Here is a 56,208-nt window from a genome sequence, read left to right as displayed (position 1 = left end):
GGTGGTGGGCACGATCTGCGCCGTGTTGCTGGTGGCCGCGTTTCCGCAGGCGCCGCTGATGTTCATCCTGCTGCTGGCCATCGGTATCGGCACGTTCTGTTTTATCGGCACGCTGCTGCCCGGCCCCGCCACCATGACCAATTACCGCATTCACGGCATGCGGGCGAGCGGGTTTACCTACGCCATCATCTCGCTCGATGGCATTGCCGACCCGCAGAACATCTTCATGACCGCCATGTCACGCGCGACCTATATCGTGCTGGGCATCGTGCTGGAGAGCACGGTCTCCTCGCTGTTCCAGTTCAAGCTGGCCAAGCGCGCGGAAGACCGGCTGGCCGACAATTTCATGACCGCCATCAATGGCGCGGCCCAGACGCTGGCCTCCCTGCTGTCGGGTAATACGCAGGTGCTCAAGCAGGCGCGGGGCGTGTTCTCCAACATTACCACGCTGAGCGACCAGATCGAGTTTGCCGAAGTGGAGATGGGCGCCCATCGCGGCCATGAGGGCGACCATGCGCGCGCGGCCCTTGCGCGGGTGGCCATGCTGCTCACGCGCGGGCTGGATCTTGCCGCCCTCATGCAGGGGCCGGTGGGCCAGCCCGATGCCGCCTTCAACGCGACATCGAGCAAGGTACAGGCCTTCCTCAAGGACATGGCGGGCGAACTCGAGGCGAGTGATGACATCCACCCCGTGCTGGCCCGGCTTGCCGAACTCCAGGCGGCGTGCCGGCAGAGCGTGGTCGATTCCCTCAACCAGGAAATGGGCAGCCCCGGCAGCCTGCCAGTCGACCCGCAACTGGTGCAGATGCTCTCGCAGCAGCGCATGCTCAATTACGCGCTGGGCCAGATCCTCGATGAACTGGAGCAGGCGCTGATCCAGTTCGACGCCAGCCGCAACCCGCTGGCGCATGACCATTTTCACTACCGGCTCAAGACCTTCCGTGACTGGCAGCAGGCCTTTACCAACAGCCTGCGCGCCTCGGTCACGATTTTCGGTGCGGGGGTGATCTGGATCACGACCGCATGGTCGGCCGGGCTGACCTTCATCATGTTCGTCTCCATCGTGTGCAGCCTGTTCTCCACGCTGGAAAAACCGGCCCTGGCCACCCGTGCCTTCCTTGGCGGCGCCATCATCGCCTCGGTTGTGGCAGGCGTGCTGGTGCTATGGCGCCTAGCCTCGCCCACCACGTACGAGATTCTGGCGCTCTGCCTGTTCCTGCCCATGCTGGCGGGCGGCCTGGCCTTTGCCTATCCGGCCCTGATCCTTGGCGCCGTGTCGTACAACCTGTTCCTGCCCATCCTGCTCGGGCCGGGCAACCAGTCGCGGCTGGATGAGGTGGCGTTCTTCAACACCGCCATGCCGCTGGTGGTCGGGCTGTGGTACGCGATGTGGGCGTTCCGGCTGGTATTGCCGTTCGATACGAACGACATGCGCTGGCAGATGCGCACCGGCATCCTGCGCGGGCTGCGCTACGTGGCCCGCGCACGCACGCTGCCCACCACGCTGTATGTGGTCGAGCATAACGTGGACCGCTTCGTGCGCCTGCTGACCAATGCGGAAAACACGCCCGACACCATTATCGACGCCTACCTGCAGGGCATCCTGTCCGCCATGACCATTGGGCTGAACATCATCCGCCTGCGCGCCATCCTTGAGCGACACCTCCTGCCGCCCGAGGCGCAGCGCGTATTGGGCGAGATGATGGGCCGCATGGCGCAGTTCAGTGGCCGTTATGGCGGGCATTACGGCCGCACGGCGCGCTCGGCCAAATTTGCCATCGTGCATTTGCAGCAGCTTGCGGGGCAGACCGATAATCTGGGCGTGCGGCTGGAAATCGACAGTGCGCTGGGGTGCCTGTACGTGATTTCGTTCGAACTGGACCACAACCAGAAATTCTTCGATGCCTCGAGCCCGTATCTTGATCCGGTCATGGCGTGAGGTGTGGCTGGCGCAGCCGACTGAACGCCTTATATGGCTTTGTGCTGTTGATATGGCATATGGTTTTTTACTGCATATGATTGTAAAGGAGTCTGTTTTTTTATGAAAAAAATAATGGAAAAAGGATCTGTAATCTATAAATACTACCCTATTATCTTCATATCAATTGTTCCTGCCATTATATTATTTTTTGCGTTCTCCAATATTGTTTTGGATGATATTTCTTTATATTATAGCGGCCTGTCACATAACGTTAGTGAAAAAATTCTGCGCGGCGAACCCAGTATTGACCCGAATATAGGTTATATTTCCCTGGCGCTGACCTGGCAGGGTGTGCATCAGCTTTTTACCGGGCATCTTCCGTTGTGGAATTATTATGAGGGGTTCGGTCAACCCCTGATGGGCGAGATGCAGGCCGCCCCCTTCTTCCCGCCAAGCTGGCTTGTGCTGCTGCCCCAGGGTGTTTTTATCGAGCATGCCGTCCTGCAATGGATAGGGGCGCTGGGAGCGTATCTGTTCTTCCGCAAATTCGGGCTTTCACGCCGTGCCGCCGTGACGGGCGCCATCATGTGGGAGGTCAATGGGGTCTTCACATGGTTGCAGAATACGGTTTTCAATCCGGTCGCATTCCTGCCCTGGCTGCTTTATTTTGTGGAAAGTCTTTTTGTCGCCTGTCGCCGCAATACCGTGGCATGGCGTGACCTGACGGGCCTGCTCTGTGGCGGAATCCTGATGGGAACGATGTCGCTCTATAGTGGTTTCCCTGAGGTCGTCTATCTTTATTGCCTGTTTGTTCTTGTCTGGAGCATTTATCGGCTTTTCTGCCTGCCGGAACGGCGGCAGCGTCTGTTCTATATCGGTGGCCTGGGGGTCATCGCGCTTGGCACGCTGATCCTGGTGGCGCCGTTACTGACGGCCTTCTTTGAATTCCTGAAGCAGGCCTATATCGGGCGTCATGCGGCAACAAACGGGGCTGCGGATAATTATGCGAACATGGTCCTGCCTGCTGCCGCCATGGCGCGCTACCTGTTTCCCTATGCGTTTGGCGAGATCTTTGTCATCGATGACAGGGACTGGTACGATATTGGCGGCTATATCGGGCTGGTTCCCTTTCTTGTCGCGCTGGCCAGCCTGTTCGCGCCCGGTCGCCGTACGGTCAAGATGATCCTGTTGGGGTGGGTTGTCTTTGCGGTTGGCGCATCGCACGGCATGCCGGTTGTCCATGCAATCGCCATGCACATCCCCGGCGTGGGTTACGCGGAATCCTGCCGCTTTCTTAATAGCGGGTGGCTGTTCTGCATGATTTTTGCCTGCGCCCTGTTCGTGGACCAGTTGCCCGGTCTTTCGCGCGCGCAGGTTTTCCGCACGCTTGCCCCTGCGCTAGGCGTGGGGGGGGGCATGGCCCTTTTTATGCTTTTCCTCAAGCGCGGGACGCTTGTGTTCGTATTGGCCGACTTTAGTGAAACCATACGGCTATTTTGCATAATCATGCTGGTAATGGCTCTGATCGGGGCTGTCGGCGTGCTTGTAGCAAGCCTGCTTTCAGGGCGGCGGAGCCAGGCCGTGCTGATGGTGCTGCTGGTGACCGAAGTGACAACGTGGTACTTCGTGCCGTTCCTGTCCTATCCGCGAAAAGGGGAACTGGACCAGCCCCTCATAACCTTCCTGCAGAAGAATGTGGGGTTCAGTCGGGTCGTCAATGGTGAAAAACTGGGCATGAACCCGAATTTCGGATCCTATTTCGACATTCCCGAAGTCAACTTCAACGACCTGCCAACGCCGTTACGGACAGTGGATTATATCCACGCCCATCTTGATCCGTTTGCCGACGGAACGGTCTATATCCAAGAATATCCTTACCTGTCCGAGGCAAAAGAGCAAGAACGGCGGCAGTTTTTTAGGGATCATATGTCCAATTTTGGCGCAACGGGCATAAAATACGCGATTGTTAATAATATCGGCCGAGCACGTAAACCGATCAACCTGACCACGTTACCTGCTGACAGCCAGTCCTTTATCCTCGAGGCAGGGCAGCGTTATCAGATATCAGTTCCCGGGCAGATGCTTGACCCGAACACGAGCCCTGACACCAGCGCGTATGTCACGGCTCTGGATGTGTGGTTTGATACAGGCCATGCCAAGGCGGATGGCGTGCTTAAGGTTTCGGTCTGTGTGGGAACGGTCTGTACGCAGGGCACGAAGAACATGGCTTTCTTTCGGCACAAAGCGAAAACAAACATCCTGCTTGATCATCCCCAACGGTTTTCGGCCACGCAGCCTGTTGTCGTGACAGTAGAAAAAGTAGGTGGCGTTCATGGTGTGGCCTTCCGGTTGGGCGCACCCGTGGATGAGGGCATGACCCTCGCTGGCAATGCACAGGGCATTCCGGCCAGCCTGATGCCAGCCCTGGCGCTGGATACGGCTGCTTCCATTACCTTGCCCGCTCCGGTTTCTTATCAGGATGCTGATTTCACCGTTTATGAAATTCCTGGTCTTAAGCCCTATTTTTACTCCGATACGTGCAAGGTTCATTTCGATACGCGTGAGACTGCCGATGTCACCTGCGCCGAACCGGGCAGCCTGAAAAGGCTGGAGCTGTTCTATCCGGGGTGGCGGGCGACTGTTGATGGCGTTGCCACGCCGATCGATGCCTATGACGATGCCTTCCAGGCAATTTCGCTGCCTGCGGGGCAGCACCATGTGGTGTTCCGTTACGCACCGGCGTGGCTGATGCCTTCGCTTGTTCTGGAGGGCGTGGCATGGTTTGCGCTGGGGGCCGGTTTTTTCGTGTCGCTGCGCAGGCGCATGGACCGCGGACTAGGGACAGGCGCAGAGGCACAGCCCCTGGCGCAGTAAGGAACTGTCAGGGAACAGCTTCACTGACAGAGAAGTAAAATTTTCGGACGCCGCCCTTTTTCAAGAAAGGCGGCGTTCTTTTTTGGTCGCTTTTTTCACTGGGCCGCCATCATGCCCGCTCTGGTGCCAGGCAAGGGGGGGGGCATAAAAAAAGAGCGACCCTGCTCTATGGCAAAGGTCGCTCCCGGCTTTTACGCGGCATCCATCAGGCGGCAGGTCAGCCCTGCTGCTGGCGGGCCACGAAGTTTTCCAGCCAGTGGATGGTGTAGTCACCCTTGCGGAACTGGGGGTCTTCGAGGATCTTGCGGTGCAGCGGAATGACCGTCTTGACGCCTTCGATCACGAATTCATCCAGCGCGCGGCGCATGCGCTCGATTGCCTCGAGGCGGGTCGGCGCGCGCACGATCAGCTTGGCGATCATGCTGTCGTAATACGGTGGCACGCGGTAGCCCGCATACAGCGCGCTATCGATTCGCACGCCCAGGCCACCCGGCGGATGGTAGACCGTGATCGTGCCCGGCGTGGGCATGAAGGTCTGCGGGTCTTCGGCGTTGATGCGGCATTCGATCGCATGGCCGGAGAATTTGATGTCCGACTGGCTGTAGCCGATCGGCTCGCCCGCCGCGATGCGGATCTGCTCGCGCACGAGGTCCACGTCGCACACCATTTCCGTCACCGGATGTTCCACCTGCAGGCGGGTGTTCATCTCGATGAAGCAGAACTGCCCGTCCTGATACAGGAACTCCAGCGTGCCCGCGTTGCGGTAGCCGAGCTTTGTCAGGGCGGAGGTGGCGATTGCGCCAATCTCGTCACGCTGCCTTGCGGTCAGGGCAGGGGAGCCCGCCTCTTCCAGCAGCTTCTGGTGGCGGCGCTGCAGCGAGCAGTCGCGTTCGCCATAATGCACCACGTTGCCATGCGTGTCGGCCATGATCTGCAATTCGATATGGCGCGGCTTGTCGAGGTATTTTTCAAGATAGACCTCGTCATTGCCAAAGGCGGCGCGGGCCTCGGTGCGGGCCACGCTCCAGGCTTCCTCAAGGTCGGCCTCGGTGGGGGCAACCTTCATGCCGCGCCCGCCACCACCGGCGGCGGCCTTGATCAGCACGGGGTAGCCGACCTTGGCTGCGACCTCGCGCGCCTGCTCAAGGCTTTCCAGCGCGCCATCCGAGCCGGGCACCAGCGGCACGCCCAGCGCCATCATGGTGGTCTTGGCGGTGATCTTGTCGCCCATCATGCGGATATGTTCCGCCGTCGGCCCGATGAAGGTCAGGCCGTGGGCCTCGACCGTCTCGGCAAAATCGGCATTTTCCGACAGGAACCCGTAGCCAGGATGGATGGCGTCCGCCCCGGTGATGGTGGCAGCCGACAGGATGGCCGCGACATTGAGGTACGAATCGCGGCTGGCGGGCGGCCCGATGCACACGGCTTCATCCGCAAGGCGGACATACATGGCATCCGTATCGGCCGTGGAATGCACGGCAACGGTCCGGATGCCCAGTTCGCGGCAGGCCCGCAGGATGCGCAGGGCGATCTCGCCACGATTGGCAATGAGGATCTTGGAAAACATTACTCTATGATGACCAGCGCTTCGCCGAACTCGACCGGGTCGCCCGACTGCACCAGAATCCGGCTGACCGTGCCTGCGCGCGGGGCCTTGATCTGGTTGAAGGTCTTCATCGCCTCGATCAGCAGCAGCGTCTGGCCAGCGACCACCTGCTGGCCTTCGGATACGAAAGCGGGCGAGGACGGGTCGGGTGCGAGGTAGGCCACGCCCACCATCGGGCTGGTCACCGCGCCGGGGTGCTTGGACAGGTCGGCCGGATGTGCTGCGGGCGGGGCCACGGGCGTGGGCGCAACCGGCGCCGCAGCCACGGGGGCCGGGGCGGGCACGGCATGCGCCACGGGGGCGGCGGCGCGCACCACGCGGATGCGGTTGTCCTTTTCCGCGATTTCGATTTCGGTCAGGCCGGTATCGGTGAGAATTTCAGCCAATGCCCGTATGGCATCCGCATCCACGAGCAGTCGGCTCATTGATCGTCCTCGTCCAGAATCATGTCTGTCATGGCCTGAAGCGCCAGGGCATACCCCCGTACGCCCAGCCCGCATATGACGCCAATGGCGGCCTGGGAGACGTAGGAGTGATGACGAAAGGCTTCACGGCGGTGAATGTTGGAGATGTGCACCTCGATGACCGGCAGATCAACGGCGAGCAGCGCGTCGAGTATGGCAACCGAGGTGTGGGAATAGGCTGCCGGGTTGATGATGATGCCGCGTGCGCGGCCCCGGCATTCCTGTATCCATGAAACGAGTTCCCCCTCGCCATTGGTCTGGCGGAAGTCGATGGCGACATCAAGCCGTTCGGCTGCCTGGACACAGACCTGCTCCACGTCATCAAGCGTGGCATGGCCATAGACCTCGGGCTGTCGCAGTCCGAGCATGTTCAGGTTTGGGCCGTTCAACACGGCAATGAGAGGGCGCTCCATGATGCACGCGCCTAGCACGCCCGCCGCCCGGTTCCAAGTCCGATCATGCGTCAGGCCGCCTTGCAGCACTACCACCACCCTGTCGGCAGGCTGAATTATGCCCTGTGGGTCCAAATTATGTTATGGTGGCGTCATGACAGGAAAAACCGATCACCGGCGTGCTTGCGCGGCGCAAGGCGGCAATACGACGCGCTTCGGGGCCTCCGTGGCGGTGGCATGCCTGATGCTGGCCACCTCCGGACTGCTCGGCGCGGCGCAGGGGGCGGTCCGGCATGCGGCGGGCACCACACGGCACGGGGGGCGCGGCAGCGTAAGGCGGCCGTCCGTCATGGCGTCCGTGCCCGTGCACTGGAACCAGCATGGCCTGGCAAGCTGGTATGGCACGAACATGCAGAACGGGCATGCCACGGCATCTGGCGAGCGGTTTGACCCCGATGCGCTGACCGCCGCCCACCGCCAGTTGCCACTGGGCACGCGGGTCAGGGTGCATGCGCTGGGCACCGGGCGCTCGGTCGTGGTCCGGATCAATGACCGGGGGCCGTATCATGGGCGCCGCATCATCGACCTGTCGGCCGCGGCCGCACGGCAGCTTGGCATCATAACCCGTGGGGTCTCGATGGTGGATATAGAACCCGCGCGCGATGGGCATGCGCAGGTGGCCAGCGCCATGCGGCAGGGGCGTCTTTATTAAAAGACGCAGCACGCGCGCAGGGGTGGGCACGGTTTTATTTTAAAGGCGCTGGTGCTTGGTCCAGCCTTCCATGGTCTTGTTGGGCGAGCAGCGCAGTTTCATCTCGATCTCGAGTCCCGCATTCAGTTCCGCGCCGAGCAGCACCACATAGGCCGAGACATAAAACCACATCATGATGGCGATGAACGCGCCCAGCGGACCGTAGGTGGCGCTGTAGCCCGCGATATGGCTGACATAATACGAGAACCCCGCCGAGGAGAGCAGCCACAGCAGCGTGGCCCCGATCGAGCCGGGCAGGATGCACCGCCAGTAGGTATGGGGCCGGTTCGGGCCAAAGCGGTACAGCGCCGAACACAGCGACAGCACGAACAGAAGCATGAGCATCGGCCCGCCCGTGCGCACCAGCAGTTCGACCGAGCCGGGCGGGGGGGCGAGTTCGAGCTTCTGCGGCAGGTAGTCGAGCAGGAACGGCAGCCCCACCATGAGCGCCAGCGTCAGGATGCCGCCACAGATCGAGCAGAAGGTCAGCGCCATGCCCATGGCCTGAAAGCGCAGGAAGCTGCGGGTCTCGGGCGTGTTGTAGGCCACGTTCATCGCCAGGATGAGCGAGCGCGTGGCAGCCGAGGCCGACCATGTGGCGATGGTGGTGGATATGATCAGGTTCAGCGTGAGCGATGAGTGCGATTCGGCTACCAGCAGGTGGATGCGCGCGCCGATCATGTCATAGGCCGAAGGGGGCAGCACGTTGCGCAGCACCACAAGCTGGGGTTCCACCGTCTGTGGGTCGAACAGGAGGCCATAGAGCGAGATGAGCGTGCTCATGGCCGGAAACAGAGACAGCGTGGCGTAGAACGCGCAGCCTGCCGCAGCCAGCGTGATCTGGTCGGATACGATGTTGCGGGCGACCTGCCGGAGCACCTTCCTGACCTGCTGCATGGAAAAATGCGGCAGGTGATGTGCGGGCGGGGGCATGTCCGTCATATCGATTTCAGTAGATGAGGAACCAATCAAGGCGGGCGTCTTGTCCTGTTGTGCGGTGGCACGCCAGGCGCGGAATGGATCGGCCTGTGTGCATTGTGCCACGATCGTATGATCCTAAAGGAAAAATTACGGACCGTGCGGATTTTTCTATTGCGTCAGGCGCGTATTGTGCGCATATGCGCTCCCTACGCAACAACGCACGTGCCACTGGCCCTCTGAGGTTACGCAACGACGTCAAGCGTTCTGGCAATCGGGCCACCACATGGTGGGGGTCCTTATTGGTCGCTGGTCCGTTAGACCGTTTCGCAACATCTGTCCGTTTGTGCAATTCCAGAATTGTGTTCATCCGGGCGGCAGTACAGAAGGGATTTGGGTGCGATGACTCCCAAAATCGCTCGTTATCTGGCTGAGCAGGCTCCTGCCACGCCATGCCTTATCGTTGATGTCGACCGGGTGGAAGAACGCTATCGCGCCCTGCGCGAGGCGCTGCCACTGGCCCGGATCTACTACGCCGTAAAGGCCAATCCCGCCCGTGAGATCCTGACCCGCCTTGTGGGTCTTGGCTCGGCGTTCGATGCCGCCTCGTGGGAAGAGATTTCCATGTGCCTCGACGCAGGCGCGCGGCCAGCCGATGTCTCGTTCGGCAACACGGTCAAGAAAGCATCGAACATCGCCCGCGCCTTTGCGGCAGGCGTGGACATGTTTGCCTTTGACTGCGCGGAAGAGCTGGAAAAGCTGGCCCGCCACGCGCCGGGCTCACGCGTCTATTGCCGCCTGATCGTGGAGAACGAGGGCGCGGACTGGCCACTGTCGCGCAAGTTCGGCACCACGCTGGACAATGCCCGCGACCTGATGCTCCGCGCGCGTGACCTCGGGCTTGACCCCTATGGCCTGTCCTTCCACGTGGGCAGCCAGCAGACCGAGACCGGCGCGTACGAGGCGGCGATCGCCCGCGTGGGCATGCTGTTTACCGACCTCAAGGCGGCGGGGCTTGACCTGCGCATGGTCAATCTGGGCGGCGGGTTCCCTATCCGTTACCGTGACGACGTGCCGGGCATCGACCGCTTTGCCGTGGCCATCAGCCACGCCATGACCGAGCATTTCGGCAATGACCTGCCGGAAATGATCATCGAGCCGGGCCGCTTCATGGTGGGCGATGCCGGCGTGGTGTCATCGGAAGTGGTGCTGGTCAGCCGTCGCGGCATGGATGATGGCGTGCGCTGGGTCTATCTCGACATCGGGCGTTTTGGCGGCCTGGCCGAGACCGAGGGCGAGGCCATCCGCTACGGCATCCGCACCCCGCATGATGGCACGGCAACCGGCCCGGTCGCCATTGCAGGCCCGACCTGCGATGGGGCGGACATCATGTATGAAAAGACCCCCTACGCCCTGCCGCTGGGGCTGGAATCGGGCGACCGGATCGAACTGCTCTCCACCGGGGCGTATGTTTCGACCTATTGCTCGACCGGGTTCAATGGCCTCAGGCCGATCGAGGAACACTATATCTGATCGCGTTCGGCACGGGCTGAACACGTCTGAATACCAGGGCGGCAGGACGAAAGTCTTGCCGCCCTGCGTGTATCGGGGGGATACACAGGGCAGTTCCACTCATGCCGGAGGTATTCCTTGCCCGTGTCCTGTGTCTCAACGCTGCGTTTGCCGTGCCTGTCCTTCCTCGGGTGCGTGTTGGCGGCGCGGGCGTTTGCAGCCCCCGTTCTGGTTCACGCCACGCCAGCGGCAGGGCAGCATGTGCCTGCGGGCAATGTGGCGATCAGGCTGGGCTATAACAGCGTGATCGACCCGTTCCGCGCGCGCCTGCTCCTGCTTGGCCCGAGCGGTGTGCCGCAACTGCTCGCGGCCTCTCCCAGTGATGACGAACAGCAGGGCCTGGCCACCACCGTGGCGCTCACACCAGGGCATTACGTGCTGCACTGGCGCATGCGCGCGCCCGGCGGCACGCCTGCGGAAGGCAATGTGCCCTTTGATGTCGACCCCGCAGGCCCGGCAGGCGCCGTGGCGCCTGCGCGCGGGAAATAGCCGCCTTATTCCACCGCTGCCCGCAGCCCGGCACCCGCGGCGAGCGGGCAGAGCGGAAGGGCCGCGGCAAGGAACGCGCCGAGCAGTTCAAGGTCCGGCCCCCATGACAGGCCGGTCTGCGCCGCATCGAGTGCCGCCGCGCCAAAAATCAGCGCGGGCGTGGTCAGCGGCAGCACCAGCAGCGGCAGCAGCACGCCGCCACGCCGCGCGCCAAGCACGACCGATGCCGCCATGCCGCCAATGAGCGAGAGGATGAGCGTGCCGAGCAGCAGCCCCGTCAGCAACACCACCATGGAGGCGGTCGGCATGCCGAGCATGATGGCCAGCGGGCCTGCGGCAAGCAGCAGCGGCAGGCCGGTGGTCAGCCAGTGGGCGATCATCTTGGCCAGCGCGATGAGCGAGGGCGGCAGCCCGGTCATGAGCAACTGGTCCAGCGAGCCATCTTCCAGCTCCGAGCCGAACAGCCGGTCAAGCGGCAGGAGGGCCGCCAGCAGGGCGCACACCCACACGATGCCCGGCGCCATGCGCCGCAGCAGCTCGGGCGAGGGGCCAAGGGCGAGCGGAAACAGCGCGCCCGCCAGGATGAAGAACAGCACGGCCCCCAGCGTGTCGGCCCCGTGGCGCAGCGCGAGCCGCAGGTCGCGTTCGAGAATGGCGGTGATGAGGGCGGGAATCCGGAGTGTCACAGCAGGTCGTCCTCGGGGAAATCCTCCAGCGGCTGGGGGATGTCGGATTCGTTCAGCCCCGGCAGCGCATGCGTGCGGGCATCGGGCAGGGGCAGGGGCACATGGGTGGTTGCAATCACAATTCCGCCAGCCTGCCGGTGGGCGGCGAACAGGGTGCCAAGCAGCCCCATCGTGTTGATATCCAGCCCCAGGCTCGGCTCATCAAGCAGCCAGAGCGGGGCCTGGGCCAGCAGTACGCGCGCCAGCGCCGCGCGGCGTTTCTGCCCCGCCGAGAGCATGCGCGCGGGCAGGTCGGCCAGGCCGGAAATGTTGAGTGATTCCATGCACAGGTCAGGATTTCCGCCACTTGCGCGCGCCGCCAGCGTCAGGTTCTCGCGCAATGTCAGCCCCAGCTTGAGCGCATCCTGGTGGCCCAGATAGGCCACCCGCCCCGCATGCTGGCTGCGATCGGCCAGCGCATCCACGCCAGACCACAGCACATGGCCGCCTTCCGGTTTGTGCAATCCCGCCAGCACGCGCAGCAAGGTGGACTTGCCAGCCCCGTTCGGGCCGGTCAGGAGCAGGGCGTCACCTGCTTCAAGCGTAAAGCCGACACGGTCCAGAACCAGCCGTTCACCGCGGAAAACCGAGATATTTTCCACTTCCAGCAGCGGGTGGCCGGGGGGAGTAAAGGCAGGAATGACGGAAATCCTCCGGGCAATGGGCAAAGGGTGGGGGCCGGGCAAAAAAATGCCTGCTCCCGGTTTCTTGTTACCGGCTCCAGCTTGTGTCGCAACCGCGTCCGGGTATGTTCTACCACCGTTGGGAGATCAAGCAGGTTGTCCCTGACAAGGTCACAAACCCCGCGCCAGGAAAAAAGGCAGCGGAGGATACACGATCACACGGGACGATCCGTTGCTGATGCCTCGGAGGAAACAAAGCCAATGAAGACGGTTGGGCACGACTCACTGAAAACGGGCCGCACACTGAACGTGGACGGCAAGACCTACCATTATTTCTCAATCCCGGAAGCGGAAAAGACCATCGGTTCCGTCAGCCGCCTGCCGGTCAGCCTGAAAGTGCTGCTGGAGAACGTGCTGCGGTTCGAGGACGGGCATTCCTACTCCGTAGACGATGCCAGGGCGATTGCCGACTGGCTGAAGGAAGGGCGCAGCACGAAGGAAGTGCCCTTCAAGCCCGCGCGCATTCTCATGCAGGATTTCACCGGCGTTCCCGCCGTGGTTGACCTGGCCGCGATGCGCGACGGCATTCTCAAGCTCAAGGGTGACCCGCAGAAGGTGAACCCGCTGGTTCCCGTCAACCTCGTCATCGACCACTCGGTCATGGTGGACGTGGCGGGCTCGCCCGAGGCGCTGCAGGACAACGTGACCATCGAGTTCGAGCGCAATGGCGAGCGTTACGCCTTCCTGCGCTGGGGCCAGGAAGCGTTCGAGAACTTCTCGGTCGTGCCGCCGGGCACGGGCATCTGCCATCAGGTGAACCTCGAATACATCGCCCAGGCGGTGTGGACGGCCAACGTGGATGGCAAGGACTATGCCTACCCCGATACCCTGTTCGGCACCGACAGCCACACCACCATGGTCAATGGCATGGGCGTGCTGGGCTGGGGTGTTGGCGGCATCGAGGCGGAAGCCGCCATGCTCGGCCAGCCCATCGCCATGCTGATCCCCGATGTGATCGGCTTCAAGATGACCGGCAAGCTGCCCGAGGGTGCGACCGCCACCGATCTGGTGCTGACCGTGACCCAGATGCTGCGCAAGAAGGGCGTGGTGGGCAAGTTCGTCGAGTTCTTCGGCCCCGCCCTTGACCACCTGCCGGTAGCCGACCGCGCGACCATCGCCAACATGGCGCCGGAATATGGCGCGACCTGCGGCTTCTTCCCCGTTGATGACCTGACGCTGGATTACCTGCGCCAGACCGGCCGTGAAGAACACCGCATCAAGCTGACGGCGGAATACCTCAAGGCGCAGGGCATGTTCCGCCACGCCGAATCCGCCCACCCCGTGTTTACCGACACGCTGGAACTCAACCTCGAGACCATCGTGCCCTCGATTGCAGGCCCCAAGCGCCCGCAGGACCGCGTGGTGCTCAAGGGTGCTGACAAGGCCTTCGAGACCGAACTGACCGGCAGCCTGGGCGTGCCCGCGGCCGACAAGGACAAGAAGGCCAAGGTGGCTGGCACCAATTACGAGATCGGCCACGGCGACGTGGTGATCGCGGCCATCACCTCGTGCACCAACACCTCCAACCCCGCCGTGCTGATCGCGGCAGGTCTGGTGGCCAAGAAGGCGCGCGCGCTGGGCCTCAAGCCCAAGCCGTGGGTCAAGACCTCGCTCGCGCCGGGCTCGCAGGTGGTGACGGACTACCTCAACCGCGCAGGCCTCCAGGCTGAACTGGACGCGATGGGCTTCAACACCGTGGGCTATGGCTGCACGACCTGTATCGGCAACTCCGGCCCGCTGGAAGATCACATCGTCGATGCGATTGAAGGCAACAAGCTGGTGGCGGTTTCGGTGCTGTCGGGCAACCGTAACTTCGAGGGGCGTATTTCGCCCAACGTGCGCGCCAACTACCTGGCCAGCCCGCCGCTGGTCGTGGCCTACTCGCTGCTGGGCACGATGCGCGAGGACATCACCACCACGCCGCTGGGCACCTCCAAGGACGGCAAGCCGGTGTACCTCAAGGACATCTGGCCCACCAACCACGAAATCGCGGCCCTCATGGGCACCGCCATCACGCGTGAGGAGTTCATCAACCGCTACAAGCACGTAAGCCAGGGCACGAAGGAATGGCAGGCGCTGAAAGTGGCCACCGGTTCCGAGACCTACAAGTGGGATGCCTCCTCCACCTACGTGCAGGACCCGCCGTATTTCCAGAACATCACGCCCGAGCCCAAGTCGCGTGGCGACATCATCGGCGCGCGCCTGCTCGCGCTGCTTGGTGACAACATCACGACCGACCACATCTCGCCTGCCGGCGCAATCAAGGAAAGCTCGCCCGCGGGCAAGTACCTTGAAGAGCACGGCGTGGCGAAGAAGGACTTCAACTCCTACGGTTCGCGTCGTGGCAATGACCGCGTGATGGTGCGTGGCACATTCGCCAACATCCGCATCAAGAATGAGATGCTGCCCGGCACCGAAGGGGGGGTTTCCAAGCACTTCCCCGATGGCAAGGAAGGCTCCATCTACGATGTGGCGATGGAATACAAGCAGGAGGGCGTGCCCCTGGTCGTGATCGGCGGCAAGGAATACGGCATGGGTTCCTCGCGCGACTGGGCGGCCAAGGGCACCCTGCTGCTGGGCGTGCGTGCGGTCGTGGCCGAGAGCTTCGAGCGTATCCACCGTTCCAACCTGGTGGGCATGGGCGTGCTGCCGCTCCTGTTCGAGGAAGGCACGACGCGCAAGACGCTGGGCCTGAAGGGCGACGAGACCTTCGAGATCCGTGGTCTCGACAAGATCACGCCCCGCATGACCATGACCATGACCATCACCCGCGCCGATGGCTCCAAGCAGGACGTACCCCTGCTGTGCCGTGTCGATACGCTGGATGAGGTGGAGTATTTCCGCAATGGCGGCATTCTCCAGACCGTGCTGCGCGGCATGACTGGCAGTTCACCCGCAAGGGCGAGAGCGAGACCACGGTGGCGGCCAACGGGCCATTCCGCGCCAATAGCAGCGAGGCCGTGCTCCAGGCCGTGCGGGCGGGGCTTGGCATTGGCATGCTGCCGACATTTCAGGTGGAAGAGGACATTGCGGCGGGTCGTCTGGTGCATCTGTTGCCGGAATGGACCATTCCCGAACTGCCCTTCTATGCCGTGCATACCGGCCCGCGCACCCTGCCGCTGCGCACGCGCACGGTGCTCGATTTCCTGATTGAGATATCGGACGTGCTGCGTCAGGGCCAAAAGTAGAATATTGATAAAAAACAATAAAAGTTTCTTCTGAAGCTTTTTTCAAAAAGCATTCAGAAGAATGCCACCTTTTTGAAAAAAGGCGGCGCCGGGAAAATTCAGGGTTTCAGGCGTGGCTCAGTCCAGCGGGTTGCCTTCGCCGGGGCGGGGCGCTGCCGGGTCAACCGAAAGCCGGGCGCGCTGCTCATCGCTCGAGGCCAGCATGTCGCTGTTAAAGCCATCATGCAGCACCGGCACCCAGCCTGCCATCCACGTATTCATGTGCTTGACGAAGTCATTGGCAGGCGGCTGCTGCGCCAGTGCCTCCTTTGTCCAGAACTCGGGTGAACGCAGGATCTTGGTATCATTGAGATTAACGGGGTTGAGATAGACCGTTACCGTTTCCGCGTTGATGTTGTCATCGGTGGCGGGCACGCTGTTGACCCAGTTCGCCCTGAGCATGACCGGCGGCAGCACGAAGCCTTCCTGCTGCAGCCGCCCGGCAATGACGTTCATGTGGTTGATGGAGGCTGGATCGACCAGGCGCGTGAACCAGCACTCCGTCATGGGCGGGTGACTGGCCCCGATATGCGACATGTAGTTGCGGTCGTCATGACATTCTATGTCCATCGGCGGGCTGGCCACATCCGGTACCGGTTGTGTCGTGCCCTTGGCCACGATCAGGCCGGTCACGACATGGCCCTGCACCCGCACCAGAACATTTTCCAGCAATTCGCCATGCGGACCTTCGATCACGTTGATGATCGGGTGCCATACGCCCGCAGGTAACGGCAGGATGCGCCCGGCAAATGGAATCGCCTTGGTCAGCCGGTCGGTCATGGGCATCATGGTCACGACCCCATCCCCCGGACCACCGGCCTGGTCCGCATCGGCGGGCGTGTCCTGCATGCCAAGGCGGTTATGGATGGCCGCCGCGATCTGCGCCATGCGGGGCAGCCTGCGCGTCAGGTAGGCGGGCGGGAAAATGAACGTCAGCACCACGAAGGGCAGGATCATGTACAGGCAAAGCCGCCACAGCGGCGCACGATGCCAGAGGCGCGAAAAAGCGGACATTCAGCAGGCCATGCCTTTCGCCATGCAGGAGGCCACGGGGGCAGGGCGGAACAGCGCGGCCATGGGTCAGGAACTGATCCGGGCCTGCTGCGCGTCGCTCTGATCCGCGATCTCGGCCACGATGCCATCTTCGTTCTGCACCACGCGCACCAGCTTGGCGCCCTGCTGGCGGGCAGTAATGAGCGAGTCGCTGATCATGTCCTCGATCGAGCGGGCCAGATCGCGCGCACTGGCGGCAGGCCCCATGCGGTCCTGGCGGCGCATGACCTCGAACAGCAGGGCGGGGTCGATGCCCCCGGTCTCGACCTTGAGGCCATAGCTGTCGATCATCGCCTCGATTTCCAGCGCGGAAACGCGGGCAATGTCCAGCCCTTCAAGCGGGCGGAACACGAAGATACGGTCCAGGCGGTTGAGCACTTCGGGCGCAAAGCCCGCCTGGCGCAGCGCCTCGACCGACTCGGCGCGCATCTTGTCAGGCTCATCGGCCAGCCGGTCCGCGATCTCGGACAGCGCATCGGTGGCGATGTTCGATGTCAGGATGAAGATGCAGCGCACGGTCGAGATCTGCTGCCCCGTCGAGGCCTCGGTCACGTGCCCGTCATTCCATGCGGTCAGGAATTTCTTGAACACATCGGGGTGCGCTTTCTCGATTTCATCGAGCAGCACCACCGCGTCGGGCTTTTCCTTCAGGCCGCCGGTCAGCTTGCCGTAGGTGTCCGAGCCGACATACCCCTTGGGCGAGCCGAAAAGCTGCGTTGCGGCATGCGGCGAACTCATCTGCGTCATGTCGAAGTTGAGCAGCGGGCGGTCGAGCTGGCGGGCAAGCTGCTTGGCAAGATAGGTCTTGCCCGTGCCGGGCGGCCCGGCAAGCAGGAAGATGCCCACCGGCTTGCCGCGCACCTGCAGGGCCATGCGGCGGCGAAGCTGGGTTGCCACGTCCTCGCACACCTGATCCTGGCCGATCACGCGCGCGCGCAGGCTGGCGGCGAGTTCCTCGGCGTCGATCACGGTTTCTTTCTGTTCGCGCGCCAGCATCTCTTCAAGCGCGCTACGATTGGTCAGCCTGGCCAGTACGTCCATCATCCATCCCCGTCTGCGTCGGATTCCCTTGCGGGCGAGTTTCTCGGCCCGGCTCTCGAACCACAGCCCGCTCAGCGCCAGCAGGGCGCTTGCCGCCGCTATGACCGGATAGGCCGGTGCGCACCATTCCATGAAATGCCGTATGCTGGCGAGCGAAAGATGCAACGCCATGGCGGCCTGAAAACTGCCGAGCACCAGGAAAATGACCATGGCGATCGGCACGACCCGTTCCATCAGGATCGGATAAAGCGGCTTCATTGTACCACAACCCCGATGACAAGACTGCTCCCGCGCATCAGCACCGGCAGCGGCGTTGGCCCCGGCACGAACACTGCCCCGGCATGCACGCCCATCGGCCCCGGGTCGCCCACGGGCGTGACCGACACATTGCCTGCTATGCGGATGGGCAGGATCACGCTGCGGGGCTGCGGCCCGAGATGCACGGTCTGCACGAGCCCGAGGGACTCCACGTTCACGACCGCGCCACTGCCTGCCATGTCATACATTGGCATGTCGGCCAGTATGATCTCGCGCCGCCGCAACGCGGCCATGATCTCGGCCTGCTCCTGCATTGTAAAATTTGTCTGGCGCAGCATTTCCGCCGCGCGCTCGGGCGAGATCATGGGCATCTCACCCATCATGTCGGGCCTGCCCTGCACCGGCGCGTTGAGCGTAAGGTGATTGCCGCCATTGCCCCTGCCGCCGCCGGCCTCGGCTGCGACGGGGGGTGTCTGGTTGCCGCTGCCGCTCTCCTGCGGGGTCAGGAAACCGCCTGCGCCGAGGCCCCCGCCCGCCACCACGGCCGCGATCAGCCCCACCACAACCAGCTTGCGGCTAGAAGAGCGTTCACTGCGTTCCCGTGTCGGTTCCGGCGCGGAGGGCGTGGGTTTCATGCGTACATAATGCGGGCGAGGCGGGGAGAATGGCAAGATGTTAAGAGAGAGGAAATGTAATCCCCGCCTGCCCACATAGTCCTTGCGGTCAGGCATGGCGTGACCTATGTTGTCGGCTATTCCTTCATCTATGGTTTTTTCTTTGGGGGGTGGCCGCAGGGCTGCCTTTTTTGCATTGGACGCTGATCTGCCTTTCCTGTCGGGCCTCGATGCCCGCATTGCCGCAATGGTCGCCCCCGCGCTGGCCGACATGGGGTTCGACCTCGTGCGCGTGGCGGTGCTGGGCCGCGAGTCCCCTACCGTGCAGATCATGGCGGACCGTGCCGATGGCACGCTCCTGCTCATTGAGGACTGTGAGCAGATCAGCCATGCGGTTGGCGCGATACTGGACGTGGAAGACCCGCTGCCCGGCGCATGGACGCTTGAGGTCTCATCGCCCGGCATCGACCGCCCCCTGACCCGCGCAAAGGACTGGGAGCGGTTTGCAGGCCATCTTGCCCGCGCCGAGATGAACATGCCCATTGAAGGCCGCAAGCGTTTTGCCGGGATCGTGCTCGGCGCGCGCGAGGGCTGCGGCCTGATGCGGCTTGATGACGGGAGCGAGGTCGCACTGCCTTTTGCCGAAATGCGCAAGGCCCGCCTTGTCCTGACCGATGAACTGATCGCGGCGAGCGCCCGGATGATGAAGCCGGCCGCAAGCCCCGAGGAGACTGGCCTGGAGGAAGACCCTTCCCCGGCTGAAGACCGCAAGCCCGGTGACAAGTCGGGCCGCAAGTCGGCCCGCAAGGCCAATTGAACGATGTTGTGGAGACACTGATGGATACGTCCGTTGCCCGTCCCGAACTGCTGCTGGTGGCCGATGCCGTAGCGCGGGAAAAGTCGATTGACCGCGAGGAAGTGCTCGAAGCGATGGAGCAGGCCATCCAGAAGGCCGGCCGCGCGAAATACGGTCATGAAAAGGATATCCGCGCCACCATCGACCGCCGCACCGGCGATGTGCGCCTGTCGCGCTGGACCGAGGCGGTCGAGGCGGTGGAGAACGAGGAAACCCAGATCCCGCTCTACATCGCGCGCAAGTTCAAGCCCGAGATCCAGCTTGGCGAATACCTGATCGACCCGCTGCCGCCCATCGATTTCGGGCGCATCGCGGCGCAGACGGCCAAGCAGGTCATTGTCCAGCGCGTGCGTGAATACGAGCGCCGCCGCCAGTTCAATGACTTCAAGGACCGCGTGGGCGAGATCGTCAACGGCACCGTCAAGCGCACGGAATATGGCAACCTGCTCGTCGAGATCGGCGATGCCGAGGCCCTGCTGCGCCGCGATGAGCTGATCCCGCGTGAAAGCTTCCGCAATTCCGATCGCGTGCGCGCCTATATCTATGATGTGCGCGATGAGCCGCGTGGCCCGCAGATCTTCCTTTCGCGCACGCATCCGGCGTTCCTCGCCAAGCTGTTCGCGCAGGAAGTGCCCGAGATCTATGATGGCATCATCGAGATCAAGGCCGTGGCGCGTGACCCCGGCTCGCGTGCCAAGATGGCCGTCATCTCGCGTGATGCCTCGATCGATCCGGTCGGCGCCTGCGTGGGCGTGCGTGGCCGCCGCGTGCAGGAAGTGGTCAAGGAACTCCAGGGCGAGAAGATCGATATCATCCCCTGGAGCCCGCAGGCCGCGACCTTCGTGGTCAACGCCCTTGCCCCGGCTGAAGTCAGCAAGGTGGTGATGGACGAGGAAGCGGGTCGCGTCGAGGTTGTCGTGCCCGATGACCAGCTCAGCCTGGCCATCGGCCGCCGCGGCCAGAACGTGCGCCTTGCCAGCCAGCTTACACGCTGGGACATCGACATCCTGACCGAGGCCGAGGAATCGGAGCGCCGCCAGGAAGAATTCCGCCGCCGCAGCAACCTGTTTGTTGAAGCGCTGGACGTGGATGATGTCATTGCGGGCCTGCTGGTGACCGAGGGCTTCCATTCCATCGAGGAACTGGCGTTTGCCGACCCCGAGGAACTGGCCAACATCGAAGGCTTTGACGAGGATGTGGCCAGCGAACTGGTCCGCCGCGCCGAAGGCTACCTGGCGGGCCAGGAAGAAGAACTCGACACCAAGCGCCGCACGCTGGGCGTGAGCGATGATATCGCCGTGCTGGGCGTGTTCACCAACCAGATGCTGGTGACGCTGGGTGAAAAGGGCGTGAAGACGCTTGATGACCTGGCTGACCTGGCGGGTGACGAACTCGTCGAGATCCTGGGCAGCGATGCCATTGACGAGGATGCGGCCAACGAGATCATCATGGCGGCGCGCGCCCACTGGTTCGATGGTGACGAGGCAAAGCCCGCGCAAGAGGAGACGTCCGACGTCTGAGCAAACCGACCTGAGCGCCCAAGATCCGGACGGCATGGAGCCTGAAGAGCGCGGGCCGCTGCGCCGTTGCGCCGTGACCCGGCTCCGGCTGCCCAAGGAGGAAATGATCAGGTTTGTCATTTCTCCCGATGGAGTCGTGATCCCTGATCTTTCCGCACGGCTGCCCGGACGGGGAATTTGGTTGAGCGCACGCGCGGATGTGTTAGAAACAGCACGCACACGCGGCGTATTTGCCCGCGCGGCGAGGGGAAGGGTTGTTATTCCCCCTGACCTGACCCATCTTGTGCGAGATGGGCTGCTGCGGCGCATGATGGATGTCGCAGGGCTGGCACGGCGGGCCGGGCAGATTGTCTGTGGTTTCGCCAAGGTGCGTGAGTGGGTTGTGGGCGGTCGTGCCGGTCTGGTCATACAGGCCGCCGATGGCAGCCCCGACGAGAGGAAGAGAGTTTTGTCTGGTGCACGGGAACTGCCGGTTGTGGCTGTTCCTACGGCATCGGGTCTGGGTGCGGCATTTGGCCGCGACCATGTTGTTCATGCAGCGATTCTGCATGGTGAACTGGCGCGCCGTTTCCGTATCGAGAGTGAACGTTTTGCGGGTCTGTCCGGCAGGATTGGCCCGAATTCGGCGGATCGTTCCGCCGGACGGTGTGAACAGGCGGGTACATGAGCGAAGGCAACGATCAGGATCAGGGTAAGGGACGCTTGTCTCTGCGGCCGGCGGGCCGCAGGGAGGTCGGACGGACGGTGGATGCCGGTTCCGTGCGACAGAGCTTCAGCCATGGTCGTTCAAAGGTGGTTCAGGTCGAGGTGCGCAAGAAGCGCGGGGCCGGGGCCGCAGGTAACGGATCGGGGCCGGCTGGCGGTCGCGCCGGTGGTCGGGGCGGTCGCGCGCTGACGGCAGCGGAACTGGCAACGCGCCAGCGCGTGCTCGACGAGCAGCGCCACGCCGCACTCCAGCGCGAGAAAGAGGCCCGCGAGCAGGAGAAGATCACGATCCTCTCCGCCGCGGAGGAAGCCCGCCGCGCTGAAGAGGAAAATGCCCGCCGTGCCGAAGAAGAGGCGCGCGCCAAGGCAGATGCCGCAGCGGCAGTCGAGGAAGCCCGCCAGCAGGAGGCCAGCAACGCGCCGGCCCCCGCAGCGCCCGACTCGACAGATCCGGCAGGTCCGGTCGTCTCGTCCGTGCCCATTCCGGGTGAAGTGACGCTGGCACCCCCCATGCAGCGCCTGCGTCCGCTGGCCGAGCGTGCGATCATGCCCGCCCAGCCGCTGCGGCCGTCGCGCCCTGCCGGTGGCGGTGCTGCCGCTACCACGGCACGCCCCGCTGGCGGCGCTGGCGGCGCTGGCGAGACGCTGCGCCTGCGCACGGGCCGTGCGGATGGTGGTGAGGAAGAGCGTCGCCCCAGCCGTCGCCCCGGCAGTGCCGTGCCGAACCGCCGCCCCTCGGGTGGTGCCAAGAAGAACAACGACAGCCGTCGCGCAGGCCGCATTGACGTGCAGGCCGCGATCGAAGGGGATGACGACAAGACCCGTTCGCTCGCCTCGGTCCGTCGCCAGCGTGAGCGTGAGCGCCGCCAGGCCGAACTGGAGCGCCTGCGCTCCGATCAGGTCCGCGTGGTGCGTGATGTTGTCCTGCCCGAGAGCATTACGGTGCAGGAACTCGCCAACCGCATGGCCGCCCGTCAGGGCGAGGTCATCAAGGCGCTGATGAAGATGGGCGTGATGGCCACCGTGACCCAGTCGCTCGACGCGGACACGGCGGAACTGATCGTGCAGGAATTCGGCCATCGCGTGCGCCGTGTTTCCGACAGCGATGTCGAGATCGGCATCGAGGGCATCGAGGACAGCGAAGAAGACCTCAGGTCCCGTCCGCCGGTCGTGACCGTGATGGGTCATGTCGATCACGGCAAGACCTCGCTGCTTGATGCGCTGCGCACTACCGATGTCGCCAATGGCGAAGCCGGTGGCATTACGCAGCATATCGGCGCGTATCAGGTCACGCTGGCCTCGGGTGCCAGGATTACCTTCATCGATACGCCGGGCCATGAGGCGTTTACCGCCATGCGTGCCCGTGGCGCCTCGGTGACCGATGTGGTCATTCTGGTCGTGGCTGCCGACGACGGCGTGATGCCGCAGACGATCGAGGCCATCAAGCACGCCAAGGCGGCTGATGCCCCGATCATCGTGGCCATCAACAAGTGCGACAAGCCGGGTGCCAACCCCGACCGCGTGCGCCAGGAACTGCTGAACCACGAGATCGTGGTGGAAAGCATGGGTGGCGATACGCAGGATGTCGAGGTTTCGGCGCTCAAGCGCACGGGTCTGGACAAGCTTGAGGAAGCGATCCTGCTGCAGGCCGAAATCCTTGACCTCAAGGCCAACCCCGACCGGGTGGCCGAAGGTTCGGTGATTGAAAGCCGCCTTGACCGTGGGCGTGGTCCGGTTGCGACCGTGCTGGTCCAGAAGGGCACGCTGCGCCGCACCGACATCGTGGTGGCCGGGGCCGAATGGGGCCGCGTGCGCGCCATGATCGACGACCGCAATCGCCAGCTTGGCGAGGCGGGTCCGTCCATGCCGGTGGAAATCCTGGGCATTACCGGGGTTCCGGGCGCAGGCGAGCCGTTCGTAGTGGTGGAAAACGAGAATCGCGCCCGCGAAATCTCCGAGTTCCGCCAGCGCGTGATCAAGGAGCGCATGGCCGCTGGCCAGACTGCCGCACGCGGCACGCTCGACCAGATGCTCGCCCGCATCCAGGCAGGCGCGCAGAAGGAAGTCGCGGTTCTGATCAAGGCCGATGTGCAGGGTTCGGCGGAGGCGCTTGAAGCCACCGTGCAGAAGCTTGAGCATGAGGAAGTCAAGATCCGCGTGCTCAACGCGACCGTGGGCCAGATCACGGAAAGCGATGTGCAGCTTGCCAAGGCGTCGGGTGCGATCATCATCGCGTTCAATGTCCGCGCGACCGCACAGGCCCGCGAACTTGCGCAGCGCGAAGGCGTGGATATCCGCTACTACTCGATCATCTACCAGGTGGCGGATGACGTGGAGCAGCTGGTGCGTGGCAAGATCGCGCCCAAGCATCGCGAGAAGTTCCTGGGTTATGCCGAGATCCGCAAGGTTTTCGAAATTACCAAGGTTGGCAAGGTTGCCGGTTGCTACGTGACCGAAGGCGTGGTCAAGCGTGGCTGTGGCGTGCGACTGCTGCGTGACAACGTCGTGATCCATGAAGGCGATCTGAGCCAGCTCAAGCGCTTCAAGGATGATGTCAAGGAAGTGGCGCGCGGTTATGAATGCGGCCTGTCCTTTGCCGGGTATAATGACCTGCGCGAGGGTGACGTGGTCGAGTGCTATGAAATGGAACTCGTCCCGGCATGAGCCGCAATTCATCCAGAAAAGGGATGAGCGAGAGCGGGCCGGCAGGGAAACTTGCCGGCCATTCCGCGTCTGGTCCCTCGCAGCGCCAGCTGCGCGTGGCGGAAGAAGTCCGTCGCGTGCTGGCGGAAATATTTGCCCGCACCGAATTCCGTGACCCGGATCTGGCTGATGTGCGCATTACGGTTACCGAAGTGCGCATCTCGCCCGACCTCAAGCATGCCACGGTTTTCGTGGCCCGCCTGGGCCGGAGCGACGTGGCGGAACTGCTGCCTGCGCTCAAGCGTGTGACGCCGTTCCTGCGCACCCGCCTGTCGCATGCGCTCAGGCTGCGCGGCGTGCCGGACCTGCACTTCCAGCCGGATACGGCGCTCGATTACGCCATGGAAGTCGATACCATGCTGCGCCAGCCTGAAGTACAGCGCGACCTCAAGGATGAAGACTGAACGCCACGGCAGATCATGCTGTGTTCTGTTCTGTCGTGCCGACGGCTCCCTGATGTTTCAGGGAGTCGTTTTTTTTAGAGACTGCTTGAAAAGTCGGCTCAGAAAACACCCAGAAACTTTTATCATTTTTATCAATGAGTTGTTTTTCAAGCAGCTTCCTGGGCTCTTGCAAACTGAACATGGCCGTTTCGGGGTAAAGTCCGATCGGAAAGGGCATGGGTCATTGATATGAAATTTGATTGTGAAATAAAAATTATCGGAAACGAAAAAGAAGCATTCTGCCACATGGTTGATCTGATGAAGGATATAGGATTTTCCTTATTTGATCATAACGGCGTTATTGTTTCTCTTGTTTTTGATGGTGATCATAATGTTGCGCAGTGGAATGTTCCGAAAAATGAAATGCTGGATAAACGCCCACGAGATCTGACCTGCCTCAATAAAGGCAGCATAGATGATTTTTACCGTGATATTGGAAACGGATGCCTAAAAAATATCCAGTTCTGGCGGGAGTTGGGCCATAATCTGTTTGTGACCTGGCAGGTCAAGGACAGTTACGTCCTGTATGAGATCGGTCTTGATGGGTGGAACAAGGAAGAGAGTATCCAGATCGTTTCAGGAATGGTCCGGTTTATCCTTGAATTCTATAAAGGCGCCCGTGATCTGGACAATGTGTTTTCCCTTTCCACCGAATGACAAGGGTCTTTGGTAAAGCACATTTTCAAAAAAGGCCGGTCGGAGCATTGTCCGACCGGCCTTTTTCATGTCGTTGGCGGGTGAAACGCCCGGTCAGTTACGCCGCCCCATGAGCAGAAGCTGGGGGTTGCGCTCCACGTCGGTCGCGAACCCGCGCAGGGCGGCGGCGGCGGCGGCCAGGTCACGTAGTGACGAATCGATATTGGAGCGGTCAGCTGAACTCGGAGCTGTAATGTCATGCAGGCCGGCCAGTGCGCCGCGCGCCTCGGTCACCGTATCGTTGGAGTTGACCAGCAGCGTGTGCAGTTCGCCGCCACGCGCATCAAGCTGGGCGGTGCCGGTATCGGCCAGGTGGTCGATGGAGGCCAGCGTGGTGTCCAGGCGCTTGTCGAGGTCGCGGATGGTATCGGTCGCGGTGTCAACGGTCATGCGCGTATGGTCGGATGTGTCGCGCACGCTATCGACGAGCGGCGGCAGGTCTTTGTCCAGCTTGTCGGCCAGGGTGCGGATGCTCACCAGCATGGCGTCGGCATTGTTGGCAATGTTCTTGAGCGGCAGGGCTGTCAGGGCATCGGTCAGCTTCTGCATTTCCGATTCGCGGGTCGGGATCTCGATCAGCGGGCTCAGGCCGGGATGCAGGTGGGCGGGAATGCCGGGGTCGAAGGTCAGGTCGATTTCTTCCTGCCCGGTCACGAAGCTCTGCATGTGCAGTTCCGCGCGCAGTCCGTTTTCAATCAGCTTTGGCAGTTCGTTGGCGTCAAGCGCGCGACCGTGCGAGCCCGCCATGCGCGCGCCATTGGCCTCGAGTTCCACCGTGACCGGGATATAGGCCTGATGGGTCTGCGGATCGAACTGAACGGCGATGTGGTCTACATGGCCGACCTGCACGCCATCGAACGTGACCGGCGCGCCCACGCCCAGCCCGTTGATCGGGCTGTCAAAAACCACCACGGCGCGATTGGTGGGGGAGAAGGGATGAAACTGTCCGAACAGCGCTATGGCCGTCACACCAAGCAGGGCTCCACCCAACACAAATGCACCGACCGTGGTCTGCCGTTCAGCCATGGTGTTCAGGTCTCCCTAGACGCGGAATGAAAAATACTGTGGCACACGGTTATCCATGCATCCGTTTGTCGCAAGATGGCACTCCATGCCCTGCAGGCCAAGCAGCCTTGGGGGATGGCAGGCATGTGCCCGCCTGCCCTTTTAACATGTGTGGCGTGGGCGGCCAGCCCCCGTGGCTCAATGGGGCATTGAAGTGCGTGCGTGCCTCGTCTAAACGCACGCCATCCCCCCAATTTCATGCAAGGTGCCGTGCAATGCGACGCAGACGTGGCCGCCCGCTTGACGGCTGGCTGATCATCGACAAGCCCCTGGGCATGACCTCCACGCAGGTGGTGGGCCGTGTGCGCTACCTGTTCGATGCCGCCAAGGCGGGGCACGGCGGCACGCTCGACCCGCTGGCAACCGGCCTGCTGCCCATAGCCTTCGGCAAGGCGACCAAGACGGTGCCCTACATCATGGATGGCACCAAACGCTACCACTTCACCCTGCGCATCGGCGAGGCGCGCGATAGCGATGATGCCGAGGGGGCGGTCACCGCAACCTCGGACGTGCGGCCTGACAATGCGGCGTTCGAGGCCGCCCTTGCCGCCTTCCGCGGCGAGATCATGCAGGTGCCGCCGGTGTTCTCGGCGCTGAAGGTGGGGGGGCAGCGCTCCTATGACATGGCGCGCGCGGGCAATGCCCCCGAACTCGCGCCAAGGCCCGCGCGCATCGACCGCTTCGAGCTGATTGCCCGGCCTGATGCCGATACGGCGGTGTTCGAGGTGGAATCGGGCAAGGGGGTGTACATGCGCGCCCTCGCGCGCGACATTGCGCTGGCCTGCGGCACGGTGGGGCATGTGGCGGCGCTGCGGCGGCTGAACGTGGGGCCATTTGATGAATCCCATGCGATTCCGCTGGACAAAATTGTCGCGAGCGCCGACAACGCGCCTGCCCCACCGGATCTGCTGCTTCCGGTCGCGACCGCGCTGGCCGACATCCCGGCGCTGGCCCTGACCCGTGAGGAAGCGGATGCCCTGTCATTTGGCCAGGTGATTGACCTGGCGCAACTGGCAGGCCGGATGCCCGCGCACACCGCCCCCCGCAGCGGGGTCGTGCGTGCGATGGATGGGGCGCGCGTGGTCGGGCTATGCCGCCCCGAAGGCGGCGTGCTGCGATCAGTGCGCATGCTGTGAACCGAATGATCAATGGAGAGAATGATGTCGATTACTGCCGAACGCCGCACGGCGCTTATTGGTGAATACCGCAACGCTGCCACCGATACCGGCTCGCCGGAAGTGCAGGTTGCCCTGCTGACCGAGCGGATCGTGAACCTGACCGACCACCTCAAGACCCACGCGAAGGATTTCCATTCCCGCCGTGGCCTGCTGATGCTGGTCGGCCGCCGTCGCCGCCTGCTTGACTATGTCAAGCGCAAGGACGTGGCCCGTTACGAAACGCTGATCAAGCGCCTCGGCCTGCGTCGCTGATTTGCGACCGCGCGGGCGGGTGGGCATAATGCCCGCCCCCCGCGTGGCCCATGCGGGCATGGCGCATGCACAGGCATGGCCATGCCCCGCCGGGCCGCATTTTTTCAGGCGCCCCTGACGGGCGCCGCCAACACGCTGCCGACGCCACGGCGGAGATGTCCGGACCGGATCGCAGCGTTTCAGGCCACATGGTGTTCTGGCGGTATGTGCCGCCATCGCTCCATGCCGTCCGAGGCGCTGCCATCATACGTTCCAATGTCCGGCCCGCCTGCATTGCGGCAGTCAACGGACAGGGTTTGTCTGGATGTTCAATTATTTTCGCAAGGAAATGGAATGGGGCGGTCGCCCGCTGGTGCTGGAAACGGGCAAGGTTGCCCGTCAGGCCGATGGCGCGGTGGTCGTAACCTACGGCGACACGGTGGTGCTGTGCACGGCCGTTGGCGCCAAAAGCGTCAAGCCGGGGCAGGACTTCTTCCCGCTCACGGTCAACTACCAGGAAAAAGCCTACGCGGCGGGCAAGATCCCCGGTGGCTTCTTCAAGCGTGAAGGTCGCCCGAGCGAGGCCGAGGTGCTGAACTCGCGCCTGATCGACCGCCCGCTGCGCCCGCTCTTCCCCGAGAACTTCCGCAATGAAGTTCAGGTCGTGGCCACCGTGCTCAGCCACGACATGGAAAACGATCCCGCCGTCGTGGCGCTGATCGGCTGCTCGGCGGCGCTGACGCTGTCCGGCATTCCGTTCTTCGGCCCGGTGGGCGCGGCCCGCGTCGGTTATTCCGATGGCAAATACGTGCTGAACCCGACCATCTCGCAGCTCAAGGACAGCGCGCTTGACCTGGCCGTGGCCGGCACCGCCGAAGGCGTGCTGATGGTCGAGTCCGAGGCGGTCGAACTGTCCGAGGACGTGATGCTCGGCGCCGTGACGTTTGGCCACGAAGCCTTCCAGCCGGTGATCGACCTGATCATCGACCTCGCCGAAGACGCCGCCAAGGCCCCGTGGGACCTGGCCGAGCCGACGGCAGAGGAAATCAAGCTGCGCAAGAAGGTGGACAAGGCCGGTCGCGCCCTGATCGCCGAGGCCTACAAGGAACGCGCCAAGCAGGTGCGCTACAAGAAGGTCGCCGCCGCCCGTGAGGCGATCCTCGCCAAGATCGGCGAGGCCGAGGCCGACGCCGCCAAGCCGATGATCAAGGATCTGGAAGCCGACGTGGTGCGCACCGAGGTGCTCGACACCGGCTATCGCATCGATGGCCGCGACCTCGAGACGATCCGCCCGATCGTGTCCGAGGTCGGCATCCTGCCGCGTGCGCATGGCTCCGCCCTGTTCACCCGTGGCGAGACGCAGGCGCTGGTTGTGGCCACCCTCGGCACCGGCCAGGACGAGCAGATCGTGGACGCGCTGGAAGGCGAGTACCGCAACAACTTCATGCTGCACTACAACTTCCCCCCGTTCTCGGTGGGTGAGTGCGGGCGCATGGGCTCGCCGGGCCGCCGTGAAATCGGCCATGGCAAGCTGGCATGGCGCGCCATCCATCCGCTGCTGCCGGGCAAGGACACCTTCCCGTACACCATGCGCGTGGTGTCCGAGATCACGGAAAGCAACGGTTCGTCCTCGATGGCGACGGTGTGCGGCACGTCGCTGGCGCTGATGGATGCGGGTGTGCCGCTCAAGCGTCCGGTGGCCGGTATCGCCATGGGCCTGATCAAGGAAGAGGACGACTTCGCCGTCCTGTCCGACATCCTGGGCGATGAAGATCACCTTGGCGACATGGACTTCAAGGTGGCGGGCACCGAGCAGGGTGTGACCGCGCTGCAGATGGACATCAAGATCACGTCCATCACACCCGAGATCATGAAGATCGCGCTGGGCCAGGCCCGTAATGGCCGCCTGCACATCCTGGGCGAGATGGCCAAGGCGCTGACCGAAGGCCGCACGGATGTCTCCTCCTCCGCGCCGAAGATCACCACGATTTCCGTGCCGAAGGAAAAGATCCGTGATGTGATCGGCCAGGGCGGTAAAGTCATTCGTGAGATCGTTGAATATTCGGGTGCGAAGATCGATATCAACGATGACGGCACGATCATGATCGCCGCCTCCTCCGACGATCAGGCCGAGAAGGCCATCGAGCGGATCCGTGGCATCGTGGCTGAACCCGAAGTGGGCCACATCTACAATGGCAAGGTGGTCAAGACCGCCGATTTCGGGGCGTTCGTCAACTTCCTCGGGCCGCGCGATGGTCTGGTACACATCTCCGAGCTGGGCCAGGGCCGCGTCTCCAAGACGACGGACGTGGTCAAGCAGGGCGACGAGGTGAAGGTGAAGGTTCTGGGCTTTGATGACCGCGGCAAGGTGAAGCTGTCCATGCGCGTGGTTGATCAGGAAACCGGTGCCGACATCACCGAGACCGTGGGCGCCCGGCCCGGCCGCGCTCCCGCCGCACGCTAAGCGCGCGGTTCCGGCCTACAGACAGCCCGGCCACCCGTGCGCGCCTGCATGGCGCCCTCGTGGCCGGGTAGACACATGACGATGGAATGGTGATGAAGCCGATCAATGCGATCCGTATGGGCGGGACGGATATTCTGCCCCTGGTCGAGGGGGGGAAGGGCGTCTCGATCTCGACCGGCATTTCCGCCGGGCACTGGGCGGCAGCCGGGGGGGCGGGCACGGTCTCGATCGTGAACGCCGATTCCTATGATGCGGACGGCAACATCGTGCCGCAGGTCTATCACGGCAAGACCCGGCGCGAGCGCCATGAGGAACTGGTCGATTACGCCATTCGCGGTGGCATCGCCCAGGCCCGCATCGCGCACGAGATTGCCGGTGGCAAGGGCCGCATCCACGCCAATATCCTGTGGGAAATGGGCGGGGCGGAGCAGGTCATCAATGGCGTGCTCGAAGGCGCGCCGGGCCTGATCCAGGGCCTGACCTGTGGCGCGGGCATGCCGTACCGCCTGTCGGACATCGCGGCGAAATTCGGCATTCATTACTATCCCATCGTCTCCTCTGCCCGCGCGTTCAACGCCCTGTGGCGGCGGTCGTATCACAAGACCGCCGAACTGCTTGGCGCGGTCGTGTATGAAGACCCGTGGCGGGCAGGCGGCCATAATGGCCTGTCCAACACCGAGAACCCGCTGGCGCCGGAAGACCCGTTCCCCCGCGTGCTGGCGCTGCGCCAGCAGATGCGCGCCTTCGGGCTGGATGAGACCCCCATCATCATGGCCGGTGGCGTGTGGTGGCTGGAGGAATGGCAGGACTGGATCGACAACCCCGAACTCGGGCCGATCGTGTTCCAGTTCGGCACCCGCCCGCTGCTCACGCAGGAAAGCCCGATTCCGCAGGCATGGAAAGACCGCCTGCTGACGCTGAAGAAGGGGGATGTGTTCCTCAACCGCTTCTCGCCCACGGGTTTCTATTCCTCCGCCGTCAATAACAGCTTCCTGCGCGAGTTGCGCGGGCGCTCGGAGCGGCAGATCCCGTTCTCGCCCGAGGCACTTGGCGAGCACACCATGGCGCTGGCCATTGGCGCGCGCGGGCGGCAGGTGTTCGTCACCCCCGCCGATGGGCAGCGCGCCCATCTGTGGATGGAAGAAGGCCACACCGAGGCCATGCGCACGCCGGACAACACGCTGGTGTTCGTCTCGCCCCCGCGCGCGCGTGAAATCCTGACCGACCAGGGCGCCTGCATGGGCTGCCTGTCTGAGTGCCGCTTTTCCAACTGGTCGCAGAAGCCGCCTGCCTATTCCAACGGGCACAAGGCGGACCCGCGTTCCTACTGCATCCAGAAAACCCTTCAGGATGCCGCCCACGCCCACGGGCCGGACCAGGCCGAGGTGATCGACCACAACCTCATGTTTGGCGGCACCAATGCGTGGCGGTTTGCCACCGACCCGTTCTATGCCAACGGCTTTGTGCCCACCGTGGCGCAATTGCTCGAGCGGATCATGACCGGGCGCTGAGCCTGATCGGATCACGAAAAAAGGCCGGTGCCCGCATGGGACCGGCCTTTTTCAAAAAGAACGCCGCCTTTTTGAAAAAAGGCGGCACCCAAAAACTTTTATTCCGCTGCCTTTGGCAGGCAGGCTTCGCTGAACAGCGCGAAGGCCAGCCCCCGGTGGCTGATGGCGTTCTTTTCGGCGTCCGTCATGTCGGCAAAGCTGCGCGTGCCGGTGCCGGGGGCGAAAAGCGGGTCATAGCCATGGCCGTTGGCGCCATGTGGCGGCCAGATGACGTGGCCATCAATCCGGCCCTCGAAGGTTTCGGTGCGGCCATCGGGCCAGGCCAGGCACAGCACGGAAATGAACCACGCGCCGCGGTTGGGGTTGTCGCCCATCTGTTCATGGATGCGGCGCATGGCGTCGGGGTAGTCCTTGGCGGGGCCAGCCCAGCGGGCCGAGAAAATGCCGGGCGCGCCACCAAGGGCCGCGACACAGAAGCCGGAATCATCGGCCAGCGCGGGCAGGTTGGCCGCTTTGGCCGCAGCCAGGGCCTTGATGGCGGCATTGCCCGCAAAGCTGTCCGCCGTCTCGTCGGGTTCGGGCAGCGACAGGTCGCCTGCGGACATGACGCGGATGCCATAGCCGCCCAGCAGGGCCGCGAATTCGGCAATCTTGCCCCTGTTATGCGTGGCAAGCACCAGCGTGTCGCCACGGTTGAGGTGGGGAGTGGTCATGATGCAAGCGCCTCGTTCACGGTTACGGTCTGGATATGGAACAGTTCGGCGGTGCCCGTGCGGGCCAGGCGCATGAGCGTGTTGAACTGTGCCTCGGTAAAGGGATCTTTTTCCGCCGTGCCCTGAATTTCCACAATGCCGCCATCGGCGGTCAGGACGAAGTTGGCGTCGGCGCTGGCCGTGCTGTCCTCGGCATAGTCAAGGTCGAGCACGGCGCCCGTTTCGGTCAGCCCGCAGGATATGGCCGCAACCTGCCCCTTGAGCGGAACAGCAGGCAACCTGCCTTCACGCACCAGCTTTTCCAGCGCCAGGCGCAGCGCGATCCATGCGCCGGTAATGGCAGCACAGCGCGTGCCGCCATCGGCGTTCAGCACGTCGCAATCCACCGTGATCGAGATCTCGCCCAGTGCCTTGAGGTCCACCACGGCGCGCAGCGCGCGGGCGATCAGGCGCTGGATTTCGAGCGTGCGGCCGCTCTGCTTGCCACGCGCGGCCTCGCGCGGGCCACGGTTATGGGTGGCGCGCGGCAGCATGCCGTATTCCGCCGTGACCCAGCCCTGCCCCTTGCCACGCAGGAAGGAGGGCACGCGCGGCTCGACGCTGGCCGCGCACAGCACCTCGGTGCCGCCCATGCGGATCAGGGCGGAGCCTTCCGCGTGGCGGGCAAAGCCGGTCTGGATGAAGACGGGACGCAGCGCGTCGGGGGCGCGGCCGGATGGGCGCATGGGGCAACTCCGCAAGGTAAGGGGGCGGCATAGCGCGCAATCCGCCCCAATTTCCAGTCCCGCGTGGGCACGGGCGTGCGGTATCTGTTATGATGCGGGCTTGCGGATGACTACGTGCAAAGGAGGCATGGCGATGGAAACCCGATCACCGGTATCGCAGCCGGCCCTGCTGTCCGGGCTTGATGCGCGTTCCGCCGCGATCCTGCGCGAGATCGTGGAACAGTATGTGGAAACGGGCGAGCCGATGGGCTCGCGCACCCTGTCGCAGCGCCTGCCGCTTTCGCTCTCGCCCGCCACGATTCGCAACGTCATGGCCGACCTGACCGATGCGGGGCTGCTGTTCTCGCCCCATGCCTCGGCGGGCCGCCTGCCCACCGAGAAAGGCGTGCGGCTGTTTGTCGATGGGCTGCTGCAGTTTGGCAGCCTGAGCGAGGAGGAGCGTGAAAGCATTGCGGGCACGCTCGATGTCAAGGGCCGCTCGCTTGAGGACATGCTGGCGCAGGCGTCGTCCATGCTATCGGGCCTGTCCTCGGCGGCGGGGCTGGTCATGGCGCCCAAGAGCGATTCCTCCACCATCAAGCACATCGAGTTCGTGGCCCTTGGCCCGGGGCGCGCGCTGGTCATTCTGGTCAGCGCCGACGGGCAGGTGGAAAACCGCGTGATCGAGACGCCGCCGGGCCTGCCGCCCTCGGCGCTGGTGGAGGCGGGCAACTACCTCAACGCCCACCTGTCGGGCCAGACGCTCGACCGCCTGCGCGAGACGGTCAGCACCGACATGACCGCCAACCGCAACGAACTCGACCACCTGACGGCAGGCGTCGTGGCCAGTGGCCTTGCCACATGGAGCGATGCCGAGGAGCGCGGCGGCACGCTGTTCATTCGCGGGCAGGGCCGCCTTCTGGCCGATGTGACCGAGATCGAACGCCTGACCACCATCCAGATGCTGTTCGAGCGGCTGGAAACGCAGGAGACCATGCTGCGCCTGCTCGACCTTGCGCGTGAATCGGAGGGGGTGCGCATCTTCATCGGCGCGGAAAGCGGGCTGTTCGGCATGGCGGGCATGTCGGTGGTCGTGGCCCCCGCGCGCACCGACACCAACCGCATCGTGGGCGCGATTGGCGTGATCGGCCCCACCCGCATCAATTATGGCCGCATCATCCCGGTCGTGGACTATACCGCGCGCGTGATCGGCCGCCTGCTGGGCTGAGCTGCCGCATCGTCATGCAACCGTGCCCGCCACGCGCCCTTATGGTGGGCAGGCAGCAACCGCATGCCCGCAGCATCAGGCGCGGGCATTCTCATCAAGCAGGGAGTAAAGCCATGTTCACGCCTGATGCACGCCAGTCCGGGTCCTTCATGATCGGGGGCGATATCGAGGTTACAAGGCTCGGCTTCGGGGCCATGCGCATTACGGGGCCGGGCATATGGGGCGAGCCTGCCGACCGGGCGAAGGCGCTGGCCACGCTCAAACGCCTGCCCGAACTCGGCATCAATCTTGTCGATACCGCCGATGCCTATGGCCCGGAGGTGAGCGAAAACCTCATCCGCGAGGCGCTCCACCCCTATGAGGGCATGCTCATTGCCACCAAGGGCGGCCATACGCGCCACGGGCCGGATATCTGGAAGCCCGTCGGCAACCCCGATTACCTGCGCCAGTGCGTGCTGATGAGCCTGCGCAGGCTGGGGGTGGAGCGCATCGACCTGTGGCAGTTGCACCGCGTGGGGGCCGACTGCACGCCCGAGCAGCAGTTCGAGGCCATTGCCGCCATGCGCGCGCAGGGGCTGATCCGCCATGTTGGCCTGTCGGAAGTGACGGTGGAGATGATCGAGCGCGCGCGGCTGTATTTCCCGGTCGCGACGGTGCAGAACCGCTTCAACCTTGTCGACCGCTATTCGGAGGACGTGCTGGACTACTGCACGCGCGAGAATATCGGCTTCATCCCGTGGGCGCCGCTTGCAGCGGGCGGGCTGACCAGGGGCGATACCGTGCTCACGCGCCTTGCGGGCGAGAAGGGCGTGCAGCCCGGCCAGATCGCGCTGGCGTGGCTGTTGCGCCGCGCGCCGGTCATGCTGCCCATTCCCGGCACGTCCAGCCCCGAGCACGTGGCCGATAACGCGGCCGCCGCCGCGATTGAACTCAGCGATGAGGAATTCCGGCAGCTTGATAATGATGGCCGGGCCGAATGGGCCAGCCGCAACGCGGGCTGAGCGGGCATGGGCTGAGCGGCCCGGGGCGGATCGGGGGCGACGGCAGCGCGGGACAATGCTAGACAGGGGCCTTGCGACACATAACAGCCCTTTTCTTTCCTTATTGGACACCGGATGACGCTTGCTGACGGATCAGGCCGCGATGGCCGGATGGATGGACCCTCCCGCCCCGGTGGGGGTGGCCCGCGCCGCCCGCGCTACCGCATGGTGCGCTGGCTGGCGGGCACCACGCTGGCGGTGCTGCTGCTGGGCAGCGGCGGAGCGGGCATTGTGGGCTGGTACGAATATGAGCGCCTGAGCGAGGGCCTGCCCACCGTCGATGGCCTGCGTACCTACCAGCCCCCCGTCATGAGCCGTCTGTATTCCGGTGATGACCAGGTGATGGCCGAACTTGCCGCCGAGCGGCGCATCTTCGTGCCCTACAGCGCCATACCCGAGCGCGTGCGCAGCGCCTTCCTCGCCGCCGAGGACCAGAAATTCTTCACCCATGGCGGCGTGGACCCGCTGGCCATCCTGCGTGCCGGCATCACCGACATGATGATGCATGGCACCAAGCACCGCCCCATCGGGGCCTCGACCATCACGCAGCAGGTCGCGCGCATCATGCTGCTGGGGTCGAATGCGGTGTCGATCGACCGCAAGATCAAGGAAGCGCTGCTGGCCATGCGCCTTGAGCAGACGCTGAGCAAGGAGCAGATCCTCGAGATCTACCTTAACGAGATCTATCTGGGCGAGGGCGCGTACGGCATCGGCGCCGCCGCCCAGACCTATTTCAACAAGCCGCTCGACCAGCTTGACAATGCCGAGGCCGCCTTCCTTGGCGCGCTGCCCAAATCGCCCACCAACTACAACCCGCACCGCTACGTGCAGGCGGCGACCAACCGGCGCAACTGGATTCTCGACCGCATGGCCGACCTCAAGGTGATTACACCGGAGGAAGCCCGCTCCGCCCAGCTTGAACCCCTCGTGCCCGCCAACTTCACCCGCCCCGGCCCCGTGCCCGGCTCGGAATGGTTTGCCGAGGAAGTGCGCCGCGAACTGATCGAGCGCTACGGCATCGGCACCACCATGGAGGGCGGGCTTTCGGTCCATACCTCGCTGGATTCGCACCTGCAGCAGGTGGCCACCGGCGCATTGCGCGAGGGGCTGCTGCGCTATGACCGCGCCCATGGCGGCTGGCGGGGCGCGTTCGCGCATGTTGATGCAGCCGACGCGGCGGGCGACTGGGCCAATGCGCTCGCGCATGTTACGGCGCCTGCCGCCATGCTGGAGCAGTGGCGGGTGGCCGTGGTGCTGTCGGCCGCCACCGGCCGGGTGGGCTGGCTTGAGGGGCGCGATCCCGTCATGCCCCATACCGGCACGGTGCTGGCGCATGACATGGCGTGGATGCGCACCGGCAAGGGCGTGCAGGCGGGCGATGTGGTGCTGGTCGAGCCCCAGGCCGATGGCAGCGGCGTCGCCATCCGCCAGGTGCCGCGCGTGGAGGGGGCGCTGGCCACCATCGATGTGCGCACCGGGCGCGTGCTGGCGATGGTGGGGGGCTGGTCGTTCCGCGAATCGCAGTTCAACCGCGCCATTCAGGCAGCGCGCCAGCCGGGGTCGTCGTTCAAGCCGTTCGTCTATCTGGCGGCGATGGAGCAGGGGATCTCGCCTTCGCAGAAATTCGATGACTCCCCGGTCAGCTACGGCGAGTGGCACCCCAACAACTACGAGAAGGATTTCTGGGGCCCCACCACCCTGCATGACGCCCTGCGCGAATCGCGCAACCTCGTCACCATCCGCCTTGCCGCCCAGATCGGCATGAAGCCGGTGGCCAGCCTCGCGCAGAACCTTGGCCTCGTGCATTCCATGCCGCTGGTGCTGCCCGCGGCGCTTGGCGCGGTCGAGACCACCGTGATGAAGGAGGCGGGCGCTTATGCCACCATCGCCAATGGCGGCAGGCTGGTCACGCCTTCCCTGATCGATGACATCAAGGACCGCAACGGCAACGTGGTGTGGCGGTCCGAGGGCGTGGCGTGGCAGCCCGGCAGCACGCCCGCTACCGGCCCGCAGATGGCCGATACCCGCCCGCAGGTCGTCTCCGCCACCAGTGCTGCCCAGATCGTGGCCATGATGCAGGACGTGGTGCGCCGGGGTACGGGCGTGCGCGCGGGCGCTGGCATCGACCGGCCCATCGCGGGCAAGACCGGCACCAGCCAGGACTTCAATGATGCGTGGTTCGCGGGTTTCTCGCCCGATCTGGTCACGGTGGTGTGGATCGGGTTCGACACGCCGCAGTCGCTGGGCAAGAACGAGACCGGCGGCGTGATCGCAGGCCCGATCTGGAACCAGGTGATGAAGGCAGCGCTCGCCACCCGTCCGCGCCTCGATTTCCGCGTGCCTGATGGCGTGCAGCTTGCCCGTTACGATACCGGCATGGGAGTCGCCATTGATGCGTTCAAGCCCGGCCAGGTGCCCGGCATGAGTGTGGATCTCGGCGCAGGCTCCGGCATGACGCTGACCGCGGCGGATACGGGGGCGGAGAACATGCCCGATTCCGAGAACGACATGGCCACGATGCCCGCCAGCCCCACCGCCCTGCCTGATGGCAGCACATCGGCAGGCCACCCCGCGGCACCGGCGGCGGCACCCGCCCCGCAGCCTTCCGGGGGTGACATTGGCATGGGCGGGCTGTATTGACGCCGTTTATGGCCGGGCGTGACATGGCGCATGCCCGTACTGTTGACCGTTGAGCAAGGAGCAAGCCCATGTCTGCCGAGACAGAGGCCCTGAACGACCAGATCAAGCAGTCGGTGGCGCTGCTGAGGAGGCATCTTTGACTGGGATGTCGCAATCGACCGCCTCGCGGAACTGAACAACCGGGCCGAAGATCCCGACCTGTGGAACGATTCGGACGCAGCGCAGAAGCTCATGCGCGAGCGCACCATGCTGGCCAGCCAGATCGAGGGCGTGCAGCGGCTTGAAGCCGATGTGAACGATACGATCGAACTCGTTGAATTGGCCGAGATGGAAGGCGACGAGGCCGTGGTGGCCGAGGCGCTTGGCGCCCTGCGCGCCCTGGCCGAGGAAGCCAAGCGCCGCGAGACCGAGAGCCTGCTCTCTGGCGAGGCCGACAGCAATGACTGCTACCTTGAGGTCAATGCGGGCGCGGGCGGCACCGAGGCGCAGGACTGGGCCGAGATGCTGCTGCGCATGTACACCCGCTGGGCCGAGCAGCATGGCTACAAGGTAACCATGATGGAAAGCTCGGAGGGCGAGCAGGCCGGCATCAAGTCCGCCACCATCCAGGTCACCGGCCCCAACGCCTATGGCTGGCTCAAGACCGAGGCGGGCGTGCACCGGCTGGTCCGTATCTCGCCGTTTGACGCGGCGGCCCGGCGGCAGACCTCGTTTGCCTCCGTGTGGGTGTATCCGGTGGTCGATGACTCGATCGAGATCGAGATCAACGAGGCCGACCTGCGTGTCGATACCTTCCGCGCCTCGGGTGCGGGTGGGCAGCACGTCAACAAGACGGAATCGGCCATCCGCATCACGCACATCCCCACCGGCATCGTGGTGGCGTGCCAGACCGACCGCTCGCAGCACCGCAACCGCGCCACCGCCATGACCATGCTCAAGGCGCGGATGTACGAGCAGGAACTCCAGCGCCGCGAGGCCGCCGCCGCCCAGACCGAGGCCAGCAAGACCGATATCGGCTGGGGGCACCAGATCCGCTCCTACGTGCTGGCCCCCTACCAGCTGGTCAAGGACCTGCGCACCAACGTCGAGAAAACCAACCCGGACGCGATTCTGGATGGTGATATCGATGACTTCATGGCAGCCGCCCTTGCCGCCCGCGTGGGGGCCACCCGCTCGGAAGCCAGCGCCCAGGCGCAGTAACGCCGCAACCGGGGCGTGCAGGCAGGCAACCCCGTGGCTCAGGCCACGGGGTTTTTTTCATGCCACGGGCGTTGGGGCATTGTTCTGCCAAGAAAAAATTGTTTCGAATCTGTGTCATATGATGCTTGACACAGCGCCCCTGAGCACGCCCAATTCCGCTCAGGGCAATTTGAACGGCAGGCCCCGCGCGGGGTGCTGCGCAGGGGGCTGGACAGGAGCGGCATGTGGTCTGACGAAGTCATGGGAAAGGATTATGCCGCCAGGCAACGACAGCGCACGCCGTACTGGCGCGTGGCGGGGGTGATCGTTCTGGTCCATGTCGTTGTCGTGTCGGCGCTGGCCTACGGGCTGCGGCCCAAGGCCAAACCCATGTTTCCCGAGCCCTATCGCCCCCTGCCGCCGCTTGCGATCCGGATCATTCCCGAGCCACCACCACCCGTGCCCCCCGCACCGCCGCCCGTGCGCCCGGCCATGGTCGTGCCGGTGGTTCCGGTCATTCCCGCCCCGGTCATCGGGCGTGATAACCGGGTCCGTCAGCCGGAATTGTTCTGAAAACGATACAGGTGGATTGATTTTCAGCGTCCGGACTGGTCAGATAACAGTCATCAAATGTGTTGCGGGCCAGAAGCATGGCCCTATTCGTCAGAGGATTTGAGGTAAATGACCCGACAGCATCGTAAACCAGTCATGGCGGCCGCGCTGCTGACCGCCTTTTCGGCACTGGCCTACGCCACCCCCGCCGCCGCCGCCGATAATCCCTACGGGCTGGGCGCGCTGTGGTCGAATGGTGACTTCATCGCCCGCACCGTGCTGATCATCATGGTCGTGATGTCTGTCGGGACATGGTACATCATGATCACCAAATTCCTCGAGCAGGCCCGCATGATGAAGGCGGCGAAGGAAGTGAAGGCCAAGTTCTGGCCTGCGCACGACATCAAGGAAGGGGCGGCCCTGCTCGATACCGCATCGCCCTTCCGCTACATCGCCGATACCGGCATTACCGCCGCCGAGCACCACGAAGGCACGATGCAGGAGACGATCGACCTGTATTCCTGGACCACCATGTCCATCCAGCGCTCGGTGGACTTCATCCAGAACCGCCTGCAGGGTGGCCTTGCCTTCCTCGGCACGGTGGGGTCCACCTCGCCGTTCGTGGGTCTGTTCGGCACCGTGTGGGGCATCTATCACGCGCTGACCGCCATCGGCATCGCGGGGCAGGCCTCGATCGACAAGGTTGCGGGTCCGGTTGGTGAATCGCTGATCATGACCGCCATCGGCCTCGGCACCGCCGTCCCCGCCGTGCTCGGCTACAACATGCTTGTCCGCCGCAACAAGGGCGCGCTGGACGAGGTGCGCAACTTCGCGGCCGACGTGCAGTCCATCCTGATCGGCGGTTACCGCCATGAAACGCACGATCCGGCGGAATAAGCCTGCCATCCGCACGTAACCTGATTTCAACGTCACGGCGCGGCGGCCCGATGGAGCCGCCGCGCCAGCGGTCGGGGGCGGATTGAATGATGGGCCGCACGGGTCCATCGTGATGCCCTGGCCGATCATTCGGGCCATGACCCGTTCATGGAAGGACATCACAGTTGAAAAACATCACATCCAAATCGCTGTTCCGGCTGCGTGGCCGCCTGCTGGCCGGGGTCATGATGGCGCTGCCGGTGACGGGCGTCCTGCCCATGCACGGCGCGCATGCGGCTGACCAGCTTGGGCAGAAGGTGGGCACGGCGCTGCAGAAGGCCCAGACCGACCTTGCCGCCAAGAAATACCCGCAGGCCATGGCCGATGTGGACGAAGCGGACGCCGTAAGCGGCAAGTCCGATTACGAATCCTATACCATTGCCCAGATGCGCGCCGCCGTGGCCGCCCAGTCGGGCAACGTGCCTGCCGCCATCTCGGCCTATGACAAGCTCATCGCCTCGCCCCGCACGCCTGCCGCCACCAAGGAGCAGATGGCGCTTGCCGAAGGCAGCATGGCCTTCACCGCCAAGGATTACCCCACCGCCGTTGCGGTGAGCGAGAAATACATCAAGGCGGGTGGCAAGAACCCGCAGATGCTGACCATCCTGATCCAGGCCTATTACCTGCAGCATGACTTCGCCAACGCAGCCCGCGTGCAGCAGGGCCAGATCGATGACGCCATCAAGGCGGGCGGCAAGCCTACCGAGAACCAGCTCCAGCTGCTCGCCGCCTGCCAGGCGCAGCTCAAGGACAATGCGGCGCTGACCAGGACCTACGTCATGCTCGCCACCTACTACCCCAAGCCCGATTACTGGGCGCAGGTGGTGCATTCCGTGCTGAGCAACCCCAACATGGCGCCGGGCCTGCGGCTTGATATCGATCGCGTGCGCCTTGAATCCGGGCTGGTCAAGACCTCGGCCGAGTATATGGATATTACCGAACTGGCCATGCAGGCGGGCCTGCCCCAGCTTGCGCTCGACATCATCAACCAGGGCTATGCCAGCGGCGTGGTGGGGCATGACGCCTCCGCCCCGCGCAGCGAAAAGCTGAAGGCGATGGTGGCCCAGAATGCCGAGAGCACCAAGGCCAACCTCGACACGGCGGCCAGCCAGGCCGCAACCGGCAACGCCATGCTTACGGCAGGCTACAACTACGTGCTGAACGGTCAGGCCGACAAGGGGCTGGCGCTGATGCAGCAGGGCCTGGCCAAGGGGCCGACGGACATCAATATCGGTCGCCTGCATTATGGCCTGGCGCAGGCGGCAGCTGGCCAGAAGGCGGCTGCCCTTACCACGTTCAACAGCGTGGAAGGCACCAATGGCGCGCGTGACATCGCGCAGTTCTGGGTGCTCAAGCTGAATGCGGCACCCGCCGCGCACTGATGAAAAACAGAAGTTTCTGGTGAAGCTTTTTTTCAAAAAGCTTTGAAAAATGCCGCCTTTTTGAAAAAAGGCGGCGTCCGGGAACTTTTGATCCCTTACAGGTTGTCTGCCAGACGGGGCGCCGGATCATCCGGCGCCCCGTTTGCATGTGTGGCAGACATTTTATGATATGATCGATGGCCTTATCCGCATGCCGCACGTTGGTTATGCTGGGTATTGTTGCATGTAAGGGCATTCCGCCTGCCCCTGAACCGGAACATGGCCAAGAGAATGACACAGACACCCGCCACAGCCGATCTGCCCGCCCGCGTCCTCGTGGTGGAAGATGATCCCGGCATGCGCACCCTGATCGTCCGCGCCCTGCAGGGCGATGGCTACCGCGTGCGCGGCGTGCAGGATGGCCCTGAAATGTGGGATGCGCTCAAGGCGCAGGCAGCCGACCTCATCATCCTTGACGTGATGCTGCCGGGCACCAACGGGCTGGACCTGTGCCGCAGCCTGCGCGCGCAGGCCGACCCCTCGGTGCCGGGCGAGGCCCCGCTGACCGAGGTGCCGGTCATTATCGTCTCCGCCCGTGGCGAGGAACTCGATCGCGTGCAGGGCCTCGAACTCGGCGCGGATGACTACGTGCCCAAGCCCTTTGGCCAGAAGGAACTGCTTGCCCGCGTGCGCGCGGTGCTGCGCAGGCGCGGCGGCGGCGTGACCACGCCCAGTGCCGGGCGACAGCGCAAGGAAACCGTGCGCTTCGGCGGCTGGATGCTCGACCTGCGGCGGCGTGAACTGACCGACCCCTCGGGCATGGCGGTCGAGATTTCCGGGGCGGAACATGACCTGCTCACCAGCTTCCTTGACAACCCGCAGCGCGTGATCGGGCGTGACCGGCTGCTGGAACTGTCGCGCACGCGGCTGGGCGATGTGTCCGACCGCAGCGTGGATGTGCTGGTCAGCCGCCTGCGGCGCAAGCTGGGGCCGGATTCGGATGGCCTGATCCGCACCGTGCGCGGCATGGGCTACATCGTCACTGCCGAAGTGGAGCGGGTCTGAGCCCGCGCGCCGTGCCAGGGCAGGGGAGCACACAGGCCGCGCGCGCGCCACAGGCCGCACGGCGCATTACGCTGTGGCCGCGCGGGCTGGTCGGGCGCGTCATGTTCGTGCTGCTGGTTGCGGTGGCGCTCGTGTTCGTGGGCAGTTCCGTTTTCTATGAGGAAGCCGAGACCTACACCATAGACGACGCCCAGCTTGAACAGGTGGGCGAGCGGCTGGTGATCGATGCGCGCGTGCTGGCGGCAACGCCCACCTCGCAGCGCATGGTGCTCGCCGCCATGCTCTCCACCAGTGATCTTACGGTGGACTGGCGCAATCAGGGCCAGCAGGGCGCGCTCAAGGTCGAGCCGCCCTCGCTGCGCAAGCTGCATGACCGGCTGGCGGGCACGCTGCCGGTGCTGCAGGGCGATGCGCTCAACCTTGCGGGCACCATCATGGGCACGGCGGATGTGCGCGGCACGCTGCGCCTGCCCGATGGCAGCTACATGGGTTTCCTCGCCCCCGATATTCTTGAGCCGCACCATATGCGCCGCGGCCTCGTCTCGGCGGCCATCCTTGCGGGCGCGGTCATCGGGGCGACCGGCATGCTGGTGCGCGCGCTGAGCATGCCGCTGCGCGCGCTGGCCGATGTGGCGGATACGGTGGGGTCTGGCCGGTGGGTACCACTGGCCGACAAGGGCCCGCGTGAGGTGCGCTACCTTGCCCGCGCCATCAACGCCATGCAGGAGCGCATCAACCGCCTGATCGCCGACCGCACCGAGGCCCTCGCCGCCGTATCGCACGACCTGCGCACGCCGCTGGCCCGCCTGCGCCTGCGCGCGGGTTTTCTGGAGGATACGAACGCGCAGAAGGAGATCGAGGCCGACGTGACCGAGATGGAGGCCATGATCGCCGGCGTGCTGGCCTATCTTTCGGGCGAGAAGGACCCCGAGCCCGCGCGTTCGGTCAATGTGGCCTCCATTCTGGCCACGCGCGTGGATGACGAGGCCGATCAGGGCCGCAACGTGACCTATGATGGCCCGGACCAGGCGCAGGCCATGGTCCGCCCGCTGGCGCTCAAGCGCGTGGTGGGCAACCTGATTGACAATGCCGTGAACTATGGCGGCAACGCCCATGTCAGCCTGACGCTGATGGAGGATGCGCTGTGCATCCGCGTGGAGGATAGCGGCCCCGGCCTGCCCGAGGCCGAACTTGACCGGGTCACCACGCCGTTCTACCGCGTTGAGGGCTCGCGCTCGCGCAGCACGGGCGGGCTGGGGCTGGGGCTGGCCATTGTCAGCCGCGAGGTGGCGCGTGGCGGCGGGCGGTTCAGGCTGTTCAACCGGCTGGAGGGCGGGTTGTGCGCGGAAATTGTCCTGCCACGCATGCCGTGATAGGCCACGGGGCATAAATGCACGCCGTGCGTGTGCGTGGGGTTGGATTTGCGCGCGGGCCGATCATATAACAGGACCCGGGAAGTACTTTTGCCTGTCCCCCCTTTCCCGTCATGTCTGGAAGACCGAGCAATGTTCATCGAAACGGAAGACACACCCAATCCCGCCACCCTGAAGTTCCTGCCCGGGCGCGAGATCATGGCCAGCGGGGCGACGGCTGACTTCATCAGCCCCGATTCCGTGGCGGGCCGCTCGCGCCTGGCCGAGCTGCTGTTCGACCTTGATGACGTGGCCCGCGTCTTCTTTGGCAATGACTTCGTGGCCGTGACCCGCGCCGACGCGACCGAGTGGGAGGCCCTGCGCCCGCAGGTGCTCGCGGTGCTGGCCGATTACCTCGCCACCGACCAGCCCGTGGTGGAAAGCGAGGCCGTGGTGGTTGAAGACCTGATCGCGCCGGGGGATGAGGAAATCGTGCAGCAGATCAAGGAACTGCTCGACACCCGCGTGCGCCCCGCCGTGGCGGGCGATGGCGGTGACATCGTCTTCCGTGGCTACCGCGATGGCGTGGTGCGCCTGACCATGCAGGGCGCGTGCTCGGGCTGCCCGTCATCCCGCGCCACCCTCAAGCACGGGGTCGAGAACATGCTGCGCCATTACGTGCCGGAAGTGGTATCGGTGGAGCAGGTAGAGGCCTGATCGGCAGGTCTGCGCGTAAGCTTGGGAATGTTTCATGGCGCTTGATGACGCTGGGCTTGATCTTCTGTTCCGTAACGCACGCACGCCGGTGGCGTGGAATGACCGGCCCGTCGGCACCGATACGCTGCGCCAGCTCCATGATCTGGTGCGCCTTGGGCCGACATCGGGCAACTGCTGCCCCGCGCGCTTCGTGTTCCTGACCACGGAGGGCGCGCGCGAGCGCCTGCGCCCGGCACTCTCGGCAGGCAACGTGCAGCGCATGATGACCGCGCCGGTCACGGTGATCGTGGCGCATGACCCGCTGTTTTTCGAGCGCATGGACACGCTGAACCCGCAGGCCCATGTGCGCCAGTGGTTCGCCGCCGATGTGGGCCTTGCCGAGGAAACCGCCCAGCGCAACGGCACGCTGCAAGGCGGCTACATGATCATGGCCGTCCGCGCGCTTGGCCTGTCGGCGCTGCCGCTTTCGGGCTTCGATGCCGCCATGGTGGAAGACGCCTTTCTGGCCGATCAGGGCTGGCAGGCCAATTTCCTGCTCTGCCTAGGCTATACCGACGGGCCGCCGCCCACGCCGCGCGCGCCGCGCCTGGGCTTTGATGATGCCTGCGTGATTGTCTGATCCCATGCGCATTCTGGTCATGGATGGGGCCGCGACCGGGGCGCAGGCACCGGCCCTGATTGCCTGCCTGAGCGCCGATGTGGCGGGCCTGCCCGCACTCCTCGCCACCCGTATCGCCACCGGGCGCGGCGCTGCCGAGCAGTTTCCGCTGCTGGCCACCGAACTGTTCGCGCAGTGTGGCTGGGGCCATGCCATGCCTGACCTTGCGGGCGTGGTGGTGGGACCGGGGTCGTTTACGGGGCTGCGGGCCTCGCTGGCATTCGCGCACGGGCTGGCGGCGGGTGCGGGCTGCACGGTGGTTGGCGTGACCGGGGGCGAGGTCATGGCCCCGGCCCTGCACGCCGCCGGAGCAGCACTGGGGGCTACGGCCCTGCATTGCACCATGGCCCGCCGGGGCCGCGTATTTATTGAAACGCCGGGCACGGTGTCAGCACTGGGGCAGGTCCGCGCCTGCATGCTTGATGCGCCAGATCTGCCGCCCGGCCCCCTGCTGCTGGCAGGCAACGGGGCGCAGGCCATCATGGAGGCTGCAGGTACGCGCGGTGGCATATATCTGCTGCCCGATCCCCCTCCCGACCCGCAGGCCATCGCCGCCGCCGCCCTGCTGCGCCTGCGTGGGCGCCTGCCCCCCCGCGCGGCCCAGCCGCTTTATGTCGATGCGCCGGAAGCCAAACTGCCCGCAGCCGGCCTGCGCCCGGCCCCTGTCACCCCATGACGGACGCCGCCGTGCTGGCAGGGCAGGCCAGCGTGCTGGCCCGCATCCATGCGGCAGCCTTCCCCCCCGTGCACCGGTGGGACGCGCAGGCCATGGTGGCCCTGCTGGCCATGCCCGGCGTGTTCGTGCTGTTTGCGCAGGGCGAAAATGCGCCCCCCACGGCCGGTTTCATCATGGCGCGCTCTCTGTTTGATGAAGCCGAGATCCTGACCTTTGCCGTGGACCCTGCCTGGCAGGGGCAGGGCATCGGGCGCGACCTGCTGGCGCGGTGCGTCAACGAAGCCGCGCGGGCAGGGGCGGCCCATATGTTCCTGGAGGTGGCGGATGATAACGTGGCCGCGCTGGGGCTGTACCACGCGGCGGGATTCGCGGTGGTGGGGGTGCGGCGGCAGTACTACCCCGATGGCACCGATGCGTGTGTCATGAAGCGGGAGATTTGAGCACGGTCAGCCGGTGGGTTATGCCATCTGTTTCTGTCTGTATTTCTTCCACGACATGACCAAGCAGCTTCAGACTGCGTGAAACATTGTCCAGCGGACCCGCTCCACGCAGGCGGACAAGCAGTTTTTCCCCGGCTGGAAGTCTGTCAAGGGCCAGACGCGTGTGCACGAAAGTCATGGGGCACACTTCATGGGTGATATCCAGTTTGACCATCTCTATATCAGACATATTACCATGAAACCTCTGTTGTGACCGGTTGCGATCCTTCTGGAATTATTTATATAGGATGCATCATTATTCCAGAGTGACAGGATCAGATTAATGGCTGATGCAGCGGCAGAAGTTGAAGTGCGCGAACTCGCTGCCGAAATCGTTTCGGCATATGTCTCGCGCAATGAAATCGACGCGGAGACCCTCCCCGATCTGATTCACCAGGTCTATGAGGCTGTTGCCTCCCTCGGGCGTGCAGAGCCCGTGCCCGAGAAGCCGGTGCCCGCGGTACCGCTCAAGAAGTCCGTCTTCCCCGACTATATCGTCTGCCTCGAGGACGGGAAGAAGCTCAAGATGCTCAAGCGGCACCTCAAGACCGCCTATAACATGACGCCCGATGAATATCGCGAGCGCTGGGGCCTGCCCCATGACTACCCCATGGTGGCGCCGAGCTACGCCAGCCACCGCTCCACCCTGGCCCGCAAGATCGGGCTCGGCACGAAACGCGAGGACTGACCCCGTGCCGGGTGGTCATATGGACAGGTATCGGCCTGATCGGCTACGTCCATAGACATGGCAACAGATCGTAATGGACTACAGACGCGCATCGAGCGCATGTGCATGGAGCGCGGCCTGAAGATGACAGGCCAGCGCCGTGTCATCGCGCGCGTGCTGTCCGAGGCCCATGACCACCCGGATGTAGAGGAACTCTACCGCCGTGCCTCGGCGCTTGACGGGCGCATATCGGTTGCCACGGTGTACCGCACCGTTCGCCTGCTGGAAGAAAACGGCATTCTCGAACGCCGTGACTTTGGCGGTGGCCGCGCGCGCTACGAAGCCACGGAGGAAGGTGACCACTACCACCTGATCGACGTGGAAAGCGGTCAGGTCGTTGAGTTTACTCATGCCGCCCATGCCGAACTGCTGCGTGAGATTACGGCGTCCCTCGGATTCGAGCTGGTGTCCCACCGGCTGGAACTGTTTGCGCGCAGGCTGCCCGACGTGGCACAAGAACAGACGGACCATACGGTGCAAACGGAGCAGAAGGGCGGGTCACGGCCTTGAGTATCGAGAAAACCATACAGTCCCTTTCCACTCTGGACCTCGAGCGCAACGGTTTTCCCGAATTGCGTGGGGGGAATCTTGGCGTCAGGATTGCCGCGACGGATGAAGAGCGCGATGCCGCCCAGGCGCTGCGCTACCGTGTCTTCTATGAGGAAATGGGCGCCCGCCCCGATTCCCGCACCGCGCGGCTCAGGCGCGACGTGGACGAATTCGATGAATATGCCGATCACCTTCTGGTGATCGACCATGCCATCTCATCGGGTGCGAAGGGCGTTGTGGGCACCTATCGGCTCATGCAGGGCGATGCGGCGAAGAAGCTGGGCAAATTCTATACTTCAGGTGAATATGACATCTCGCGCCTGACCGAGTTTCCCGGTCGGCTGCTTGAGGTGGGGCGGTCGTGCGTGGACCAGAACTATCGCGGTCGCGCGGCCATGCAACTGCTGTGGCGCGGCATTGCCTCCTACATTTTCCTGCACCGCATTGACGTGCTGTTCGGCTGCGCGAGCCTGCCGGGCACCAATCCCGATGCGCTGTCCGATGAACTGACCTACCTGTATCACAACCACCTTGCCCCGCCCGCGCTGCGCATCAGCGCCGTGCCCGAGCGCCGGGTGGAAATGCTGCGCTCCGACCCGCAGACCCTCGACCATCGCCGCTCGCTCGCGCGCCTGCCGCCCCTGATCAAGGGCTATCTGCGGCTTGGGGGCTATGTGGGCGATGGCGCGGTGATTGATGAACAGTTCAACACCATTGATGTGGCCGTGCTCGTCAAGAGCGAGCTGCTCGCTGACAAGTATTACCGCCATTACGAGCGCCGCCTGCGTGACGCGCTGGACTAGGCGCGTCCTCCCCCACGGCGCGGGTCGTGGCGCTGCATGAGGTTCCTTCGTGATCTGTATATGAGGCTGTCGCGCCAGCATGGATGGCGCGCGGACCTTGTCATGGTGCTGGCGGGCGGGCTGTACGCGCTGGGCTTTCCGCCCGTGCATGCGGTTATGGTGCTGCCGGTGGCCTTCTGCCTGCTGGCGCTGGCCATTGATCATGCAGCGGGCTGGAAAGAGGCCGCGCGGCGGGGCTTCATGTTCGCCATGGGGCTGTACACCGTGGGCCTGTACTGGCTCATGTACGCCATCCTGATCCGGGCGGATGATTTCTGGTGGCTGGTGCCACTGGCCTCGCCGGGCTGCGCGGTCATTCTGGCACCGCTCAGCGCGTTCTCGGCAGGGGTGAGCCGCCTTGTGCCGCGCGGCACCGGGCGGCTGGTGGTGCTGGCGGCGTTGTGGACGCTGACGGACATGGCGCGGGTTTACGTGTTCAGTGGCTTCCCGTGGAATCCGCCCGGCAGCGTGTGGGCATTTCCGGGCCTTGCGGGGGATATCATGCTCCAGCCCGCCGCATGGATCGGGGTGGACGGGCTGACACTGCTGACCTGCCTGCTCTCGCTTGCGCCGCTTTATGGCTGCACGGGGCGGCTGGCCTGCGCGGGCGTGCTGGCGGCATGGGTGGCGTGTGGCGCGCTGCGGGTTGCCAGCATCCATGACATCTATGGCCATAACCCCGAGGTGGTGCTGGTGCAGGGCAACGTGCCTGAAACCGAGAAAATATCACGCGACTCCGATGTGGCGGTGTTCCGTCGCTATCTGGAGCTGACGCATGCGGGCGTGCAGGCGGGCCTGCGCGAGGCGGATGACAGGCCGGTGGTGTTTGCGTGGCCGGAATCGGCCTTTCCCGGCCTGCTTTTGGAAGATGACATCGCGCGCCCCATGATCATGCAGGCAGGGCAGGGAGCGGCGGCGGGCGTAATCGGCACGCTGCGCTGGCTGGAGGCGGACAGGCACTGGCGCAACAGCATGGTGGCCCTGCTGCCCGGTGGCCAGCCCGGCCCCCCCTATGACAAGGCGCATCTGGTGCCGTTTGGTGAATACCAGCCCGCGTTCCTGCCTTTTCATGTCGTGCCGGGAGATGGGTTGACCCCCGGCCCCGGCGTGCAGACCTGGCACCTGCCGGGTGTTGCCCCGGTGGGGCCGCTGATCTGCTACGAGGTGATTTTCTCCGGTCAGGTGGTTGACCCGCATGATCGCCCCACCTGGCTGCTCAACAGCACCAATGATGCCTGGTATGGCAACAGCGCCGGCCCGCGCCAGCACCTTGCCGCCGTGCGCATCCGCGCGGTGGAGGAGGGCCTGCCGGTGGCGCGTGCCGCCAATACCGGCATTTCAGCCATTTTTGATGGGCGCGGCCACGAACTGGCCCGGCTGGGCTGGGACCGGCGGGGCGTGCTGGTCCATGCCTTGCCTGATGCGCTGCCCGGCACGTTTTTTGGCCATTATGGCCGCCTGGTGCCCCTGTTTCTGGTTGGGGTAACGGGGCTTGCCGGATTGTTGTGGCGGCGGTCAGGTTTTAAAGAAGGTTCCTGAATACCTTTTTAGAGTAAACCCGTTTTTTATTTATGCATTCAAAATGCATGAATATTTTCCTAATTTTCCTCCGCCTGTCGCGGTGGGGAAGTTTTATGCACGCCTGCCCTGTTTGGGCGCAGACAGTGCAGAAAATAACGTATGTATTGTAGTCGGGCTTGCTTTAAAAAAGATTAATGCCCGACCAGCCTCTGGTGGGTATCTGCATGCTCCAGCGGTTTGCGCCGTGTGAGACAGGAAAGGTAAGGCTATTACTGTGATCGGGAAAATGTCTGCTGCGTCCAATCCGGTGGATGTGCATGTTGGCAACCGTATCCGCCTGCGCCGTACCCTGCTTGGCATGTCACAGGAGCGGTTGGGGAATGCCCTTGGCCTCACATTCCAGCAGGTGCAGAAATACGAGCGCGGTCGCAACCGTGTTGGCGCATCGCGACTGTACGACCTTGCCTGCGTGCTCGATGTGCCGGTGGCTTTCTTTTTTGATGGCCTGCCCGATCGTGGCATGGAGCAGGACACGGATGTGGTGGATGCAGCCGCGGGCATGGCCGAGTCCACGGCCTGCGTGGCCCCGATTGCTGGCGTGAAGGAAGCGGGCAGGGCGGCGATGCCCGTCGATGATCTCGCCCTGCTGTCGCGCCGCGAGACGATTGACCTGGTGCGCGCCTATTACGGAATCGAGGATAGCGGCACGCGCCGCCGCGTGCTCGACCTTGTGCGCTCCATGAGCGCGTAAGCGCCGCCTATTCCCGCCGCAGCACCTGGTCGGTCATGAAGGAGGCGATTTTGCCTGCGCGGAAGTCATGGCGCAGGCGGTCTTCATCATATTCCGTGCGCACCCAGTCCATGAAGGGAACGCGCCCTTCCGCTTCTGCCTGATAGCGCAGGAAGAAGGCGTCGAGCACGCCGGTGCGTGATGAATTGAAATGCCCGTTCTTCCATGAAAGCTGGCGCAGCGCCTGCTGCGCCGTGCCACCCTCGAACAGGATGACCAGCCCGGCCGCAAGCCCGGTGCGGTCAGCACCCGACTTGCAGTGCATGAGCATGGGAAAGCGGATATCGTCGCGGTAAATCCGCTCGAAGCGTTCGATGCGGTCGCGGTGGGGGGCGTTGCGGCTTTCAAACGCCATGTCGATATGGCGCAGCCCAAGGCCATGCGCCGCCTCGCGTGAGAGGGCATCGGAGCCGCATTGGCGGTGCCCGCGCAGGTTGACCAGCGTTTTCAGGCCCAGCCTGCGCGTGGCCAGGCGCAGGCGCCACGGCGTGGGGTGGTTGCAGCGATAGACCCGGCCGGGAATGACCGTGCGGAAGTTGGTCCAGGTCTGGCGCAGGATGGCATGGTCAACAAACAGGCTGTCGATCCATGCACGGCTCCGGCCAGCGGGGGTAGACAGGTTTCCCTCAAACACCGGCCTTGTCCTTTCAAACGGGTGGAGACGAAAAAAGCGCTGGATTTGTCACATCCAGCGCTTTCCGCGTCAATCACGAATGAAACAGAGGCCGCTTACGCCTTGCGTTCGAGCTGCAGTTCCTTGATCCGGCTAATCGCCTTGGCAGGGTTCAGGCCCTTGGGGCAGGTCTGGGTGCAGTTCATGATCGTGCGGCAGGCATAGAGCTTGAGCGGATCTTCCAGCGCATCAAGCCGGTCGCCCGCATGCTCGTCGCGGCTGTCGGCAATCCAGCGGTAAGCCGCCAGCAGCGTTGCCGGGCCGAGGTAGCGATCGCCATTCCACCAGTAGGACGGGCACGAGGTGGAGCAGCAGAAGCACAGGATGCACTCCCACATGCCATCAAGCTCGGCACGTTCCTCAATGCTCTGGCGGCGCTCGGAATCGGGCGGCGGCGCGGTGTCGGATTTCAGCCACGGGTCGATCGAGCGGAGCTGGGCATAGGCGCCATCAAGGTCGGGCACCAGATCCTTGATCACCGGCATGTGCGGCAGCGGGTAGATGGCGATATCGCCCTCGATGTCGCGGATGGGCTTGAGGCAGGCCAGCGTGTTCTCGCCCGCGATGTTCATCGCGCACGACCCGCAGATGCCCTCGCGGCACGAGCGGCGGAAGGTGAGCGTGGAGTCCACATCGTTCTTGATGTGGATCAGCGCGTCGAGCACCATCGGGCCGATCTTGTCGAGGTCGATCTCGTAGGTATCGACCACGGGGTTGCTGTCATCATCCGGGCTCCAGCGATAGATCCGGAAGTTCTTGACATTGGAGGCACCGGGAGTGGCCGTGAAAATGCGGCCTTTGCCCACCGTGCTGTTCTTTGGCAGTCTGAATTCGACCATCGTCTCGTTCCTTTTCCGCCGTTACGTCAGTAGACGCGCTTCTTGGGGGGGAAGACCTGCACATCGTCGGTCAGCGTTTTCATGTGCACGGGGCGGTAGCTCAGCGTGACGTCGCCCGCGTCGGTCATGTGGGCGACGGTGTGCTTCATCCAGTTCTTGTCATCACGATCGGGGTAATCGTCATGCGCCTGCGCGCCGCGGCTTTCGTGGCGGGCATCGGCGCCTGCCATGGTTACGGTGGCGTTGGCGAGCAGGTTCTCGAACTCGAGCGCTTCCATCAGGTCACTGTTCCAGATCAGCGAGCGGTCGTTGATCGAGATGTCGGGCAGTTCCGACCAGATTTCCTTGATCTTCTCCACACCCTGCGCCAGGCTCTCGGTATTGCGGAACACGGCGGCGTGCTTTTGCATGGTGCGCTGCAGCTTGGAGCGCATGTCGGCCACATGGGTCTGGCCCTTGGCGTAGCGCAGCCTGTCAAAGCGTGCGATGGCGGCATCACCCGCACCCTCGGGCAGCGGGCGGATCACTTCCTCGCTCTTGATGGTGGCGGCGGCGCGCTGGGCGGCGGCGCGGCCAAACACCACAAGGTCGAGCAGCGAGTTGGTGCCAAGGCGGTTGGCGCCATGCACGGACACGCAGGCCGCTTCACCCACGGCCATCAGGCCGGGCACCACCGCATCGACATCATCAGCCGTGGGGCGGATGACCTCGCCATGGTAGTTGGTGGGGATGCCACCCATGTTGTAATGCACCGTGGGCAGGACCGGCACCGGCTCCTTGGTCACGTCGATGCCCGCGAAGATGCGCGCGGTCTCGGAAATGCCGGGCAGGCGCTCATGCAGGATCTCGGGGCCAAGATGCTCGAGATGGAGCATGATGTAGTTCTTCTCCGGCCCGCAGCCACGCCCCTCGTTGATCTCGATGGTCATGGCGCGCGAGACGACATCACGCGAGGCGAGATCCTTGGCGGTGGGCGCGTAACGCTCCATGAAGCGCTCGCCCTTGGAGTTGGTGAGGTAGCCACCCTCGCCACGGCAGCCTTCCGTCAGCAGGCAGCCGGCAGGGAAGATGCCGGTGGGGTGGAACTGCACGAACTCCATGTCCTGCATGGGAATACCCGCGCGGATCGCCATGCCGCCGCCATCGCCCGTGCAGGTATGGGCCGAGGTGCACGAGTGATAGGCGCGGCCATAGCCGCCGGTGGCCAGCACCACCTTCTGCGCGCGGAAGCGGTGCAGCGTGCCATCTTCAAGGCACCAGGCCATGACGCCACGGCATTCGCCTTCCTCATCCATGATCAGGTCGATGGCGAAGTATTCGACAAAGAATTCGACGTTATGCTTCAGGCACTGCTGGTACAGCGTGTGCAGGATGGCATGGCCCGTGCGGTCGGCGGCGGCGCAGGCGCGGGGCACGGGGGCCTCGCCATAGTTGCGCATGTGGCCACCAAAGGGGCGCTGGTAGATCTTGCCATCTTCCGTGCGTGAAAACGGCACGCCCATGTGCTCGAGTTCCTGCACGGCGGGCACGGCCTCGCGGCACATGTATTCGATGGCGTCCTGGTCGCCCAGCCAGTCCGACCCCTTTACGGTGTCGTACATGTGCCAGCGCCAGTTATCCTCGGCCATGTTGCCAAGCGAGGCACCAATGCCGCCCTGGGCTGCAACGGTGTGGCTGCGTGTGGGGAAAACCTTGGTCACGCAGGCAGTCTTGAGGCCAGCGGCCCCCATGCCCAGCGTGGCCCGGAGGCCGGAGCCACCAGCGCCTACGACAACCACGTCATATGCGTGGTCGACGATCCTGTAGGAGCCGGTGAGTGGTGAAGTGGTCGCGTTCATTTCTTGGACGTGTCCCGATGCTCGTTCGGACGGCCAGCCGGAAGTGCGGCCCGCCGGTCCGCGAATGTCATGTTCTGCTCAGGCGATGGCGCGGGCCTCAGCCCGCGGCAATCGTGCTCCGGCTGCTGCCGGCAAGTGCCAGCTTCAGTACCGAAACGGCGCCGAACAGACCCAGAAGGAAGACGATCCCCTTCATCAGCAGGCCGGCAGGCAGGTGCGCCTTGCCGTGCACGTAGTCATCAATGATGACCTGCAGCCCAAGCTGGGTGTGATAGAAGGTCAGGATCACCAGCGACAGCATCATGGTGGTGTTGAAGGGGCGTGCCCCCCACTTCGCCACTTCCGGCTGCGATGCGCCAGCTAGGCGGAACACCTGGATCACGAACCAGCCCGACAGCGGCACGAGGGCTACCGCCGATGCGCGCTCGGCCCACCAGTGGCCAACACCTGCCTGCCCCGAACCCAGGCCGCGCGCGCGTGAAAGCTGCGAGCGCATGACCGTGACATGTGGCTTTTTTGGATTGCTCATGGTCAGGATGCCTTCTTGCGGGAGCGACAGATCGCAACGCCAACGATACCGGCGACGAGTGCGAGCGTGGTGCCGACCGTGACACCCACGGCAACCGGACCATCCTCGTTGATTTCCTTTTTGGAGAAGCGGTACCCGCTATCCCACGCCAGATGGCGCAGCCCCGCCACGAAGTGATAGACCAGAGCCAGCGCCCAGCCTGCCATCAGCATCTGGCCAAGCGGGTTGCCGGTCACTTTCTGGACCTTTTTGAAAGATTTGGGTCCCTTTGCCGCCGCGCTGATCCAGCACAGGCCAAGCGCCGAACCGCCTGCGGCGGCGACACCGGCGGCGCGGTTCGCGATTGAAAGGAACATGGAAAGACGGAAGCGGTAGACCTGGAGGTGTGGGGACATAGGCCGCCTGGTCAGAGTTCCGTCGCTTCGCTGCCCTACATAGAGCGCATCACGGACATCCTGCATGGTCGTCTCGTCAATTTCCCTGTTATGGCTTCGGTTTGTTCCGTCGCCTTGTCTGAATTCGGTCCTACGCCGCGCGGCGGGCGGGGTCAACGCAGGCGGGGAACACGAGGTTGAGAGACCCAGTCCCCGCCGCAGTGGCGCTACAGCCGCGCCGCGCCGCCGCCACAGGCCCGTTCTTC

Annotated in this window: 51 protein-coding genes and 3 pseudogenes (1 of these 54 only partly in view); 35 read left to right on the top strand and 19 right to left on the bottom strand. The window is 64.2% G+C overall.

What is annotated here, in order from left to right; translation table 11 throughout:
- Positions 1-1,939 carry the 3' portion of an FUSC family protein gene (locus GXY01S_RS09430; RefSeq protein WP_061274446.1) on the top strand. The gene continues 296 nt to the left of window position 1, outside the view, so 1,939 of the gene's 2,235 nt are visible here — the last part of the coding sequence; its start codon lies off the left edge, out of view; it ends in the stop codon at positions 1,937-1,939.
- 399 nt (positions 1,940-2,338) lie between these two features.
- Positions 2,339-4,795 (top strand): YfhO family protein, encoded by a 2,457-nt coding sequence (locus GXY01S_RS09425; protein ID WP_169797738.1) that lies wholly within the window; start codon positions 2,339-2,341, stop codon positions 4,793-4,795.
- 217 nt (positions 4,796-5,012) lie between these two features.
- Here the strand turns inward: GXY01S_RS09425 and accC are convergent, their stop codons facing one another.
- From accC to aroQ, 3 genes are read right to left on the bottom strand one after another with little or no spacing between them, the layout of a single operon-like run.
- Positions 5,013-6,362, bottom strand: coding sequence for an acetyl-CoA carboxylase biotin carboxylase subunit (accC, locus tag GXY01S_RS09420; RefSeq protein ID WP_061274442.1), 1,350 nt, complete (start codon positions 6,360-6,362; stop codon positions 5,013-5,015).
- Complete coding sequence (locus tag GXY01S_RS09415) at positions 6,362-6,826, bottom strand: acetyl-CoA carboxylase biotin carboxyl carrier protein (protein ID WP_061274440.1); 465 nt, start codon at positions 6,824-6,826, stop codon at positions 6,362-6,364. The genes accC and GXY01S_RS09415 overlap by 1 nt, the downstream gene beginning before the upstream one ends.
- Positions 6,823-7,278, bottom strand: coding sequence for a type II 3-dehydroquinate dehydratase (gene aroQ, locus GXY01S_RS09410; RefSeq protein WP_061274471.1), 456 nt, complete (start codon positions 7,276-7,278; stop codon positions 6,823-6,825). Before aroQ ends, GXY01S_RS09415 begins: the two co-directional genes overlap by 4 nt.
- Positions 7,279-7,411: 133 nt before the next feature.
- On the opposite strand from aroQ, the gene GXY01S_RS09405 reads away from it, so the two are divergent.
- The gene (locus GXY01S_RS09405) at positions 7,412-7,969 is read left to right on the top strand and encodes a septal ring lytic transglycosylase RlpA family protein (RefSeq protein WP_061274469.1); all 558 of its coding nucleotides are present in this window, start codon (positions 7,412-7,414) and stop codon (positions 7,967-7,969) included.
- Positions 7,970-8,008: 39 nt separating this feature from the next.
- Here the strand turns inward: GXY01S_RS09405 and GXY01S_RS09400 are convergent, their stop codons facing one another.
- On the bottom strand, positions 8,009-8,950 hold the full coding sequence (locus GXY01S_RS09400; RefSeq protein ID WP_061274438.1) for a YihY/virulence factor BrkB family protein: 942 nt from the start codon (positions 8,948-8,950) through the stop codon (positions 8,009-8,011).
- A 378-nt stretch (positions 8,951-9,328) separates the two neighbouring features.
- Between GXY01S_RS09400 and GXY01S_RS09395 the strand changes: the two genes are divergently transcribed.
- On the top strand, positions 9,329-10,459 hold the full coding sequence (locus GXY01S_RS09395; protein WP_061274436.1) for a type III PLP-dependent enzyme: 1,131 nt from the start codon (positions 9,329-9,331) through the stop codon (positions 10,457-10,459).
- A 123-nt stretch (positions 10,460-10,582) separates the two neighbouring features.
- Positions 10,583-10,987: a copper resistance CopC family protein gene (locus GXY01S_RS09390; protein WP_255210406.1), complete on the top strand. Its 405-nt coding sequence runs from the start codon at positions 10,583-10,585 to the stop codon at positions 10,985-10,987.
- A gap of 5 nt (positions 10,988-10,992) precedes the next feature.
- Here GXY01S_RS09390 and ccmB read toward each other — a convergent pair whose 3' ends face one another.
- Positions 10,993-11,673: a heme exporter protein CcmB gene (gene ccmB, locus GXY01S_RS09385; protein WP_061274432.1), complete on the bottom strand. Its 681-nt coding sequence runs from the start codon at positions 11,671-11,673 to the stop codon at positions 10,993-10,995.
- Positions 11,670-12,314, bottom strand: a complete 645-nt coding sequence (ccmA, locus tag GXY01S_RS09380; protein WP_174520941.1) for a heme ABC exporter ATP-binding protein CcmA — start codon at positions 12,312-12,314, stop codon at positions 11,670-11,672. Before ccmA ends, ccmB begins: the two co-directional genes overlap by 4 nt.
- 282 nt (positions 12,315-12,596) lie before the next feature.
- Here ccmA and acnA point away from each other — a divergent pair.
- Positions 12,597-15,278, top strand: a pseudogene (gene acnA, locus GXY01S_RS09375) (aconitate hydratase AcnA); the annotation flags it as partial.
- Positions 15,269-15,583 (top strand): annotated as a pseudogene (locus GXY01S_RS17085) (LysR substrate-binding domain-containing protein); the annotation flags it as partial. The pseudogenes acnA and GXY01S_RS17085, both read left to right, overlap by 10 nt.
- A gap of 117 nt (positions 15,584-15,700) precedes the next feature.
- Here GXY01S_RS17085 and GXY01S_RS09370 read toward each other — a convergent pair.
- The 3 genes from GXY01S_RS09370 to GXY01S_RS09360 all read right to left on the bottom strand — a co-directional run bounded on the left by GXY01S_RS09370 (position 15,701) and on the right by GXY01S_RS09360 (position 18,609).
- On the bottom strand, positions 15,701-16,636 hold the full coding sequence (locus GXY01S_RS09370) for a hypothetical protein (protein WP_174520940.1): 936 nt from the start codon (positions 16,634-16,636) through the stop codon (positions 15,701-15,703).
- A 66-nt stretch (positions 16,637-16,702) separates the two neighbouring features.
- A complete protein-coding gene (locus tag GXY01S_RS09365) occupies positions 16,703-17,974 on the bottom strand; it encodes an AAA family ATPase (protein ID WP_061274430.1) in 1,272 nt (423 codons plus the stop codon).
- Complete coding sequence (locus GXY01S_RS09360) at positions 17,971-18,609, bottom strand: hypothetical protein (protein ID WP_061274428.1); 639 nt, start codon at positions 18,607-18,609, stop codon at positions 17,971-17,973. The genes GXY01S_RS09365 and GXY01S_RS09360 overlap by 4 nt, the downstream gene beginning before the upstream one ends.
- A gap of 130 nt (positions 18,610-18,739) precedes the next feature.
- Between GXY01S_RS09360 and rimP the strand changes: the two genes are divergently transcribed.
- The 5 genes from rimP to rbfA are packed head-to-tail and all read left to right on the top strand — an operon-like array spanning position 18,740 to position 24,776.
- Positions 18,740-19,405, top strand: coding sequence for a ribosome maturation factor RimP (gene rimP, locus GXY01S_RS09355; RefSeq protein ID WP_165165669.1), 666 nt, complete (start codon positions 18,740-18,742; stop codon positions 19,403-19,405).
- 20 nt (positions 19,406-19,425) lie between these two features.
- Positions 19,426-20,964 carry a transcription termination factor NusA gene (gene nusA, locus GXY01S_RS09350; protein ID WP_061274464.1) on the top strand — a complete coding sequence of 513 codons (1,539 nt, stop codon included), beginning with the start codon at positions 19,426-19,428 and terminating at the stop codon, positions 20,962-20,964.
- Positions 20,918-21,631: an RNA-binding protein gene (locus tag GXY01S_RS09345; RefSeq protein WP_255210405.1), complete on the top strand. Its 714-nt coding sequence runs from the start codon at positions 20,918-20,920 to the stop codon at positions 21,629-21,631. The genes nusA and GXY01S_RS09345 overlap by 47 nt, the downstream gene beginning before the upstream one ends.
- Entirely contained in the window at positions 21,628-24,333 is a 2,706-nt protein-coding gene (gene infB, locus GXY01S_RS09340) for a translation initiation factor IF-2 (protein WP_061274421.1), read from the top strand. The genes GXY01S_RS09345 and infB overlap by 4 nt, the downstream gene beginning before the upstream one ends.
- 23 nt (positions 24,334-24,356) lie before the next feature.
- Entirely contained in the window at positions 24,357-24,776 is a 420-nt protein-coding gene (rbfA, locus tag GXY01S_RS09335) for a 30S ribosome-binding factor RbfA (RefSeq protein WP_082770804.1), read from the top strand.
- 13 nt (positions 24,777-24,789) lie between these two features.
- Here the strand turns inward: rbfA and GXY01S_RS18100 are convergent, their stop codons facing one another.
- Positions 24,790-24,993, bottom strand: a complete 204-nt coding sequence (locus GXY01S_RS18100; protein ID WP_146222778.1) for a hypothetical protein — start codon at positions 24,991-24,993, stop codon at positions 24,790-24,792.
- Positions 24,994-25,061: 68 nt separating this feature from the next.
- On the opposite strand from GXY01S_RS18100, the gene GXY01S_RS09330 reads away from it, so the two are divergent.
- Positions 25,062-25,472: a hypothetical protein gene (locus GXY01S_RS09330; protein ID WP_146222777.1), complete on the top strand. Its 411-nt coding sequence runs from the start codon at positions 25,062-25,064 to the stop codon at positions 25,470-25,472.
- A gap of 93 nt (positions 25,473-25,565) precedes the next feature.
- Here GXY01S_RS09330 and GXY01S_RS09325 read toward each other — a convergent pair whose 3' ends face one another.
- A complete protein-coding gene (locus GXY01S_RS09325) occupies positions 25,566-26,537 on the bottom strand; it encodes an MlaD family protein (protein ID WP_061274415.1) in 972 nt (323 codons plus the stop codon).
- A 254-nt stretch (positions 26,538-26,791) separates the two neighbouring features.
- Between GXY01S_RS09325 and truB the strand changes: the two genes are divergently transcribed.
- The 4 genes from truB to GXY01S_RS09300 all read left to right on the top strand — a co-directional run bounded on the left by truB (position 26,792) and on the right by GXY01S_RS09300 (position 31,960).
- Entirely contained in the window at positions 26,792-27,712 is a 921-nt protein-coding gene (gene truB / locus GXY01S_RS09320) for a tRNA pseudouridine(55) synthase TruB (RefSeq protein ID WP_061274413.1), read from the top strand.
- 24 nt (positions 27,713-27,736) lie between these two features.
- A complete protein-coding gene (rpsO, locus tag GXY01S_RS09315; protein ID WP_061274462.1) occupies positions 27,737-28,006 on the top strand; it encodes a 30S ribosomal protein S15 in 270 nt (89 codons plus the stop codon).
- A 304-nt stretch (positions 28,007-28,310) separates the two neighbouring features.
- Entirely contained in the window at positions 28,311-30,449 is a 2,139-nt protein-coding gene (gene pnp, locus GXY01S_RS09305) for a polyribonucleotide nucleotidyltransferase (RefSeq protein ID WP_061274409.1), read from the top strand.
- A 92-nt stretch (positions 30,450-30,541) separates the two neighbouring features.
- The gene (locus tag GXY01S_RS09300; RefSeq protein WP_061274461.1) at positions 30,542-31,960 is read left to right on the top strand and encodes an NAD(P)H-dependent flavin oxidoreductase; all 1,419 of its coding nucleotides are present in this window, start codon (positions 30,542-30,544) and stop codon (positions 31,958-31,960) included.
- Positions 31,961-32,058: 98 nt separating this feature from the next.
- Here the strand turns inward: GXY01S_RS09300 and rdgB are convergent, their stop codons facing one another.
- Together rdgB and rph are read right to left on the bottom strand one after the other, a co-directional pair.
- The gene (gene rdgB / locus GXY01S_RS09295; RefSeq protein ID WP_061274407.1) at positions 32,059-32,673 is read right to left on the bottom strand and encodes an RdgB/HAM1 family non-canonical purine NTP pyrophosphatase; all 615 of its coding nucleotides are present in this window, start codon (positions 32,671-32,673) and stop codon (positions 32,059-32,061) included.
- Complete coding sequence (gene rph, locus GXY01S_RS09290; RefSeq protein WP_061274405.1) at positions 32,670-33,398, bottom strand: ribonuclease PH; 729 nt, start codon at positions 33,396-33,398, stop codon at positions 32,670-32,672. The genes rdgB and rph overlap by 4 nt, the downstream gene beginning before the upstream one ends.
- A gap of 127 nt (positions 33,399-33,525) precedes the next feature.
- Here rph and hrcA point away from each other — a divergent pair, with 127 nt between their 5' ends.
- The 13 genes and pseudogenes from hrcA to rimI all read left to right on the top strand — a co-directional run bounded on the left by hrcA (position 33,526) and on the right by rimI (position 47,221).
- Positions 33,526-34,605: a heat-inducible transcriptional repressor HrcA gene (gene hrcA / locus GXY01S_RS09285; RefSeq protein WP_061274403.1), complete on the top strand. Its 1,080-nt coding sequence runs from the start codon at positions 33,526-33,528 to the stop codon at positions 34,603-34,605.
- 113 nt (positions 34,606-34,718) lie between these two features.
- Complete coding sequence (locus tag GXY01S_RS09280) at positions 34,719-35,606, top strand: aldo/keto reductase (RefSeq protein WP_061274401.1); 888 nt, start codon at positions 34,719-34,721, stop codon at positions 35,604-35,606.
- 114 nt (positions 35,607-35,720) lie between these two features.
- Entirely contained in the window at positions 35,721-38,285 is a 2,565-nt protein-coding gene (locus tag GXY01S_RS09275) for a penicillin-binding protein 1A (protein WP_061274398.1), read from the top strand.
- A gap of 68 nt (positions 38,286-38,353) precedes the next feature.
- A protein-coding gene (gene prfB / locus GXY01S_RS09270) for a peptide chain release factor 2 (RefSeq protein ID WP_110570410.1) occupies positions 38,354-39,485 on the top strand; the annotation gives its coding sequence in 2 pieces (ribosomal slippage) (positions 38,354-38,422 and positions 38,424-39,485; 1,131 coding nt in all).
- A gap of 222 nt (positions 39,486-39,707) precedes the next feature.
- On the top strand, positions 39,708-40,037 hold the full coding sequence (locus GXY01S_RS09265; RefSeq protein WP_242501196.1) for a hypothetical protein: 330 nt from the start codon (positions 39,708-39,710) through the stop codon (positions 40,035-40,037).
- A gap of 108 nt (positions 40,038-40,145) precedes the next feature.
- Positions 40,146-40,913 (top strand): MotA/TolQ/ExbB proton channel family protein, encoded by a 768-nt coding sequence (locus GXY01S_RS09260; RefSeq protein WP_061274394.1) that lies wholly within the window; start codon positions 40,146-40,148, stop codon positions 40,911-40,913.
- A 112-nt stretch (positions 40,914-41,025) separates the two neighbouring features.
- A pseudogene (locus GXY01S_RS09255) lies at positions 41,026-42,334 on the top strand (tetratricopeptide repeat protein).
- 270 nt (positions 42,335-42,604) lie between these two features.
- Positions 42,605-43,378: a response regulator transcription factor gene (locus GXY01S_RS09250; protein ID WP_061274393.1), complete on the top strand. Its 774-nt coding sequence runs from the start codon at positions 42,605-42,607 to the stop codon at positions 43,376-43,378.
- 101 nt (positions 43,379-43,479) lie between these two features.
- Complete coding sequence (locus GXY01S_RS09245; protein ID WP_110570412.1) at positions 43,480-44,751, top strand: ATP-binding protein; 1,272 nt, start codon at positions 43,480-43,482, stop codon at positions 44,749-44,751.
- Between the two features lie 132 nt (positions 44,752-44,883).
- Entirely contained in the window at positions 44,884-45,447 is a 564-nt protein-coding gene (locus GXY01S_RS09240) for a NifU family protein (RefSeq protein WP_061274391.1), read from the top strand.
- A gap of 34 nt (positions 45,448-45,481) precedes the next feature.
- Positions 45,482-46,066, top strand: coding sequence for a malonic semialdehyde reductase (locus GXY01S_RS09235; RefSeq protein ID WP_061274389.1), 585 nt, complete (start codon positions 45,482-45,484; stop codon positions 46,064-46,066).
- Positions 46,067-46,070: 4 nt separating this feature from the next.
- The gene (gene tsaB, locus GXY01S_RS09230; protein ID WP_061274387.1) at positions 46,071-46,781 is read left to right on the top strand and encodes a tRNA (adenosine(37)-N6)-threonylcarbamoyltransferase complex dimerization subunit type 1 TsaB; all 711 of its coding nucleotides are present in this window, start codon (positions 46,071-46,073) and stop codon (positions 46,779-46,781) included.
- A complete protein-coding gene (gene rimI, locus GXY01S_RS09225) occupies positions 46,778-47,221 on the top strand; it encodes a ribosomal protein S18-alanine N-acetyltransferase (protein ID WP_061274385.1) in 444 nt (147 codons plus the stop codon). The genes tsaB and rimI overlap by 4 nt, the downstream gene beginning before the upstream one ends.
- Here rimI and GXY01S_RS09220 read toward each other — a convergent pair.
- Positions 47,202-47,450 (bottom strand): sulfurtransferase TusA family protein, encoded by a 249-nt coding sequence (locus GXY01S_RS09220; protein ID WP_061274383.1) that lies wholly within the window; start codon positions 47,448-47,450, stop codon positions 47,202-47,204. The two genes, rimI and GXY01S_RS09220, sit on opposite strands and share 20 nt — an antisense overlap.
- 93 nt (positions 47,451-47,543) lie before the next feature.
- Here GXY01S_RS09220 and GXY01S_RS09215 point away from each other — a divergent pair, with 93 nt between their 5' ends.
- The 5 genes from GXY01S_RS09215 to GXY01S_RS09195 all read left to right on the top strand — a co-directional run bounded on the left by GXY01S_RS09215 (position 47,544) and on the right by GXY01S_RS09195 (position 51,650).
- Positions 47,544-47,948 carry a MucR family transcriptional regulator gene (locus GXY01S_RS09215; RefSeq protein WP_061274381.1) on the top strand — a complete coding sequence of 135 codons (405 nt, stop codon included), beginning with the start codon at positions 47,544-47,546 and terminating at the stop codon, positions 47,946-47,948.
- 57 nt (positions 47,949-48,005) lie between these two features.
- The gene (locus GXY01S_RS09210; RefSeq protein WP_061274379.1) at positions 48,006-48,497 is read left to right on the top strand and encodes a Fur family transcriptional regulator; all 492 of its coding nucleotides are present in this window, start codon (positions 48,006-48,008) and stop codon (positions 48,495-48,497) included.
- Positions 48,494-49,339, top strand: coding sequence for a GNAT family N-acetyltransferase (locus GXY01S_RS09205; protein WP_061274377.1), 846 nt, complete (start codon positions 48,494-48,496; stop codon positions 49,337-49,339). The genes GXY01S_RS09210 and GXY01S_RS09205 overlap by 4 nt, the downstream gene beginning before the upstream one ends.
- 36 nt (positions 49,340-49,375) lie before the next feature.
- Positions 49,376-50,917: an apolipoprotein N-acyltransferase gene (gene lnt, locus GXY01S_RS09200; RefSeq protein WP_061274375.1), complete on the top strand. Its 1,542-nt coding sequence runs from the start codon at positions 49,376-49,378 to the stop codon at positions 50,915-50,917.
- A 268-nt stretch (positions 50,918-51,185) separates the two neighbouring features.
- Positions 51,186-51,650, top strand: coding sequence for a helix-turn-helix domain-containing protein (locus GXY01S_RS09195; protein WP_061274373.1), 465 nt, complete (start codon positions 51,186-51,188; stop codon positions 51,648-51,650).
- 7 nt (positions 51,651-51,657) lie between these two features.
- On the opposite strand, the gene GXY01S_RS09190 is transcribed toward GXY01S_RS09195, so the two are convergent.
- The 5 genes from GXY01S_RS09190 to sdhC all read right to left on the bottom strand — a co-directional run bounded on the left by GXY01S_RS09190 (position 51,658) and on the right by sdhC (position 55,963).
- Positions 51,658-52,323, bottom strand: a complete 666-nt coding sequence (locus GXY01S_RS09190) for a fused DSP-PTPase phosphatase/NAD kinase-like protein (protein ID WP_061274370.1) — start codon at positions 52,321-52,323, stop codon at positions 51,658-51,660.
- 95 nt (positions 52,324-52,418) lie between these two features.
- The gene (locus tag GXY01S_RS09185) at positions 52,419-53,201 is read right to left on the bottom strand and encodes a succinate dehydrogenase iron-sulfur subunit (RefSeq protein WP_061274368.1); all 783 of its coding nucleotides are present in this window, start codon (positions 53,199-53,201) and stop codon (positions 52,419-52,421) included.
- 26 nt (positions 53,202-53,227) lie between these two features.
- Positions 53,228-55,039, bottom strand: a complete 1,812-nt coding sequence (gene sdhA / locus GXY01S_RS09180) for a succinate dehydrogenase flavoprotein subunit (RefSeq protein WP_061274366.1) — start codon at positions 55,037-55,039, stop codon at positions 53,228-53,230.
- A 97-nt stretch (positions 55,040-55,136) separates the two neighbouring features.
- Positions 55,137-55,568 carry a succinate dehydrogenase, hydrophobic membrane anchor protein gene (sdhD, locus tag GXY01S_RS09175; protein WP_061274364.1) on the bottom strand — a complete coding sequence of 144 codons (432 nt, stop codon included), beginning with the start codon at positions 55,566-55,568 and terminating at the stop codon, positions 55,137-55,139.
- Positions 55,569-55,570: 2 nt separating this feature from the next.
- Entirely contained in the window at positions 55,571-55,963 is a 393-nt protein-coding gene (sdhC, locus tag GXY01S_RS09170; protein WP_082770802.1) for a succinate dehydrogenase, cytochrome b556 subunit, read from the bottom strand.
- Between the last annotated feature and the right edge of the window lie 245 nt (positions 55,964-56,208).

The organism is Komagataeibacter xylinus NBRC 15237 (assembly GCF_001571345.1).
In the GTDB taxonomy this organism is placed as follows: Bacteria; Pseudomonadota; Alphaproteobacteria; order Acetobacterales; family Acetobacteraceae; genus Komagataeibacter; species Komagataeibacter xylinus.
The sequence above is the reverse complement of the archived record's forward strand: the minus strand, read 5'-3'. Positions and strand labels throughout refer to the sequence as shown.

Excerpts from the sequence above, each read along its gene's own strand:
- GXY01S_RS09245 (WP_110570412.1), top strand. The coding sequence starts at position 43,480 with ATGTTCGTGCTGCTGGTTGCGGTGGCGCTCGTGTTCGTGGGCAGTTCC.
- pnp (WP_061274409.1), top strand. The coding sequence starts at position 28,311 with ATGTTCAATTATTTTCGCAAGGAAATGGAATGGGGCGGTCGCCCGCTG.
- rdgB (WP_061274407.1), bottom strand. The coding sequence starts at position 32,673 with ATGACCACTCCCCACCTCAACCGTGGCGACACGCTGGTGCTTGCCACG.
- GXY01S_RS09370 (WP_174520940.1), bottom strand. The coding sequence starts at position 16,636 with ATGTCCGCTTTTTCGCGCCTCTGGCATCGTGCGCCGCTGTGGCGGCTT.
- GXY01S_RS09400 (WP_061274438.1), bottom strand. The coding sequence starts at position 8,950 with ATGACGGACATGCCCCCGCCCGCACATCACCTGCCGCATTTTTCCATG.
- GXY01S_RS09300 (WP_061274461.1), top strand. The coding sequence starts at position 30,542 with ATGAAGCCGATCAATGCGATCCGTATGGGCGGGACGGATATTCTGCCC.
- accC (WP_061274442.1), bottom strand. The coding sequence starts at position 6,362 with ATGTTTTCCAAGATCCTCATTGCCAATCGTGGCGAGATCGCCCTGCGC.
- GXY01S_RS09395 (WP_061274436.1), top strand. The coding sequence starts at position 9,329 with ATGACTCCCAAAATCGCTCGTTATCTGGCTGAGCAGGCTCCTGCCACG.
- rimP (WP_165165669.1), top strand. The coding sequence starts at position 18,740 with ATGGTTTTTTCTTTGGGGGGTGGCCGCAGGGCTGCCTTTTTTGCATTG.
- GXY01S_RS09265 (WP_242501196.1), top strand. The coding sequence starts at position 39,708 with ATGTGGTCTGACGAAGTCATGGGAAAGGATTATGCCGCCAGGCAACGA.
- GXY01S_RS09325 (WP_061274415.1), bottom strand. The coding sequence starts at position 26,537 with ATGGCTGAACGGCAGACCACGGTCGGTGCATTTGTGTTGGGTGGAGCC.
- GXY01S_RS09425 (WP_169797738.1), top strand. The coding sequence starts at position 2,339 with ATGGGCGAGATGCAGGCCGCCCCCTTCTTCCCGCCAAGCTGGCTTGTG.
- GXY01S_RS09220 (WP_061274383.1), bottom strand. The coding sequence starts at position 47,450 with ATGTCTGATATAGAGATGGTCAAACTGGATATCACCCATGAAGTGTGC.
- GXY01S_RS09235 (WP_061274389.1), top strand. The coding sequence starts at position 45,482 with ATGGCGCTTGATGACGCTGGGCTTGATCTTCTGTTCCGTAACGCACGC.
- GXY01S_RS09185 (WP_061274368.1), bottom strand. The coding sequence starts at position 53,201 with ATGGTCGAATTCAGACTGCCAAAGAACAGCACGGTGGGCAAAGGCCGC.
- tsaB (WP_061274387.1), top strand. The coding sequence starts at position 46,071 with ATGCGCATTCTGGTCATGGATGGGGCCGCGACCGGGGCGCAGGCACCG.
- sdhA (WP_061274366.1), bottom strand. The coding sequence starts at position 55,039 with ATGAACGCGACCACTTCACCACTCACCGGCTCCTACAGGATCGTCGAC.
- GXY01S_RS09240 (WP_061274391.1), top strand. The coding sequence starts at position 44,884 with ATGTTCATCGAAACGGAAGACACACCCAATCCCGCCACCCTGAAGTTC.
- GXY01S_RS09275 (WP_061274398.1), top strand. The coding sequence starts at position 35,721 with ATGACGCTTGCTGACGGATCAGGCCGCGATGGCCGGATGGATGGACCC.
- truB (WP_061274413.1), top strand. The coding sequence starts at position 26,792 with ATGCGACGCAGACGTGGCCGCCCGCTTGACGGCTGGCTGATCATCGAC.
- GXY01S_RS09365 (WP_061274430.1), bottom strand. The coding sequence starts at position 17,974 with ATGAAGCCGCTTTATCCGATCCTGATGGAACGGGTCGTGCCGATCGCC.
- GXY01S_RS09260 (WP_061274394.1), top strand. The coding sequence starts at position 40,146 with ATGACCCGACAGCATCGTAAACCAGTCATGGCGGCCGCGCTGCTGACC.
- GXY01S_RS09415 (WP_061274440.1), bottom strand. The coding sequence starts at position 6,826 with ATGAGCCGACTGCTCGTGGATGCGGATGCCATACGGGCATTGGCTGAA.
- GXY01S_RS09345 (WP_255210405.1), top strand. The coding sequence starts at position 20,918 with ATGGTGACGAGGCAAAGCCCGCGCAAGAGGAGACGTCCGACGTCTGAG.
- aroQ (WP_061274471.1), bottom strand. The coding sequence starts at position 7,278 with ATGGAGCGCCCTCTCATTGCCGTGTTGAACGGCCCAAACCTGAACATG.
- nusA (WP_061274464.1), top strand. The coding sequence starts at position 19,426 with ATGGATACGTCCGTTGCCCGTCCCGAACTGCTGCTGGTGGCCGATGCC.
- GXY01S_RS09250 (WP_061274393.1), top strand. The coding sequence starts at position 42,605 with ATGACACAGACACCCGCCACAGCCGATCTGCCCGCCCGCGTCCTCGTG.
- sdhC (WP_082770802.1), bottom strand. The coding sequence starts at position 55,963 with ATGTCCCCACACCTCCAGGTCTACCGCTTCCGTCTTTCCATGTTCCTT.
- GXY01S_RS09195 (WP_061274373.1), top strand. The coding sequence starts at position 51,186 with ATGTCTGCTGCGTCCAATCCGGTGGATGTGCATGTTGGCAACCGTATC.
- rph (WP_061274405.1), bottom strand. The coding sequence starts at position 33,398 with ATGCGCCCATCCGGCCGCGCCCCCGACGCGCTGCGTCCCGTCTTCATC.
- GXY01S_RS09330 (WP_146222777.1), top strand. The coding sequence starts at position 25,062 with ATGGTTGATCTGATGAAGGATATAGGATTTTCCTTATTTGATCATAAC.
- GXY01S_RS18100 (WP_146222778.1), bottom strand. The coding sequence starts at position 24,993 with ATGCCCTTTCCGATCGGACTTTACCCCGAAACGGCCATGTTCAGTTTG.
- rbfA (WP_082770804.1), top strand. The coding sequence starts at position 24,357 with ATGAGCGAGAGCGGGCCGGCAGGGAAACTTGCCGGCCATTCCGCGTCT.
- GXY01S_RS09405 (WP_061274469.1), top strand. The coding sequence starts at position 7,412 with ATGACAGGAAAAACCGATCACCGGCGTGCTTGCGCGGCGCAAGGCGGC.
- sdhD (WP_061274364.1), bottom strand. The coding sequence starts at position 55,568 with ATGAGCAATCCAAAAAAGCCACATGTCACGGTCATGCGCTCGCAGCTT.
- GXY01S_RS09360 (WP_061274428.1), bottom strand. The coding sequence starts at position 18,609 with ATGAAACCCACGCCCTCCGCGCCGGAACCGACACGGGAACGCAGTGAA.
- GXY01S_RS09210 (WP_061274379.1), top strand. The coding sequence starts at position 48,006 with ATGGCAACAGATCGTAATGGACTACAGACGCGCATCGAGCGCATGTGC.
- rpsO (WP_061274462.1), top strand. The coding sequence starts at position 27,737 with ATGTCGATTACTGCCGAACGCCGCACGGCGCTTATTGGTGAATACCGC.
- GXY01S_RS09215 (WP_061274381.1), top strand. The coding sequence starts at position 47,544 with ATGGCTGATGCAGCGGCAGAAGTTGAAGTGCGCGAACTCGCTGCCGAA.
- GXY01S_RS09280 (WP_061274401.1), top strand. The coding sequence starts at position 34,719 with ATGTTCACGCCTGATGCACGCCAGTCCGGGTCCTTCATGATCGGGGGC.
- rimI (WP_061274385.1), top strand. The coding sequence starts at position 46,778 with ATGACGGACGCCGCCGTGCTGGCAGGGCAGGCCAGCGTGCTGGCCCGC.
- hrcA (WP_061274403.1), top strand. The coding sequence starts at position 33,526 with ATGGCGATGGAAACCCGATCACCGGTATCGCAGCCGGCCCTGCTGTCC.
- lnt (WP_061274375.1), top strand. The coding sequence starts at position 49,376 with ATGAGGTTCCTTCGTGATCTGTATATGAGGCTGTCGCGCCAGCATGGA.
- infB (WP_061274421.1), top strand. The coding sequence starts at position 21,628 with ATGAGCGAAGGCAACGATCAGGATCAGGGTAAGGGACGCTTGTCTCTG.